Raw genomic sequence first — 57671 nt, 5'->3', positions numbered from 1 at the left:
AGGGTGGTTGCCAAGTACCGATTGCAGGTTATGCGATTTTGACACAAGGACAGCTTTATTTACGTGCATTAGTAGGGGAATTGGATGGCTCTACTATCATGCGTGCTGAAGGTAAAAGTGCGGTCGAAAATGCCGAAATTTTGGGTATTCAAATTGCCGAACAGCTTTTACAGCAAGGTGCTGATAAAATTTTGCACAAACTTTATTCAGAATAAGGAAAGGAAGAATAAACAATGGCAGTATTAGTCACTCGCCCCGATGAGCGTGGGGCACAATTAGCGGAAATGTTGATTCAAGCAGGTGTATTTGCAATTCATTTGCCATTATTTACGATTGAAGCTGGCCGAGAATTAAATGCATTGCCGCATAAATTTTCACAATTAAAAGCGGGTGACTATGTTTTTGCTGTTTCGAAACATGCTGTTGATTATGCAACGCAAACTTTTAAAAATACGGGTTTTTCTTGGCGTCATGAGTTGCTGTATTTCGCGGTTGGACAGCGTACAGCCGAATATTTTGCAAGTCAAATAGAACATGCAATTTTTTATCCACAACAGCAAGAAACCAGTGAAGGGTTACTTGAATTAGCTTTGATGCAAGATATTGCAGACAAGCATATATTGATTTTGCGTGGTAATGGTGGACGCGAATATTTTTCTGAGCAAGCACAATTGCGTGGGGCAAAAGTGGATACGCTAGAATGTTATCAGCGTGTGCCGATTGAGTATAACAATGCAGAACAAATGAGTATTTGTAAACGTGCGGGTATTCAGAGGATTGTCGCAACCAGTGCAGAAATTTTGCACTATCTTGTGGATTTTGTACCAGAAAGCGAACATAATTGGTTAAAAAGTTGCCAGCTTGTGACGGTGAGTCAGCGTCTTGCGAATTTAGCACATAATTTAGGGTGGCAAGATATTGTAGTTTCGCCGCGTGCAGATAATCAGCATTTACTACAAACATTATTATGTTCAAGCTGATTTGCTTTGAATTCTAATTATCATAAGGGAAATGGGTATTATTATGGCTGAAAATAAAATAACTTCTTCTGACATTAATGAAGTGCCAAAGAATGATACTGGCATGCCAGAACAGAAAAAGCATAATGAGAAGGTTGTTGTGGAAACAGAGAAGGCGGTTGTAGGGCAAAAAGTACCACAAAAGCCAAAAGATACATCTAAAGTAGCAACTGGAGAGAAAAAGGATTCGAAGAAAGTGAAAGAACAAGATCCGAAGCAAAATATCTCACAACCAGAGAGTATGTCTGTTGAAGCACAAAAGCGAGTTGAAACAGTGGTAGTTAAGAAAGGCGGAACAGGTATTGCCTTGCTTGCCTTACTTGTTGCACTCGGGCTTGGTGGCGCTGGTTATTATTTTGGTTTACAGCAAGTGGACCAAATTCATCAAAAACTGACCGCACTCGAATATAAGGCAGGTCAAGCAATGGTAGCGCCAAGCATTGATATCCCTTCTTTTGATCAGGAGCGTCAACAAATTGCACAATTAGTTGAAGCAAATCGTATGGTAGATGAAAAATTACTTTTATTGCAAAAAGAACTTGCAGTGAAAGAGCATGTGATTTCGTCATTACAGAATCAGGTTAATCGTCTTAGCTCTGCAAGCAAACCGCAGCAGCCAAATGATTGGTTATTATCCGAAGCTGATTTTCTGTTAAATAATGCACTACGTAAGTTGGTATTAGATAATGATGTAGAAACGAGTATTTCGTTACTTAAAGTTGCAGATGAGGCGTTAGAAAAAGTGTCAGATCCTCGTGTTGTGAGTGTACGCACAGCAATTAATCAAGATTTAAAACAATTGCTAGCAGTCAATAATGTCGATCAGAATGCCATCATGCAGCGTTTATCTCAATTAGCAAATAATCTTGATGAATTAACAGTACTTGATGTGAATTTTGATGAAGTTGATTCAGCTAATCAAAAATTAACAGATTCTTTAGATGATTGGAAAGAAAATGCTGAGAAAAGTGCAACGTCATTTTTGAATCATTTTATTCGTATTACGCCAAGAAATTCACATGATAAAGCTTTGTTAGCACCAAATCAGGATATTTATTTACGTGAGAATATACGTTTACGTTTACAAATCGCTATCATGGCGGTGCCGCGTCAGCAAGATGATTTATATAAGCAATCTTTAGAAACCGTCGCTTCTTGGGTTAGAAGCTATTTTGATACTAGCTCTGAGCTTGCACAAAGCTTCTTGAAAAGCGTAGATGAGTTAGCAGAACAATCGATTTATATTGATGTACCGAATCAACTTTCTAGCTTGAATGTATTAGATAAATTGCTTAATAAGCAATCGCAAGAAGTGCAGAAAATTGAGATTTCTGTTGATAAAGCCTTAACAGAACAACCAGCTGGTGATACACCAAAAAACGATGATAATACATCAACCACTGAGCAACAGTAGAGGAAATAGATTATGTTTAGAGTACTATTTTTAATGCTGGTGTTACTGGCGGGATTGATTGCAGGTCCTTATTTATCGGGCAAACAAGGTTATGTATTAATTGAAACTAGCAACTATAACATTGAAATGTCGATTACCATGTTAGTTGTGTTCTTTGTAATCGCAATGGCAATCATTTATGGCATTGAGTTAATTATTACCCGTTTTTGTCGTTTAAGTAGTAATACATATAGCTGGTTCTCACGTCGTAAACGTGCTAAAGCACAAAGACAAACTCTTGAAGGTTTAATGCGAATGAATGAAGGAGATTATTCAAAAGCAGAAAAACTGATTGGTAAAAACGCAAAACATTCTGATGAACCTGTATTGAATTTTATTAAAGCAGCTGAAGCAGCGCAGCAGCGTGGGGATGAATTTAATGCGAACCGTTATTTAATGGAAGCAACGGAAATTGCAGGCTCAGACAGCTTAATTGTTGAATTAGCACGCACTCGTATTTTATTACAACAAGGGAAATTACCAGCTGCACGTAGTTCAGTTGATAGCTTGTTGGTAATGACTAGTCGTAATAAAGAGGTATTGAAGTTAGCTGTTGAAATTTATTTAAAATCAAAAGCATATTTGGCATTAGATAAGGTTTTAGATCAAGTTGAAAACTCAGGTTTGTATTCAGCAGAAGAATTTACTGCCTTGCAGCGTCAAGTAGAAGATGGCTTACTTGATGAAAAAATGCATGAAGAAGGTGTCGATGGTTTATTGGCTTGGTGGAATGATCAACCGCGTAAACGTCGTAATGATTTATTTGTGAAAATTGGCTTAATTCAACGTTTGATTGATTGTAATGATCATGAAACAGCTTATGAATTGACATTAGAAGCATTGAAAAAAGTTGAAGAGCAAAGCCCAGAAAATAAATTGCTTTGTGCGCAAATTGCACGTTTACAGCCTGAAGATAATAGTAAACTCATTAAGCTAATGGAAAAGCGTGCGAATAAAGCGAGTGAAAGTGCGCAATGTTGTGTTAATCGTGCGTTAGGTTATTTATATGTGCGTAATAATGACTTTATACATGCGAGTGAAGCATTTAAACAGGTGATTGCGCATAGAACCCAACTAGAGCCAACAGATGTGAATATGGCGGCGTATGTATTTGAGCAAGTTGGTGAAAATACACTAGCACAGCAAGTGCGTGAAGAAGGGTTAAAAGAAGCGATGGCAGTTTCAAGTTTAAAAACTGAAAGCGATCAAATTGAAGAAAATCCGACCGCACTTTTAGAAAGTAAGTAAGCTAATGTGTGAGTGTACAATGATGTTGAGTGTTTATTGAGAAAGCTAGTTAAGCTAATTTAGAAGGCAGATCATTTTGATCTGCTTTTTTCTTATTACCTGAAAATCGTGTTATTCTTCAATACCACTACCTATATAATCCGAAAAATCTTCTGGTCTAAAGCCATGGGAAAGCATATAGCGCCATATTTTTTGTTTTATTTTAAGATCTGAAATCGTAGCAAAATCAGGAAATTTTTTACGCACCAGATTGAAGGCTAATTCAGACCAATTAACCTCAGCTTCATTCAATGCTTGCTGAATGACAACAGAATTAATACCTTTCAATTGTTGTAATTCTTGTTTTATTCGACTGAATCCATAGCCACGTTGTGCACGAAAAATAAGATAATTTTCAGTAAAGCGTTGATCATTCTGCCAGTTTTTTTGTTGGCAATACGCTAATACTTCATCAATTTCTTGTTCAGAAAAGTGTTTTTCTTGCATTTTACAACGGATCTCAAATTCACTATATTCGCGGCGCGCTAATAAACTGATGACATAATTAAGCGCTTGTGATGACATGGTGTTTTTCCTGTAATAGACCTTTGTAATAAAGTGTAGATGATAAGCAAAAAGTGCGGTCAATTTTTGGCAAATTTCAACCGCACTTTATTTCATCCTATTTGACTCGATGATGGATTAGTAATCTGAATCCATTTCTGCATTATTTTGTTCAGCAATATCTGCGGCAAGTACTTTTTCTGGATTAGCTAATAATTCATTACGTAGTTTCGTTTCCAGTGCTAATGCTTCTTCTGGGTGTTCGTCTAACCATTTCATAGCATTAGCTTTACCTTGTCCAATTTTTTCGCCATTGTAAGCATACCAAGCACCGGATTTATCCACTAATTTATGTTTTACACCAAGCTCGATCAGTTCACCTGTTTTTGAGATGCCTTGTCCATAAAGAATTTGGAAGTCGACTTGACGGAATGGCGCAGCAACTTTGTTCTTCACTACTTTCACACGAGTTTCGTTACCAATCACTTCTTCGCCATCTTTAATAGCGCCTGTGCGGCGAATATCTAAACGCACAGAAGCATAGAATTTTAAGGCATTACCACCTGTCGTGGTTTCAGGATTACCAAACATGACACCAATTTTCATACGAATTTGGTTAATGAAGACAACTAAGCAATTTGAATTTTTAATTTGCCCCGTGAGCTTACGCAGTGCTTGTGACATTAAGCGTGCTTGTAAACCCATGTGGGAATCACCCATTTCACCTTCAATTTCTGCTTTTGGTGTTAAGGCAGCGACGGAGTCTACGATAATGACATCAACAGCACCTGAACGTACTAAAGCATCACAAATTTCTAAAGCTTGTTCACCATTATCTGGTTGCGAAACTAATAATTCATTGACATTAACGCCTAGCTTAGCAGCATAAATGGGATCTAATGCATGTTCAGCATCAATGAATGCACAAGTTTTGCCTTCTTTTTGTGCCTGTGCAATGACCGAAAGAGTTAAAGTCGTTTTACCAGACGATTCTGGTCCAAAAATCTCAACAATACGTCCCATTGGTAAGCCACCAATACCTAGTGCGACGTCTAAACTTAATGAACCTGTTGAAACGGCTTCAACATCTAAGGCTTGGGTATCACCCAATTTCATAATTGAGCCTTTACCAAATTGTTTTTCAATTTGACCTAATGCGGCTGCTAAAGCCTTATTCTTTTCTTCTTTTGTCGCCATTGTTGAATCCTCAATAAAATCATCATCAGAATTTGAGGTGTATATTACCTGTATGAATAAACAGTATCAAGTGCTTTTTGCAGAATTTATAAAATTTATTGCAAAATAAATATCAGTTATTAAAAATAGGTTTTTCTTAATTTCCTTATTTATTTTTTTAGATTATTGATATCAATACAAATCTTAGTGATGTAAAGTGGTGTAAAAAAGTACAAACTCTTTGCATTTCTATGCCAAGATTATTAAAATCCTTTGGATATAGTGCAATATTTATAACTATTTTGTATTTATTGTGATCAAGTTGAACAAGGATAATCTATGTTAAGTGCTTTATTACGTAGCGGTGATGTAAAAAATTACACCGCACTTGGACAAGATGGCACCCCAGTATATGCGGTAGCGCCACAATTGCGTGAGGCGATTAAGTTCAGAGTCAAGGATCCTGAGGATAAACACATTGGGAAAAAGTTTGCCAATTATCTTGCTATCCCACAACGTAATGATCAAGGGAGTCAGATCGACTGGTATGTACCATTTGAATCGGAACGTCCTGATGGTAACTATATGATTATTCCTTGGACTTCTGCGACAGAGGAAGAACGTGCCGCTGCATTTGCAGAATTAAGTCAATTTGAACAGGCAATGCTGCAGTTCGGTTTAAAATTGAAAAATACAGACAATTTGCAAGGTGACCTGCTTCTTTTTTCTCGCTTATTATGTGGCAATAACAATCCAGCTGATATTAGTGATCCAGATAATTTAAAAGCGCTTCGTTTTCCCAGTCCTGAATATGTCTATTTAGTCAATAATAAGCCTGTCATTACTTTTTGGGGATTTGTTGAGAAAAGTACTGAGCTTTATGGCAATCCATTTTTAAGTTTAAAGCCCGTTGTACGTGAGCCTGTTCCTGCTGTTGCCGAGCCAATGCCTGTGATTGAGGAAAAGAAACCTTGGTGGCGTTGGTTACTGTGGTTATTGCCATTTTTATTGTTGGGCTTATTCGCGTTGTTCTTTTTGCGTGATTACTGGGCACCTAAAGTTGAGGTCGCAACCACTGCTTTATCAGATGTGAGTAAAGTCAAAACATCTAGCGTAGAGCGTCGAGTTTGCTTTGATGGTATTTCATATCGTTTTTTAAATGGTAATTGGATTACTGATGTGAATAAGAAAAAAGTCACCGACTCACGCTTAATTGAGAAGTTGGATCAGTTACCAGCACAGCCAACAGGAAAATGTGAGTTAGTGTTAAATGTTGATCCAAGTAAAAAAATGGTGGGTACTGATGTTGAGCAAACAGTCTTAAATCGCGGCACTGAAGTCGCAGATACAACAGTTGCGACAGACACTAATCAATCAGCTTTAGCCGATAAAACGATATTACCTGAGCTAGATTCAACTAATGACAAATTAAATCAAGCAGATAATAGTAAGGACAATACTGAGAAAGCGGCTACGGAAGCAACTCAGCCAGAAAAAAACATAGCAGATAACTTGCAAGCACAAGATTTGTTACAAAAAACGAATGATCCACAGACGATAAATCAACCATTGCAAATTCCAGCAGAGAGCGCTAAAAGTGGTAATGTGGATTTCCTTAATGGTCAATGGAATGCAGGAGCAGGTATTCAAGATAAAAGTACTGGCAAACCTCTGCGTTTAAAATATGAATTTGACAAAGGTAAAGGACAGGTGCGAGTTGAACGTGGGGATGGTGTGCAGTGTGTTGGTGATGTGAATGCGGCTATGCAAGGGGGCAGTTTAAGTATTGGTAACACAGGTGTAGCGAAATGTAGTGATGGCTCTACTTACCAATTACCTAATGTGAAATGTAAGCCTGATGCAAGTGGTACGGCAGACTGCGAAGGGGAATATGGTAAAGGTCAACGTTTCCCAATGAGCATGAAAACAAATTAAGTTTAACGATAAGAGAGAATAAAAAATGCTTCCAGAATTACATTATTTAGGTAAAGAAGTCTCACTAGTCATGAATAGTGGGATTCAATTTATTGATTTTGGATTGAAAATTGACTGGAAAGAAAGAGCGTGGCGTGATATTGGCAGCGGTTATTTTATTTCTTCAGGTGAAAATGGTCCTTTGCGCCGTTTAATCGAAGATAAAGTCCGTGATGGTTATTATGATCCAACCCAGCCCGGACGTATTGTAACCCCTGAACAAGATATTAGTGTAGAGCATTCTTTTACGTTATTTGATGGAGTTTGGTTGCCGATTCCATTTTTACGTACTGTTCCCCCCGATCGTTTTGATGAAGGTCCATATAACTGGGCGCGTGTACGTATTATTCGATTAGCTGAACCAGATCAAGATGGTCATACTCACCGGATTACCTTTGCATTTGATACTAAAGTGTTCCCAAACAGTCAAAATGTGGCGTATTTAGCACCAACAGAGGAAGATGTGCGTTCAGGTGTGGTATTTGGTTTGGCGCACCAGTCAGATCAAATGTCATGGTTTTTAGATTTCAAATGGGTAAATGAGTGGCTATTAGAAATTTTTAAAGAGCAAGCCCATTTAATTCGTTTAACTGATTTTGAAGAATTATCCGATGCGGTGAAATTAAAAAATCATCAAGCCCATTACTTGAATATGTTAGCAATATTAGGCACCTGTTTAACCATGCCGAATATTAAAGTGGTTTCCAAAAAAGCAGATGATATTATCGAAGCGATTCCCGTTGATATGGTTCTAGATGTGGGTAATTCACGGACTTGCGGTATTTTGATAGAAGATCATAAGCAAGAAAAAGATGGTTTGAAAAAACGTTATGAACTGGAGTTACGTGATTTAAGCAGTCCGGAACGAGTTTATAATGAGCCTTTTGAAAGTCGAGTTGAATTTGCACAAGCTTTCTTTGGTAAAGAACATTTTTCAGTACAGAGCGGGCGCCGTGATGCTTTCCAATGGGCAACTATTGGTCGTGTTGGTAAAGAAGCCGCGCGTTTAGCGAGTCGCCGTAATGGTAATGAAGGTTCAACGGGTCTATCGAGTCCAAAACGTTATTTATGGGATGTGGAGCAATATGGACAAGGTTGGCGCTTTAATAGTGCTTATGTGAAAACTGATCACGAGCCACATGCTACTGCCGAACCTTTATCTGGTTTAATTAATGAATATGGTGAAGCACTACATATTCTTGATGATAGCATCGATGATGAATTTGAGCGTAAAATTCCTGTTTTCCATCCTAAATATTCGCGTAGTTCATTGATGACTTTTATGTTGTCGGAAGTGTTGATGCATGCGCTGGCGCAAATTAATAGTCCAACGCAACGCGCGAAGCTAGAGCATTCACGTACACCGCGTTATTTACGTTCAATTATTTTAACTGTACCACCAGCGATGCCGAAACCTGAGCGTGAAATTTTCCGTAATAGTGTGTATCAAGCGATTGGTTTAGTGTGGAAAAGTTTAGGTTGGGATAAAACTGACGATGATTTGAATTTTGATTCAAAAGAAAGTCGAGAAAGCTACTGGCCAATGTTGCCAGAAGTAGTGATTCAATGGGATGAAGCAACTTGTGGTCAAGTGGTATATTTCTTTAATGAAACGCAGAATAATTACGGCGGTCGCCCAGAAGAGTTTATTGCTGCATTAAGACGTCGTGATAATTCACAGAAAAACGCAATTACGATTGCAACTGTCGATATTGGTGGTGGGACGACTGATTTAGTGATTAATGACTATGCTTTAGATTATGGTAGTAATCATCATCATGGAAGCAGTAATGCACATATCGTACCAACTCAACGTTTCCGCGATGGTTTTAAGGTGGCAGGTGATGATATTTTGCTCGATATTATTCGTGATGTCGTTGTGAATTCATTAGCAAAAGGCTTGAAAGAAAAGGGTATTGCAGAGCCAGATTCGATTTTATCGAAATTGATTGGTTCAGAAGAGCGTTCTGTACAGGACAAATTATTACGTCAACAATTGACACTACAAGTATTTATGCCAATTGGTTTGCGTGTATTGAAAGAGTATGAAAATTTTGATCCTTATTACAGTGAAGCCAGCTTAAATGATCTGACTTTCTGTACTTTATTGAGCGAGGTAGAAGCGCCGACCGAAAATGTGTTAGATTATATTAACGAGCCGATTCGTCGAGAGTTAAACGATCCACATTTCAGTATCTTAGATTTGCCAATTGAAGTGAATTTACGTGAGATTCACAATCGTTTTGTGCGTGGTGATTATTATGATATTTGCAAAACGTTCAATGCATTATGTGAAATCATCAATTGTTATCAATGTGATGTTCTATTACTAACGGGGCGCCCATCACGTCTACCTGGTGTACAAGCCTTTTTCCGTTCACGTTTACCATTACCTGTTGGGCGTATTTTACCATTACATAATTATCGTACTGGTAACTGGTATCCATTCCATAAGCAAGGGCGGATTGATGATCCAAAAACTACCGCATCAGTGGGGGCAATGCTATGTTTCCTCAGTACACATCAACGCTTACCAAATTTCTATTTGCGCGCAACCGCATTAGTTGCCTATTCCACCGTTAAATATGTGGGATTACTGGATAACAATAATGTGATCAAAGACAGTAATATCTATTATCGTGATATTGATCTTGATAATCCTGATTATGAGCTACCAGATATGCATTTTGAAGTTCGTGGTTTAGCACGTTTAGGTTTTCGCCAATTAAATGTGGAGCGTTGGAGTGCAACACCATTGTATTTATTGACTATTGAAGATGATGCACTAAATCGTGAATTAGCCAATGGCGGTGTCTTAAATGTGAAATTACGCATTAAGAAAGCATTAGGTTTAGCTTCAAAACAAAAAGAGCGTATTGAACATTTTGAAATTGAAAGCGCTAAGTTGATGACAATGGGCGGTAGTGAAAAAACAGTGCGTTTAAGACGAAATGATCTGGGTGAACCACAAATTAAATTAACTTTAAATACGATGACGGATGCAGGTTTAAAAGACAGTCTTTATTGGTTAGACACTGGCAGCATTAAACGGGAGAAATAATGAGTAATACAGCAAAACAATTAGTGCAATCTTGGGATGATGTATTTCATGCATCACAATCGGCAATTGATTGGATTGATGATGTTCGCCCGAATGTTGTGCGTTTAAATAATGAAGCTGACAGCTTAATTTTAGAGTTACGTCGCTTACGTAATACTGCCAGACGTTTAGGAGCGGTTTCTGATAAACCGATTACTGCGGGTTTTTTTGGTTTATCACAAGCAGGTAAATCATTTTTGATTTCGGCGTTAGCTGCAGATGAACGTGGTAAATTAGAAACCTTATTTGATGGTCAGCAACTTGATTTTATTAAACATATTAACCCACCGGGTGGTGGTAAAGAAGCCACAGGTTTAGTCACACGTTTTACGCGTCAAGAAACGAAAAGTGTTGCTGGCTATCCACTTGAACTACGTTTATTTAGTGAAATTGAAGTAGCTAAAATTTTAGTCAATGCCTATTTCAATGATTTTGATAAAGAACGTGTCGATTATGAAATTACGCAAGGGCGAATTAATAGCTTAATCAAGGGGTTAAATACTCGTGTTTCTGCGACGGAAGTGGCTGGCGTGAGTAAAGATGATGTGGTGGATCTGCAAGATTATGCGCAAGACAGTTTTGGTAAATCTTTATCCGTTTTACAAGGAAACTATTGGGCAAATGCTACCGCACTTGCGCCTTATTTATCTATTCGTGATCGTGGTGAATTGTTTTCCATTCTGTGGGGTGAAATTAAAGAGTTAACGGATATCTATATTCAATTTGCGACTTCATTAGCACGTCTAGGGCATCCAGAGCGTGTGTATGCACCATTAAGTGCGGTTGTAAAAGAAACGGTTGATGGTGGGTTGTCGCAAGCAGACAGTATCATGAACGTAGATATGCTAGAGCGTTTAGGTACTGAACGTGATGAACAAATTGAAGTGCGTCCAGCGCATGCAGAAGAAGTGGGTACTCCTATTGCAATTTCTTTAGCAGAATTGACCGCACTTACTGCAGAACTAGTCTTTCCGTTGATCAATCCGACTCGTGTACCTGCAGTTGAGCGAGTGGATCTATTAGATTTTCCAGGTTATCGAGGTCGTTTAGCGATTACTTCATTGGCAGAGGTAAAAGAAGGCAATCCTGTTTCACAATTGATTTTACGCGGTAAGGTGGCTTATCTGTTTGAACGTTATACGGATAGTCAAGAAATGAATATTTTGATTGTTTGTACGCCTTCGACTAAACAGTCTGATGTGAATAGCGTTGGTCCAGTACTTGAACGCTGGATTCATAAAACACAAGGCGATAGCCCTGAACAGCGCGGCTTACGTAAGCCAGGTTTATTATGGGCAATTACCATGTTTGATATGCGCATTAGCCAAGACTTATCCAAAGAAGAAGAGTTGTTAAAAATTTCTTGGGGGGCAGGTGGGTTGCTAAAACAAACAATTTTAGAGCGTTTTGGCAATTATGATTGGTTTAATAATTGGTCAGATGGTAATCCATTTGATAATGTATTTTTAGTGCGTAAGCCGGGCTTTAAAGTCGCTTTTTTAAATGTGGAAGGCGAAAATGAAGTGAGTATCAACCAGAGCGAAAAAGCCCAATTGGAATTGTTAAAACGTACTTTCTGTCAAGACCCAGATATTTGTAAGCATGTAGCAAATCCAGAAGAAGCGTGGGAGGCGATGCTATTATTGAATGATGGTGGGATGAAACGTATTAGTAATTACTTAGAAACCATTGCATTACCTGAAGTGAAAGCAAATCGTTTGACTGAACAACTCAATGAGCGCATTCATCATTTTGTGGAAAATCGTTTTGCGAGTTGGTATCAGAGTGATGGTGAAGAAGAAGTTGCGAAAAAACGCCAGTTAGCTAACGCACTGGCTAAAGAGCTACATCCACAAAATCCACGTTCTATTTTAATGGGGGAATTGCTGCGTCATTTACAATTGCCAGAAGAAACGATTCGTTCTTTATATTTTTCTGATTTAGATGAAGTACTTGCTACAGAGGAACAACAAAGTCATAGCTATTCACCAGCAGATGATTTTGATCTATTTAGTGATCCGACACCATCCGTGGCAATTCAGCAAAGTGCGGTCGAAAAAGTAGAAGAATCGCGTTTTGCACAAGCTGTGTTTAAAGCATGGGTGAGCCATTTACGCAATCTCACAGCTGATCATAAGTTAATGCAATATTTTGGGCTTTCACTTGATAGCATTGAAAATGTGGTCAATGAGCTTGTAACTGGTGCAACTCGTTTGAAATTGCAGGATCAACTATCACAAATTGCATTACGTAATGAGAATAGTGGTAGTAAGCGTGATCAACTTGCAGAACGTCAAGTCTTTACGATGAATACTGCGATTGCCGATTTTATTTCATGGCTAGGTTATGCCGAAATGCCACTAGATCAGCGACCTGCAAGTCGTGTGTTGCAGGGACAAATGATTTTTGAGCAACGCCCTGTCGAACAACAAAATGGTTTACCAAAATTAAATGATCAAACCAGCAATTATGATGATAACTATCGTTTAGATTGGTTAGTAGCGTTCGGGCATTTCGCAGTCAATAATGCAGGGCATAGCGCAGGTCGTGAAATTAACTCAACGCAAAATGCGCAGTTAGGTAGTGTGTTGCGAGCATTCCGTTCAGCACAAATCACAGCATAAAAAACATAAGAGGAATTGATTGTGTTACGAATTGAATTAAGAGAAGACAGCCCAGGTTATGCACAGTTTAGTGCGCGTAAATGGAAAGGAACTAATGAGGTCGAGATTGCCGTACAACGCAACCAAGATCGCTATTATTTTGCGGGTAATAATCAGTGGACACCAGAACCAGTGTGGCATAAAACCTCAGAATTGACTGTAGAAGGTGATGCACTGCAAGGTAGAGTAGGTCCTTGGCTCATTGATGGTCTAATGAGTCAGATGGGGAATGTTCGTTTCTTGTTACAAGTGCGTGATGGCACCATTGAAGATGGTGGTGCTCTGAGTTTAGTTGGCAATATTTTAGCTTCTTCAGCAGGTGGCGATTCTTCCCGCGACACTGAAGTTCGAGAAGTGATTCAACCCGTTGTAGAAGAAACATTACCACCGCTTGTTGAACCTATTGAAGTTACAGTTGAACCTGTGATTGAAGAAACTATTGCTGAAATTCCTGTTATTGAAGAACTAGATGCGGTACCTCCAGTCGTTGAACCGCCAGTACAAAAGAAAAGCCGATTAGGTCTAATAATCAGTCTATTGCTACTGCTATCCGTTATTGGTGGTGCTGTTGCTTATTTCCTTTTGAGCAATAAATCAAGTGCGCCTACCTCAGCACCTGTCGTTTCAGAATGTAGTGTGGCAAGCAGTACAGATGAATTGGCTTTTATTCAACGTTGCTTAAAAACCAAACCTGATAGCAAACGCGTGTTAGCAGTTATTGCTGAAGCTAAAGCCGCGAATAAATGTAGTATTGCACAGCGTTTATATGCACACCAAGCACAGGGAGGCAATGCTGAAATTGCACTAGCCTATGCGAAAGAGTATGAAGTGGGTAGCCCTTGTTTTGCTAAAGATAAAGAAAATGCGATTTATTGGTATGAAACCGTACTTTCAATTGAACCGAATAATGAAGCAGCGAAAAAAAGCTTGGCAGAGCTGAAAAAATAAGCATGTTGGAATCCATTTTTCCACATGGAGAGGAATGAAATTATGGCTAAATTGAACTTGGCACTTTTATATGCATTATGTTTGGCATTGCCTTTAAGTGCTCATGCATTGGCAAATGAAAAACCCTTATTACAAGCAGGAAAAACCACGTTGTACCAACGTGTGCTAAGTACACCAACTTGTGAATTATTGGAAAACAATACAGCTAAAACAGGGAAGAAAATCCCTGCATTTTCTCGTTATTATGTGTATCAACGTGAAAATGTCGCAGGTAAAACTGTTGTCAAAGTGGGACCAGATACTTTTGGTAAAACAGTGGGTTGGTTAGATGAAAGTTGTGCTGTGCCATGGAATATGCAAATGACGTTAGTTTTTACGAATCCATCTGATCGTGATCGTCTGTTATTTTTCAAAGATCGTGCTGAGTTAGATAAAGTCATTAATGCCAATGATCCTATGCAAGTTGTAGCACCTATTCGGCAAGATTTAGCGGATAACAAGACAAATCCCGCTGTATTGGCGCAGGAACCTGCTGAGTTTATCGATTTTCAAAAGAATTTCTATTTATTGCCGATTTTGCAAGGTGAAGAAGTAATGAATGCGAAGGGTTTTTATGAACGTGCTTTAGAAGTTGCTTCTGTCAGTAAAGACGATCATGCTTTAGCCAAATCTACTACCGACCCTACTGTGAGTAAAACCAGCCAAACTTACCCGACAAAAGCCGCTAAAGGGAAAGATACCGATCCACAAGAAGTTGTTGGTTTTAGTGCGGCAGTCGTGTTTGTCATTGACTCTACTATTTCTATGGATCCTTATATTAACCGTACACGTGAAGCGATTAAACAAGTGTATGAGCAAATTGAAAAAGAAAATTTAGGTAAGCAAGTCAAGTTTGGTTTAGTCGCGTTTCGTTCTAGTACGAAAGCGGTGAAAGAATTGGAATACACTTCGAAAATGTTTGTTGATCCAACGACGGTAAAAGATGGTAAGGACTTTATGCAAAAAGTGGCGTCGTTGAAACAAGCCAAAGTATCGAGTAAAGAATTTAGCGAAGATGCTTATGCAGGTATTAATCAGGCGTTGAATGAAATTCAATGGAATGAATTTGGTGCGCGTTACATTGTTTTGATTACCGATGCGGGAGCGATTGAAGGAGATAATCCCATTTCTACTACAGGATTAGATGCTAAGCAATTACGTTTAGAAGCACAGCATCGTGGTGTTGCGATCTATGCATTACATTTAAAAACACCTTCAGGCGCTAAAAATCATGAGCAAGCGCAAGCACAATATACAGATCTTGCTTTTAATAATTATTTAAATAAAGCCTTATATTATCCAGTGAATGCGGGCGATGTGAATGAGTTTGGTGAAAAGATCAGTACATTAGCCAAAGCCTTAACGGCGCAAGTAAAATTAGCTTATCGTGGTGAAATGGCAGCAGGCAGTGCATTAAGTGCGGTCGAAAAAGAAAAAGTTTCAACGCCTGTACCTGCACCCACTTCAGAAATTGAGCAAGATGCGATGTTATTAGGCAAAGCAATGCAATTAGCTTATTTAGGGACAACTAAAGGAACAAAAGCACCGCCAGTGTTTAAAGCATGGATCAGTGATAAAGACTTTGCGAAGCCAAGCGTACCAACTGCAGAGGCACGTGTATTGCTGACAAAGTCACAATTAAGTGATTTAAGTGATGTGGTGAAAAAAATTGCTGATGCGGCAAATGAAGGATTAATTTCACCTAATGACATGTTTGCTCAGTTACGCTCTGTAGCCGCAGCAATGGGGCAAGATCCAAGTAAAATCAAAACACAAAGTTCGACTAAAATCGCTGATTTAGGCTTACTAGGCGAATATCTTGATGATATCCCTTATAAGAGCCAAGTCACCTCGATTGATGAAGAAACTTGGAAAGGAATGAGTGTACAAGAACAAGAGAAATTCATTCGTGAGCTACACAGTAAGTTGCGTCATTACCGTGTATTTAATGAAGATCAGAGTCGCTGGATATCCTTATCTGAAGGAAGTGATCCACGTGATTTTGTCTATCCCGTCCCATTGGAAGCATTACCATAACAGGATAAGGATAACTTTGTGCTGATCATTGAAAATATGTCTGTGACGAGGGGTAAAGGAGAACAACGCTTTACCGTTTCTTTACCGCATTTGAGCTTAAATGATGGTGGGGTTGTTGCGATTCAGGGAACGAGCGGCTGTGGAAAAAGTACCTTATTAGAAATGATTGGTTTAATTCTTAAACCAGAACAATTGTCTCATTTTCAATTAGGAAAACAGTCAGTGTTAGTGGACATTCACCCCTTGATTCAGCAACAAAATCAAAGGGCTTTGGCAAGTATTCGGGCTGAAAAATTGGGTTTCATGCTACAGCATGGTGGTTTACTGCCTTTTTTAAGCGTAGCTCAAAATATTGCGTTGCCTAATGCATTGTTGCAATCTGAAATGGATCAACAATGGATAAGCTTCTTGTGTGATGAATTAAATATTAATCACTTACTCAGTAAATATCCAAAACAATTGTCAATCGGCGAACGCCAAAGAGTCGCCTTTATTCGCGCAGTCGCGCATAAACCTTTGTTGTTATTGGCAGATGAACCGACTTCTGCCCTTGATCCTTATCATGCAGATGTATTATTTGAGTTGATTTTGAAGTTGGTTGCACAACAACAGATTTCTGTATTGTTAGTAACTCATGATTGGGAATTAACTCAGCGTAAACAGCTGCGAACCTTGCAAGCGCATTTAGTTTCAGCGCGGCAAGCGGTATTTAGCGAATCTTAAGTTGAAAAAGTGAATAGCACATGGCATTGATACAAAAAGTGAATTTGTTGAGTAAGTTAGCATTGCGTGATTTGTTATATGATCGCAAGGTGTCTTTTTGTATTATCGCTTCCTTGATTGCGGTGATTGCGCCATTGTTACTGTTATTTAGTTTGAAATATGGAATTGTTTCGCAGCTGCGTTCACAACTTGTTAATGACCCACGTAATTTGGAAGTTAAAATTGTCGGTAATTTAAATTTATCACCAGATTGGTTTGCATGGTTAAAACAGCAACCAGAAGCAGGTTTTGTGATGCCATTGACTCGCTCACTCAATACAATTGTTGATTTACGTAGTGACACTCGACGTTTTATATCAGATGTCGAGCTATTACCGACAGAATCTGGTGATCCTGTATTAGCACAACAGCAATTGCAGCATGCACAGGGCATGGTATTAAGCGCATTAGCGGCGGAAAAATTAGCAGTTAACGTTGGTGATAAAGTGGCATTACTTGCTACGCGAAAGTACGAAGGTGTCACAGAAAAAGGCATTGTTGAATTGATAGTTGAGGGTATATTGCCCGAATCGCAATTTACTCGGGCGGCAGCGTTTGTGCATTTAGCCACATTAGTTGGGATTGAAGACTTTCGCGATGGATTACAGACCGCACTTTTTCCAAACATGCAAGGTAAAACAAACGAACAGGCAAGGACGACATTTGCACGCGCTAGAATTTATGCCACGAGTTTAGAGGATGTTGCCCCTTTGGCATTAAAATTGCGCGAGAAGAATATTGATACACGAACAGAAGCGAAAGCAATAGAAAATGTCAAGGCTATTGATTCAGTACTAAATGTGATTTTTATGGTTATTGCGATGACATCCGTCATCGGCTGCATTCTCTCTTTAATTGGTGCCTTTTTAGCGAATATTGATCGTAAACGCAAAGAAATTGCGGTGCTACGCTTGCTCGGTTTCCAGTCACTTGGTGTGATGGGCTATTTGGTTTTGCAAGCGGTTATTTTAAGTAGTGCAGCTTTTATACTCTCTTATCTTTTTTTCTTAGTCGGTAGTCAGCTATTTAATCAAATATTGACCAGTAATTTAGCTGACACGCATTTTATTAGTAGCTTACATCCATTGCATTTAGTTTCAGCATTTATCCTTGCCTTTATTTTAGCCGCAATTGTGGCAACAATTGGTGCTATGCGTGCAATACGTATTCAACCAGCGGAGAGTTTACGTGATGTTTAAATATGCCTATTCTTTTCTAGTGATCAGTTTAATCAGTGCTACAGCACAGGGAGCATGGGAAGAAAAATTTTATAACCCTCAACCATTAGAAAATGATGTGATTTTGCCTTTACCTTGTGAAGGCAGTATGGTGTTTCGTGTCGTAAAAACAAATACGCATAAGCCATTGGAAGATATGCCCGTGACTTTAGGTGGTAATAGTGAGCAAGATGGCTACGCAGAATATGCAACGCCTAATTACATTGCAGGTGGTTTTGCGGATAAAAACCAAGAACGTTTCTTTTTGATTGCGAAATACGAGGTTACGGAGTCGCAATATCAAGCTGTGATGAGTGAAAAATGCAGTGCGCCCAATATGAAAGGTTTATTGCCAATGACTCATTTAAGTTGGTTTGATGCGATGAGCTTTACTCAAAAATATAATGAATGGTTGCTTAAAAATGCGAAAGATAAGCTTCCTAAAGAAGATGGGATAGTAGGTTTTGTGCGTTTACCGACCAATACCGAGTGGGAATTTGCTTCCCGTGGTGGTATGGCAGTGACTCCATCGGAATTTCGTGAAAAAGTCTTTCCGATGGAAGGTAGCTTGATTAATTATGCATGGTTTAATAATGCGAAGTCGGCCAATGGTCGTTTACAGATTATTGGTCGCTTAAAACCCAACCCATTGGGGTTATTTGATACTTTAGGTAATGCCAGTGAAATGATGTTTGATAGTTTTAAAATGAACAAGTTAAACCGTTATCATGGGCAAGATGGCGGTATTATTTCACGTGGTGGGAGCTATTTAAAATCTGAAGCTGATGTGAACAATGTATTGCGTTTAGAAATTCCATTTTATGATCAAAATGGAGCGAAAAAGGCTAAAGATATGGGCTTTCGCGTTGTTATCGCGGCACCATTATTAACATCAAGTGAACGAATTAAGTTGATGGAAAAAGAGTGGGCGGCTTTAGGGCAAGATAACCAAGCGAGCGATCAAGGTGAAAATACGAAAATTGTCGATAAGTTAGAGCAGCTTGCGAACAATACGTTGGATGAAAAATTAAAACAAGAGTTAAATAATACGAAAGAGCAATTGCGTGCGGCTAATTTAGAACGTGATGAACAACGTGATTCAGCAGTTCGTTCAGCTTTACAACTCGGTGCTTTTTTATGCGCTAATGTGTCAGATTTACAAGGTGAAGTTGAGCAAAATAACAAAATTGTTGAAGCCATGACCGCACTTTATCCAAACTCGGATAAAGAAACCAATGCCAGAAATCGCTTGTTAGAATCAGAAAAAGCACGGGATTTTGTGTTGAAATATTATGCTGATACAATTGTAGCCAGTTCAGCAACTTATCATAAAGCCACGATTCAAGCACAAGTTGATCGAACAAATAATATCGTGAAGAGTAGTGGTAAGGGGAATTTAACTCAATATGTTGATCTTTATTGGCGACATCTTGAACAATATTATCAAGATGGCAAAATAAATCGCCAGCAATGGCTAGATAAATGTACTCAAATCAAACAGGGGAACTAAAATGAAAAAATCAAGCAAATCAATCTTTAGTGTCTTGACACTTTCTGCAGCAATTGCGTTAAGTGGCTGTCAAAATGCAGGTTCAAGTTATTTTGGCACGAAAAGTAGCTTATCTACTGGTGAAGAGGCTGAATTTTTTAGTGATTCAGGTTTAAGTGCTTGTGCTTGGGGCGCTGCTGGTGGTGCGGTGCTTGGTGCGGGTACAGCATTATTAGCAGGTAAAAATGCATCAACGGCAACAGTCGCTGGTGTGGCTGGTGCTGCGGTCGGCTGTGGTGCATTAATGGGGACTAACTATTATCTTGAGAAACAACGTAAAGCCTATTCGAAAAAAGAAGATCGCTTAAATTCTTATATTGCTGAAACACGTAAAAATTCAGAGATGGTTAGAAAAGCGACATCAAAAGCGAAAACACAGCTCGATAAAAATAATCGTGCTTTAGCGAATTTGAACAAACAATTAAAATCAGGTGCGATTCAAAAAGCGGACGCACAAAAACAATTAGTGCAAATTGATGCGGATATTAAAGCTGCACAAAGTAATTTAGCATCAATGAAGAAAAGAGCACAGACTTTACGTGAAGTGGCAAGTAAAGAAAAATCAAATGGCTTAAATGTAGGGCGTTTTGAAGCAGAAATTGCCAGTTTGAATAAACAAATTGCAGCTTATGAGCGTTTAGTTGACGCCTCTTCTAAACAACGTTCAGCAATTCAAATAGGGTAAGTTATGAAAGGATTAAAGTTAACATTTTTAGCATCTGCCATATTTGCGTTGACAGCTTGTTCCGTCACACCAGAACAATGTGACCCAAGTGTTGAATCTAGTGTGTGGAATAAAATGGTATGTTCTACTTCTGGCACTTATGATAGTCGTGTTCGAGAAAAAGAACAGACATTACAAAGTGAAAAAAGTAAAAACACTGCGCTAAATAAAGAATATGCAACTGCACAGAAAAAAGCGAAAGCATCGCAACGCACCTTAGCGCAAAAAAAAGCTGAGTTAGCACAGTTGAATAAATCTGTCAGCGATTATGCGGCACAGCTTAAACAAAAAGCGAAAGGCAGAGATGATGTGTTGGCTGAGGTGAAAAAAGTGGAGCAACAGTTGAAAAATATCAATGGCTCTACGGCAAGTGAAGAAGCCAAACAAGCTGAAGTCAAAGCATTACAGCGTAAGCTAGAAGCATTACAAGCCGCAAGCGGTATTTAATTGAGCTTGATTAGGCAGTCTAATGGCTGCCTATTTTTTATCAATTTCATTGGAAAGAGTTATGCAACGTTTAGCCCGTTTTACTATTCAAAATGAAAATCAGTCTGCTATAGATTTGTTGTCTCGTTATGACGAGTTAATGCATATTATTGTGCGCCATTTGCCCCCGAGCACTGCGACATTATTTGCGCGTCCAGAAGTGCAAGCGGATGGTAAAACGATTGAATGGTATAGTGATTTACAAGGACAACCTTATCTATTAGGTAACAATGTTGCAGATCAACAAAAATTTGTTGAAATTCGACCGCACTTAGAGCAGCGTTTGCAAGCAATTGCCCAATTAAATCAAGATTTAGTTAGACAAGGGGCGATTAGTGCCGAACAATCACGTTGGCTTACTTTGTTAGTTGAAGGTGCAAGCCATAACACCAAACAAATTTATGTAGTTAATAATGAGCCAGTCATTACAGGGTGGGGAATTGGTGAGAAACCTGCTGCACCGCCACCACCAATTGTACCACCAGTAAAAAAACGCCCTTGGTGTTGGTGGTTATTACCTTTGTTATTATTACTGTTAGCGCTATCGCTTTGGTGGTGGTTTTGGTTACGTGCTGCTGAAAAGCCGCCTGAAGCTGTTAAGACGCCTCCTGTGATTGAGCAGCCAAAAGAAAGTAAAAAAGTAGAAGAAGTCAAACCAGAGCTGCCTAAAGTTGAGCCTGTACAGCCAGAGTTGACAGAACCAGTTAAACAAGAGCCTGTACAAGAAAAAGTAGTCGAGCCAACGAAAACAGAAGAGGTTGCCTTAAAACCTGTACAGCCTGAAAAGCCAAAAGTCGCTGAACCACCGAAAAAAGTGTGTTCAATTTCAACCAAACCGGGGGAAAGTCCACAGATGGTGATTATTTTTGATAATTCGAGATCCATGTTGTATTCCTTATTAGAAAATAATCAGAGTATTGAACAGTTCCATTGGCGTTGGGATCGTAATTTAGTCACCCCAGAAGATTTTGCTTATATGCGTCGTTCACCAAATCGTCTAGAGGTGGCGAAAAAATCGTCTTCTAGCATTATCAATAGTATCGCTAAAACTGTGGATATTGGTTTAGTGGAGTTAAGAGGTTGCCCTGCTGCCAATAATCATGGTTATTACAGCCCAGCTAAACGTAAACAATTACGTGCCAAAATAAGCTCCATGCAGCCAGCGCCTGATAACGATCCTGTCGCAGGTGGTACGCCTTTATATAGTGGCTTACAAAAAGCAGCGGGTATGGTTGATGGTAAAAAACGTGATGGTTTCATTTTAATTTTAAGTGATGGGGAAGATTCTTGTGAAGTGGGGGATGTTTGTGCTTTAGCAAGACAAATTGCCAAGCATCAGCCTCGTTTAAAAATTAATGTCGTCGATATTGGCGGTGCCAAAGGGGCAAACTGTGTTGCTAAAGCGACGGGTGGTAAAGTCTTTACTGCAAATAGCCAGAAGCAATTGATTAACATGATTAATCAAGCCGTGAAACCAATCACGGAAGTTGAAGTATGTAAATAGTGAGAGGTTAACATGCAACGTTTAGCACGTTTTTCTATACAAACAGAAAATCAAGAAGCCATTGAACTCCTTTCACATTATTCGGAAATTGAAGGGATTTTATTGCGCCATTTGCCACCAAGCACAGTCACTTTATTTGCGCGTCCAGTGCTGCAAGTGGATGACAAAATAATTGAGTGGTATACTGATTTACAAGGTCAGCCACAATTATTAGCTAATAGCCAAGCTGATCAGAAAAAATTGGCTGAAATTCAACCGCACTTAATGCAGCGTTTAAATGCAATTCGTCAACTGAATCAAGAACTGAGCAGTAAAGGACAGATTAGTACAGCACAATCTCAACTTTTAACGCAATTAGTTGAAGGTGCAAGTCATCACACCAGACAAATTTATTTAGTTAATAATGAACCTGTGATTACGGGTTGGGGGATTGGTGAAAAGCCGACGGAACCTATGCCTGTCACGCCAGTACCTGTGACAAATAATCGTCATCGTTGGTGTTGGTGGCTATTACCTTTATTATTACTGTTGCTTGCTTTCCTATTATGGTGGTTCTGGTTGCGTGTGCCTGCTGTTGAGCCTGTGAAAGTAGAACCTATTATTGAACAGCCAAAGCAAACACCGCCTGAACCTGTCAAAGTGGATGAGCCGAAAGAAGAAGCGCCGAAAGTGGAACCTGCGCCGCCAGAGAAAGTATGCCGTCAGAAAATTATTCCTGCAGAAGCACCACAAATGGCGATTATTTTCAATAATGCCTCAGGCATGCGCTATACGATTAAAGAAGGGATTAAAAAGATTGATGATTTTGATAAACGCTTAGCACGTGAAGCAGTTCCCCAAAAGGACATTGATTACATGTATCGTAAGCCAAATCGTTCGACCGCTTCAAAAGTGGCGGTCAATAATATTTTAGCATCCATTGATCCGAATATTGATATTGGCTTAGTAGAATTAAAAAGTTGTTTAAGTAAAAGTAAAAAAACATCCGCAGCGGTCTCGCATGGTATTTTTACTTCTGGGCAACGTGAAACATTGAAACAAAAAATCAATCAAATGAAAGTCCGTCAAAACCAAGTGCCAGGCACACCAATTTATGAAGGATTAGAGAAAGCATTGACAATGGTGGATGGTATTGAAAGAGAAGCGTTGATTTTATTAATTACTGAAGGTAATGGCGATTGTACTTTCCGCGATCCTTGTCAGTTAATTCAACAAGCGCTACAACGTCGTCCAAAATTAAAAGTCAATATAGTGAGTATTAACTCACCTTGGAATGCCACTGATTGTTTAGCGAATTTAACGGGCGGGCAAATCTTTAATACTGAAGTGAATAGTGAAATTCAACTCACGGAATTGATTAATAAAGCAGTGAAATCGGTACAAACTGAAGAAATATGTGAATAACTCTTTTTTACAGTAAACAAAAAGCAGGCAATCATCAGAATGCCTGCTTTTTTGTCTGGATAAAGCTATATTTTGTCCCGCCATTTTATGCGAAAATAGACCGCACTTTTGTTATTGATTATAGAGATAAGCATGGATAACTTAGAATTGCATACGCCAATGATGCGACAATACATCGCACTTAAAGCAGAAAATCCCGATATTTTGTTGTTTTATCGCATGGGGGATTTTTATGAGCTATTTTATGATGATGCGAAAAAAGCGGCAGCATTGCTTGATATTTCATTAACTAAGCGTGGACAGTCCGCAGGACAGCCTATTCCAATGGCTGGGGTTCCTTATCATGCAGTTGAAGGTTATTTGGCTAAGTTAGTGCAATTGGGTGAATCGGTAGCGATTTGTGAACAAGTCGGCGATCCTGCCACAGCCAAAGGGCCGGTTGAACGTAAAGTGGTGCGCATTGTCACACCTGGTACCATAAGTGATGAAAGTTTGTTACCAGAACGTCAAGACAATCTGATTGCAGCACTGTATCAAGAAAAAACACGTTTTGGTTTAGCCATTCTAGATATGAGTTCTGGACGCTTTCAAATTAGTGAGCCAGAAGATCAAGCCAGTTTACAGGCAGAATTACAGCGTATTTCCCCTGTAGAGATTCTATATTGTGAAGATCTTGCGGATTTTTCTGCCATTGAACATTTCAAGGGATTGCGTCGTCGTCCTATTTGGGAATTTGAATTAGGCACGGCAGTACAATTACTCAATCGTCAATTTAATACCAAAGATCTACGTGGATTTGGCGTTGAAAAAGCGATTTTAGGCTTATGCGCCGCAGGTTGTTTATTGCAATATGCAAAAGATACTCAACGTACTGCGCTGCCCCATATTCAAAGCATTACACTTTTACAACATACTGAAAATATTCAATTGGATGCAGCAACGCGCCGTAATTTAGAGTTAACTCAAAATTTAGCCGGAGGCACTGAAAACACGTTAGCTTCAGTCTTAGATAAGTGTGTTACTGCAATGGGCAGTCGTTTGTTGAAGCGTTGGATTCATCAACCGATTCGTGATGTAGAAAAGCTTACTCAGCGTCAACAAACAATAAGTGCAATTTTAACACAAGATTTAGTGTCAGAGCTGCAACCACATTTACACCAGATTGGTGATATGGAGCGGATTTTAGCACGTGTAGCATTGCGTTCTGCACGTCCGCGCGATCTCACACGTTTACGCACAGCATTAGCGCAAATTCCCGCAATTCGTCAAATTTTACAACAGCAAATTTCACCAAATCTGACCGCACTTTTACAGCCGATAGGTGAGTTTGCTCAACAACTTGATTTATTACAACGCGCATTAATTGATAACCCGCCGATGTTAATTCGTGATGGGGGGGTAATTGCAGAAGGTTATAATGCAGAACTTGATGAATGGCGTAGTTTGTCAGATGGCGCAACGCGTTATTTAGAAGATTTAGAACGTCGTGAACGTGAAAGTACAGGTATTGATACCTTAAAAATCGGTTTTAATGCAGTACATGGTTATTATATCCAGATTAGTCAAGGGCAAACGCATAAAGCACCAATGCATTATGTCCGCCGCCAGACCCTTAAAAATGCAGAACGTTATATTATTCCTGAGCTGAAAACTTACGAAGATAAAGTGTTAAAAGCTAAAGGTGCTGCTTTAGCCTTAGAAAAACAGTTGTATGAACAAATTTTTGATGAACTATTACCGCACTTGGGCGCTTTGCAGCTAGCGAGTTTGACTTTAGCGGAACTAGACGTGCTAACGAATTTGGCGGAAAGAGCAGAGCGCTTAAATTATATCGCCCCACAATTTAGTGATGAGATTGGTGTGCATATTCAACAGGGACGTCATCCCGTAGTAGAACAAGTTTTGAAAGAGCCGTTTATTGCAAATCCAGTACAACTCAACTCGCAACGTCATCTATTGATTATTACTGGACCCAATATGGGCGGTAAAAGTACCTATATGCGTCAGACGGCATTGATTACCTTAATGGCGTATATGGGTAGTTTTGTGCCCGCAGAACACGCACTGATTGGACCGATTGATCGTATTTTTACCCGTATTGGTGCGTCAGATGATTTAGCCTCTGGGCGTTCTACTTTTATGGTAGAAATGACCGAAATGGCGAATATTTTACATCAAGCCACGGCACAGAGTTTGGTACTCATTGATGAAATTGGGCGCGGTACTTCGACTTATGATGGCTTATCATTGGCTTGGGCATGCGCGGAATGGCTTGCGAAAAAATTACGCTCACTGACATTATTTGCCACGCACTATTTTGAGCTGACCGTATTACCAGAACAGCTGGCTGGTAGTGCAAATGTACATTTAGATGCGTTAGAACATAATGATACCATCGCATTTATGCATTCCGTACAAGAAGGCGCAGCAAACAAAAGCTACGGTTTAGCGGTAGCCGCCTTAGCGGGTGTACCACAATCGGTCATTAAACTGGCAAAGCAAAAATTAGCACAATTAGAAAAGCTATCACAACAAAATGCTGACCAGCGCATTCAAGATTTACGCCAACTCAATCAGACGCAAGGCGAATTAGCGCTAATGGAAGAAGATGATGGTAAACATGCAGTTTGGGAAATGCTCGAAAAACTTGATCCTGATGAACTGAGTCCAAAACAAGCACTGGCGTATTTGTATCAGTTGAAAAAGTTAGTTTGAGTTTTATAGAAAGTGCGATAGACTAAAGGACCGCTGAAAAGTGGCTTAGAAAATGTACTCTTGTGCATTCTTTATATGTTTTGTTACCGCCGTATAGGCGGTTTTCTTTGCTCTTTCTTACATGTAATTTATGTATCTTATTCATCTTCATTTTCATCCATGTAATCATGAGTATTTTTTATCTAAAAAATTTATTGACATAATTAGATCTTATTCGTAGAATGATCTTAAATTAATCACCTTTAAAGAGGTAGTAATATGAACAAACATAAAAGAAAAAATGATATCTATATTAAAGGATGTAATAAAACTTCTATAACTATTTACCAGCAAATAAATGTTCCTACTATAGAAAAACCAGTTTTAGAACAAAAACGCAAAATAGAGAATATAGCGACGATTGCTAAGCAGTTGCTGTTAGTTGCTAAGATAATAATCTATTTATTTTGATAAGGGCATTTAATCATGAGTTCAAATATTAAACAATATATTTTAGCTTTTCTACAAGAGCAAAATTATAAAAAATCTGAAAAAGAACGTAAGGCTCTCGAAAAAGCAACCTCTAATGCAGAAATAGAGCAGCTCTCTGAGAGCATTCGAGAATTTGATGAAAAGTACCGATTTGATAATTGGGTGGCTAATGCCGCTAATATCATGGCAAAGCAACTGCAATTTGGTACACATATCGCCAAAGGTATTCACCCCGATGCAAAGGGGGATAATGTTACTTTCCAAGCTGAGACTGATTTATCCAATCAATATGTCGGTTCACAGAGTGCTATCAATTTAGTATTAGATGCTAATGGAAATGCTGCTGCCCTTCCATTAGCTGCATTTTTTAATATTATTGTGGATGAACAAAAACAGTTAAAATTACGAGATCTTTTACTCTCGGATGATCCACAATTAATCGGTTGTTTTGCTGATGATCTCGCATTATCTGAACAATATAAACAACAGTTTCAACAAGCCCTTAAAGGCGACTTAACTCAACCAAGTACTCACGAACGTAATAAACAACTATTATGGGCTAATAGTGAGAATGCAATTGAAGATGATGATTATACGTGTTTAATTCCACTTTATCCCTCTTCTCTAACTCATGCTTTCTATCAAAAAATTAATCAAAATCGGTATTCTGAACAAAATAAACAAGCCCGTGAGAATCGATATAAAAAAACATCTGAGCAAGTAAGTTACCTTTCCATTAACCAGCTCGTCACAGTCGTTTTAGGTGGGAGCAAACCACAAAATATATCTCAGTTAATGAGTGCACAAGGAGGGCGTAATTATTTATTACCTTCCTTACCCCCTATTATGTCTTTTTCAGGTCAGCTTAAAATCACAAAGAGTCAGAATACTATTTTTAATGATAGATTGGCATATACATGCCGTTATGGCTTACGTCAATTGTATGAAGTGATAAAAAATAAAAAAAATATTTATCAAGTACGTGACGAGCGAATTGATGCCTTAAATATTATTTTAAGGACATTGCTATTTCACGCTAGTTTATACCAACGGTTACCAGCAGGGTGGTCGAAAGAATATCAATTAAATATGCATGAAAAGTACTGGCTTGATCCAAAGCGCACAGAATTAGTCGAGGAAGAAGCATTTCGTGCAGAACGTGAAAAAGGAGATTGGGTGGCAGAAGTAGAACGTAGTTTCGCTTTATGGTTAAACCGATGTTTACAACGCCGTTTCCCTAAATTAGCGCATGATTTTGCTGATGCAGAATATAACGAATGGCGTCGTAATATACGTCGCTCCCTACGCTATCGTTTACGCCATTCCTAGGAGGAGATATGTTTCAAACTGATTACTATATTTTATTTGATCACATTAAACTACAGGGCGCCAATGCGATTTCTGGTCCGTTAAGTTATGGTTTTCCTGCATTAACAGGGTTTACTGGCGCTATTCATGCACTGAGTCGTAAGTTAACTCATCATAATGTGCAATTAGGTGGCGTGATGATCGCGTGTCACGATTATGAACTACAAACCTATCAAAATTCGCCATTTTCTGACCGTACTTTTAAGCAAACCCGTAATCCAATCAAACGAGATGGTAAATCTGCCTCTATTATTGAAGAAGGTAAGATCCATTTAGATGTTTCGTTAGTCGTTGAAATGCATGTACCTGATCAACATTTATATGATGCGTTGGAAAATAAACAAAGCCAAACTGCACAACAGTTCTTACAGGAATGTAAGCAGTTATTATGGCAACAGCGCATTGCAGGTGGTTCGGTCTTAAAGATTGGTGATGTACAATTATTTAGCTTAGCAGAAGAACTGGATATTCCATTTGCTTTAATGCCCGCCTTTGTGCTGATGGATGCGAAGGCAGATTTGGTTAATATTACAACAGAGCTACAGACGGGATTGCGCGTAGATCTATTAGACGAAGATGGTAATTCACAATCATCACAAATCAACATTCAGCCAGAAGCGACCGCACTTGATGCATTGTTAGAAATGGCAACCTTACACCATATTCCAAATCATCCACAAGCAAGCTCACTTGATTGGCAAGTCTACAGTGTTAAACAAGATCGAGGCTGGCTAGTACCAATGCCTGTGGGATATCAAGCGATTTCCCCTTTGTTTGATGCGGGGCAATTACAGCATTGCCGTACGACACAATATCCAAGCCAATATGTTGAAACTATTTATAGTTTAGGCAAGTGGGTTTTCCCATTTAGCTTACCTGATGCTCTTTCCCAATGTTTTTGGCGCTATCGCGCTCCACAAAATAACCTTTATCTGATTTCACAAGGAGAATAATAATGAGTAAATTATCAACCCCAAGCGTATTAGCATTTGAACGTAACTTGGATATTTCAGATGCGATTTTTAGCCAAAAAGACAGTAAAAATGATCAAGATGAGCTTACCGCATTGCGCATCCGTGAAAAATCAGTGCGTGGTACGATTTCGAATCGCCTTAAAAATGCGATTACAAATGATCCCGCGAAATTGGATGCAGAAACCGAAAAAGCGAATTTACAGCGTGTTGATGTGGCAACGTTAGATAATGACAAGGATACTCTAGTTGCCAGTTTTAGTATGAAAGTGCTGCCATTTACTGGGCGACCAAATGTGTGTAACGATCAGCATTATCAACAGCAAGTGATGACGGTAGTACAGCAATATTTGACGCAAACAGGTATTGATGAATTAGCTAAGCGTTATGCAATGAATATCGTTAATGCCCGTTGGTTATGGCGTAATCGTATGGGGGCTGAGCATATTCAAATAGAAGTGAAGTGTGGTGAGGAAATTATTCGTTTTGATGATGCGAAACAATTTTCCTTAAACAGCTTTACATATGAAGATAGTAAGATTCAACGTATTGCAGCTGAAATTAAATCAGGCTTACTCGGTGAAAAATTTGTGATTCTTTATATCACAGCTTATGCCAATATGGGGTATGGTCAAGAAGTATATCCATCACAAGAACTTGTGTTAGATAACTCAACGACTAATCGCAAAAGCAAAATTTTATATGAAATTAATCAAAAAGCAGGCATGCATTCCCAGAAAGTGGGTAATGCGATTCGCACGATCGATACTTGGTATGCAGATGAAGTGGCTTTCCCAATTGCTGCAGAACCTTATGGTGCAGTGACTACGTTAGGGACCGCATTTCGCCAACCTAAAGCAAAACTGGATTTTTATACGCTATTTGATAAGTGGGTGCTTAAAGGTGAAGCCCCAAGCATTGAACAACAACATTATGTGATGAGTGTTTTAATCCGTGGTGGTGTCTTTGGGGCAAGCGGTAAGGAATAATTATGACAAGCCATTACATTGAACTGAAAGCAATTCCGCAAATGGATATGCTACAAAGTGAAGTAGTTGGACATTGTATGCAAATATTACATAAATTCTTACCGCACTTTGAAGGGCGAATGGGCGTCGCTTTTCCCGCTTATGGATTAGGACGCACACTTGGCGGTATTTTGCGTGTTTTTGGTAACCAATCTGATTGTGATCAGCTATATCTACAATTGTTACAAGCGGGGTTGCAAGATTATGCCTTAATTAGTGAAGTGAAAAAAACGCCTTCAGCAATAGAGTATCGTTGTTATAGTCGTGCCCGTCGTAAAGGGCAAAGTGCTATTAGTCGTACGGAAAAGTTTTTAAAAAGTATTGATAAATGGCATGAAGGGATTCGTGAGGAAATGCAACAACGCCAACAAAACACGCCCTATTTTCCACATGTACATTTAAAAAGTGCAAGTACAAATCAACGTTTTATTTTGGCAATAAAAGCCAATAAAACATCTCAGCCTTATATTGCTCAATTTAGTAGTTATGGGCTAAGCAGTAAGGCAACGGTGCCGCACTTCTAACCCTAATTTATAACCCTTTTTTCTAGCTAGATAAATTAGTTAATAAGATCAAAGGGTTATAAATATACTGTAAAAAAGGGTTTTTCTTTCAGATGTTCTTTAACAATTTGAAGAATAAATGAATTTTTGTTAGTGTTATGTAGTTAAACATCGTATAGATGGCTTAGAAATTTATCGAAGCAATAAATGCTGGCATTCTGATGTTAAACATCGTATAGATGGCTTAGAAAATTAGCAAACTGCACAGTGCAGCAATGTTGCTGTTAAACATCGTATAGATGGCTTAGAAAAGAGCTTGAAGATTTAAATATTGAAAAATCACGTTAAACATCGTATAGATGGCTTAGAAATTTGCTGTCAACACGGTTTTATCCGCTTATTTGTTAAACATCGTATAGATGGCTTAGAAATGCACTTATTGCATTTTTAACTAAAGTATTATGTTAAACATCGTATAGATGGCTTAGAAAAGAAACGCCACAAGAAGCCCCTACCATATCTTGTTAAACATCGTATAGATGGCTTAGAAATCGCGCTATTTATATGATTTATGATGAAATATGTTAAACATCGTATAGATGGCTTAGAAAGCTTTCGTTTTACTCCTAAAGGTGAATTGCGCGTTAAACATCGTATAGATGGCTTAGAAATACGCATGTTACGCGATCAGGTAAAAAGTTAAGTTAAACATCGTATAGATGGCTTAGAAATTAACGGGTGTGGTATCCGCACACCAGCGTTGGTTAAACATCGTATAGATGGCTTAGAAAAAATTCGTAAGTTTTCGCCGTCAAGCGCAAGCGTTAAACATCGTATAGATGGCTTAGAAATTCATGCTCAAAAGTTGGCATATTAATAAATTGTTAAACATCGTATAGATGGCTTAGAAAGTCTTCTGAAACTGTTTTTATACCTTTTAATCGTTAAACATCGTATAGATGGCTTAGAAAAAGCTGTGGCGCGATTAATCGGTCGTCATAACGTTAAACATCGTATAGATGGCTTAGAAAACGATAAAGAAGTTGTTTTAGTTACTTTAATGGTTAAACATCGTATAGATGGCTTAGAAACAACGAATCCAAAATCCCCAAGTAAAGGTAATGTTAAACATCGTATAGATGGCTTAGAAATTAAATTGCTGTTATTTGTTTCAAATACATCCGTTAAACATCGTATAGATGGCTTAGAAAACATTTCAGTTTTTAACTGTTCCGTTTTTGCTGTTAAACATCCTATAGTTTATGCACTAAAATAAGGAGTGTTATTTAAGCATATTGCAGAGATTTGACGGTATTTAAACTGAATTTTAATATTTCTATTTTTTGTTAAAGGAGGGCTTTGTGCGTAAGACACCTTATATTGTTTCATCAGATTTAAAAACCATTATGCATTCTAAGCGAGCGAATATTTATTATTTAGAACATTGTCGTGTGTTGTTAAATGGTGGGCGAGTGGAATATGTGACTGATGAGGGAAAAGAATCATTATATTGGAATATCCCTATTGCCAATACTAGTTGCCTATTATTAGGGAGTGGTACATCAATTACTCAAGCTGCAATGCGTGAGTTGTCAAAAGCAGGGGTGATGGTGGGTTTTTGTAGTGGCGGTGGTACACCTTTATTCAATGGAACGGAAGCAGAAATTGGTTGTGAATTTTTTAGTCCTCAAAGTGAGTATCGTCCAGTGGAATATTTGCAACAGTGGTGCCGATTTTGGTTTGATGATGAGAAGCGTTTAACCGTAGCCAAAACATTACAACAACGGCGATTATCTTTGTTAGAGGTTATTTGGGCTAAATTAGAATGGCATTTTTCTGCTGAAAAACTCGCCGCACTTGTACAGCAATATCAACAAGAATTTATCCGTGCGGAACATAGCCAAGCCTTATTGGCAGCAGAAGGACGTTTGACCACAAAACTTTATGCGTTAGCAAATCAAGCAACTCTGAATAATCCTGATTTTAAGCGGAGTGAGCGTGGGAATAGTATTGATACAGTGAATCAGTTTTTAGATCATGGTAATTATTTAGCCTATGGTTTAGGGGCAACTGCTTGCTGGGTACTGGGCTTACCACATGGTTTAGCGGTTTTACATGGCAAAACAAGGCGAGGGGGATTGGTGTTTGATGCGGCGGATATTATTAAAGACAGTCTCATTTTACCGCAAGCATTTATTTCCGCACAAAATGGCGAGTCAGAAAAAGAATTTCGCCAAGCTTGTATTCAAAATCTTCTTCACTTCGGGGCATTGGATATTATCATTGATACCTTGAAACAACTTGCCTTACAAGGAGCGTTAGATGAATATTCTGTTAGTTAGTCAATGTCAGAAAAATGCGCTGACTGAAACACGTCGTATCTTAGATCAATTTGCGGAACGTTGTGGTGATCGCGTATGGCAAACAGCTATTACGCAAGCAGGGTTGGAAACCCTATATAAGATGTTGCGCCAAACTGCACGTAAAAATACAGCGGTAGCTTGTTATTGGACACATGGTAAAAATATGACAGAGTTATTATGGATTGTTGGTGATAAGCGTCAATTTAATGAACAAGGGTGTGTACCAACAAATCGTACTCAGCGCAATATTTTACGTACTGAAGATGAAGTGAATTGGAAAGATGCTTATTCTGTTCAAATTTTGACCGCACTTGCAGCATTGTTACATGATTTGGGCAAGTCGAGTGTTGGTTTTCAGAACAAGTTAATTAAAACAAATAATGCACCTAAAGCTGCAGATCCATATCGGCATGAATGGATTTCAGCACGTTTATTTGAAGCCATGATTGTTGGTTGTGAAACGGATCGAGATTGGTTAATACGATTCGTTAATTGGGCAGAATTTGAACAAGAAAACCCCCAGTGGTTTAGCCATATTATTCAAGATGATGCGCGAAAAGATTTTGCAGGTTTTGCCCATTTACCACCACTTTCTCAAGTACTGATTTGGTTAATTACCTCTCATCATCGTCTTCCATTTAGTGAAAATTTTTTTACAAAGAATAAAAATTATCTCAGGGATTTACGGCGATACTGCAAACGTGATTTTAATTCCTTTTTTAGTCATTATCGCCCGATAGAACGCTGGGTGCTTAATGACTTACAACATCCCACACCACAACATTTTTGGCAATTTGACAATGTAGTGACACAAAGCCAAGCATGGCAGAAAGTCATGACGCGATGGGCAAAAAAAGCACTCAATCATCGCGCCTTATTTTCCTATTCTTACATTGAAGATCCCTTCGTCTTGTTATTAGCGCGTTTATCTTTAATTGCTGGTGATCATTATTACTCTTCACAAGCGAGAAATGCCGATTTAGGGGATAAAAAGTGTATTTTACTAGCAAATACAGATGAGGATGGCAATGAAAAACAAAGGTTAGATGAACATTTGTTAGGTGTTTGTCAAAGTGCGAGCCGATTTGCGCGTTTGTTGCCTAAGTTTAGCACAGAGTTACCGTACATTAAGCAACACAAACCTTTTGCTAAACCTGCCGGAAGTAGATTTGCTTGGCAGAACAAAGTGGTTAACATGGCTAAGATGCTACAAAAAAGTAGCGAGACGCAAGGATTTTTTGGTGTAAATATGGCGAGTACTGGCTGTGGTAAAACGTTTGCGAATGCCAAAATGATGTATGCATTAAGTGATCCTACTAAAGGGGCGAGATTAACGATTGCTTTAGGTCTGCGTGTGCTGACATTACAAACAGGTACCGCATTGAGCCAGCGTTTGGAATTGAAGAATGCCAAAGAACAAGATTATTTAGCGGTGTTAGTGGGCAGTAGTGCGGTCAGAAAATTATATGAGTTGCAGCAAGAGCGAGCGCAGCAGCTAGCAGCGCAAGGGAGCGAAAGTATCGAGCAATGGTTCGAGAATATGACAGTTGAAGGGGCTGCTTATATTGAAAGTGCGGTCGAAAATGAAGAAATTTCAGATTTTTTAACCAAGAAAGATCAAGCAATGAAGAAATTGCTGTATGCACCACTCGTCAGTTGTACTTTAGATCATATTATTGCTGCATCCGAAAGTGTGCGCGGTGGGCACCATATTGTGCCAACATTACGTTTATTAACGTCAGATTTAATTTTGGATGAACCCGATGACTTTGGGCTAGAGGATTTACCAGCGTTGAGTCGTCTAGTGCATTTAGCAGGCTTATTTGGCAGTCGTGTATTACTTTCTTCCGCAACCCTCACGCCAGATTTTATTACGGGCTTATTCCGCGCTTATCAAGCAGGGCGTAAAATTTATAATCAACAAAAAGGAATTGTTGCAGAATTACCCGTTTGTTGTGCTTGGGTAGACGAATTTCAGCAACAACAAATGGATTGTGGTAATGAGCAGGCTTTTATGCAGCGCCACCAACAGTTTGTCTTACAGCGTGCAGAAAATTTAGCGAAGAGTCCTGTACGGCGTAAAGCTGAGATTTTGACTTTACCCTCATTATCACCTAACGAAAATGAAATGTTTGATTATCGATTATTGGCTGAACAATTATTGAAGAATGCGGCAAAATTACATAGCTTTCATGGTGAAATTGACAGCAGAACCCAGAAAAAAGTCAGTGTTGGTTTGGTGCGTTTTTCGAATATCAGACCGATGATTCCGATAGCGCAAGCGCTATTGCAACAACAGGCAGGTGATGAGCTGGCAGATTATTGCTTCCATTTGTGTTGTTATCATTCTAGACAATTATTATTACTGCGTTCTCATTTAGAAGAAAAACTGGATCGTTTATTAGATCGTCATCAGCCACAGGATTTATATCAGCAACCTGAAATCATTTCAGCTTTAGCGAGCCATCCTGCTAAAAACCATGTATTTATTGTGCTCGGTAGCCCAGTCACAGAAGTAGGACGGGATCATGATTATGATTGGGCGATTGTTGATCCTTCTTCTATACGCTCTATTATTCAGCTCGCGGGGCGTGTGTGGCGACATCGTGCAGATAAAGTGGCAGAGCAGCCAAATATTTATTTATTGCCAACCAACTGGCGTGGTTTATCGCCAAAACGGGAACCAAATAAGCCTATTTATCATCGTCCTGGTTTTGAAAGTGAGTTAAATAAGCTGACAACGTATAAATTGGAGCAATTGATTTCAGTAGGTGATTTAGCACACATTCAAGCCACGCCACGCATTGTGAAGCCAGAAAATTTGCAGCCGACGGAAAAATTAGCCGATTTAGAACATCAAGTTATTGCTAGTTTATTGAATAATCCTCAAGATAATCATGTTAATTTGTATTGGGATCCTCGCTATACGAATCGATTATCGGCGAATTTACCTTTGATGACACGTTTTCGACAAAGTGTGCCAGAGCAAGAGGTAGTATGTAAATACAATGATGAATCTGCTTGGGGATTTTCGTTTTATGATATGGAGAATGTGAAACGAGATAATCGTAAGGCGTTGTCTAATATTGAATATAAAGCTATACAGTATCACCCTCAGGGCATGGTTAAACCTTGGTTAAATCAATCTTTAGAAGTGGCATTAGAACGATTGGCTGAAGATTTACAGTTAGATGATATGCAGGCAGTCCCTGTTGCTTATCTTAGTGCATCGCTTCAGACATTTGTGCTCAATTGGTATTACAATGAAATGCTTGGTTTTTGGGATAAGTACACAACATTAGGACGCTTTTAATATCACAATATGGCGCAACGCAAATAGAGGTTGCGCCATATTGTTAATGGGGAAGGGCAAGAAGTGCGGTCAGTTTTTGCAAAATTTCATCACTATGGATATTTGCCATACTGTCAGCGACTAAATAATGTTGATTTTTGCCATAAGCACCAATGAGTTTGGGATCTGTTGCGCCATATAAGGTAATGTTGAGTTTGTCTAATGCCGCAGTTAAATGGGCTAAGCCAGTATCAACGGAAATCACGGCTTTGGCATCGACAATGTGTTGGGCTAGTTCCGAGAGACTCGATTTGGCTAGAATCTGTACGAGAGGTAGACCTCGTGCAATGTAGTCTGCGCGTTGCTTTTCTAATGGATTAGACCAAGGTAGGCATACTTGTATACCCAATGCGGTCAGTTTTTCTGCTAATTCACGCCATTGGTGGTCAGGTAAAAATTTATCTGTTTTTGTTGTACCATGGAAGAACAGTACATAAGGTGTTGTGAGGGGTTGTTGTTGAAAATGGCTAGCAATCGCGTAGTCGCCTTGTGTGGTTAGTAATGGATAACCTAAACTTTGCGCAAATAGTTGACGGATACGTTCTACGGCATGTTGTTGATAGCTAATCGCGTAGTGTTTATCGTAAAACAATGCAGCAATAGGTTCGCGAATAGAATGGCGATCGTAGCCATGTTTACAGCCATTCGCTAAACGGGTGGCGAAAAAGGCGCTTTTGAATAAGCCTTGTGCATCAATTACCGCATCATATTGTGCTGCTTGTAATAAAGTGCGGTAGGTTTTCCATTGATTTCGTGTTGTCGTAGAAAAAGGGGATTTTCGCCAACGACGTAGTGCAATAGGAATCACCTGTTTTACTGCATTGTGCCAATGTGGAATTTCTACAAAATTTTCTTCCACCACCCAATCGACTTCTAGATTCGGCATTGCACGTTGAGCGTCCGTTAAGGCGGGCAATGTGTGTAAAATATCACCCATAGATGAGGTCTTAATCAAACAAATTTTCATACTTTATTTAGTAACTCAGTCAATTTTTCCAATACCATTTCAGGTTGAATATCAATCAAACTTTGATGATAGCCTTCTTCACTGTCTTTTCCTTTGCGTACTTTAATTAAGCCGCCTTCAATTAAGCGAATAATCACTGCTTGGTCAGATAACGGTGGTGTATAGGTTGGACTTGTTGGACCATAAAGTGCAACTAAGGGGCGCTTAACTGCCGCCGCAATATGCATTAATCCACTATCATTCGTTACAATTGCGGCACAATCTGCGATCAGATCGACGGCTTCATTTAGTGAAGTTTGCCCTGCTAAATTCAGACAGAATTGACGGAGTTGTTCAGGTAAAGCTTGGCGAATTTGTTCTCCGACGCTTTCATCTTTGTTTGAGCCAAATAAACGAATTGCATACCCTTGTTCAATTAGCATTTCAGCGAGTTTAGCATAATGGTAATGTGGCCAGCGTTTAGCTGGACCAAATTCAGCGCCAGGGCAAAAGCCAATGGCTGGTCGTTGTTGACAAAGTGCGGTCTGGTTTTTGAATTTTTCCAGTGTGGCTGCTTGTTGTACAGGATCGACTTGCAAGTAAGGTATCGGATAGACTAAGTTTTCTGCAGTAGGAGTCATTTCTTTATCGTAGCCAAGCGCAACGTAACGTTGCACCATCATTGGATACGCTTTTTTGTTACTACGTAGATCATTGAGCAGAATATAGCGACTTTCTCCTTTCCAACCTCGACGATGTGGAATATTGGCAAAAAATGGAATAAACGCCGATTTTAGTGAATTAGGTAAAATAATCGCTATATCGTATTGATCGCGCAACGCTTTTCCCAAACGGTAGCGTTCGCCTAAAGCAAAGTCTCCATGCCCTAATGGCATCGTAATGGCTTGGCGCACTTCTGGCATACGTGCTAATAATGGTTTACACCAATTCGGAGCCATGACATCAATGTCACAATGGGGGTATTGCTGTTTAAGGGTTTGATATAAGCTGTGCGACATCATCATGTCGCCGACCCAAGACGGTCCAATCACTAAGATACGCATTATGCTTCCATTAAGTTAGTCCAAAAAGAGAGTTTTATTGTAATCTGCTTTAAACAGAAGAAAAACGTTTTTCCTGATTAATGAGTTTAAGGCGAAACGACTTTAGCTTTGATATCAATTATTTCGCCATTATCAAAAAATAAGCTAATTGGATAGTCATCGCCGACTACAAGCGGTTTCTCAAGATTAAATACCATAATATGTAAACCACCTCGTTTCAGCTCCGTAGTGCTTTGGGCTGGAATTTGAATACCAGTGACTTCGAGCATTTTCCCATTCTGTGTACCATGTAATTCCAAGCGAGCTTTGTCTGCACTTTGTGCAATAGCGAGGCTTACTTCTTGATTGCTATTATTGTGCAACCGCATAAAAATGGCAGTAGGTTGCCCTGATTGTGCTGGAAAAATAATAGGCTGCTCTACCTTGATTTTAGCTAATAGTATGGTTGGGAAAAGTGCGGCACAAATCAGCAATATTCTGTATAAATGCATCATACTCAGGATCCTTCGTCGTAGAAATAGAAACATTATTATACGCGTTAAAAAAGAAAAATGCCGTGATAACTTCACGGCATTCAGTGTAGAGATTGTTTGATTATGCCTTCATTTGCTCTCGTTTAGCGAGAATCACGGTAACAGAAAAAGCAATAGTAGCAGAAATTGCCATGCCGACAATATACATCGCAAGACTATCTGGTTTAATTGATGGAATACCTGGTAAGCCTGCGGCACCTAAGGCAATGGCTTTGACATTAAAGAACGCAATAAAAGCACTCGAAATACCTGCGCCTGTCATTGCAGCGATAAATGGATAACGATAACGTAAGTTGACACCAAACATCGCAGGTTCTGTAATTCCTAATAGCGCACTGATACCCGAAGGTACGGCAATACCACGTACTTTTGGATCTTTCATGACAAAGGCTGCACCTAAACAAGCCGCGCCTTGTGCAATGTTTGACATTGCGGCAATAGGGAAGATGAAAGTACCGCCTGTACGTGCCACTTCTGCCAAGAGTTGAGTTTCTACGGCGATAAAGGTTTGGTGCATCCCTGTAATTACGATTGGCGCATACAGTGTCCCGAAAATGGCACCACCAATAAAGCCAAGTGTGTCATATAACCAAGTTAAGCCAGTACTAATCAATGAACCCGCTTCACGTCCAAATGGACCGATAATGGTGAATGCTAATAACCCAGTAATAAATAATGCAAAGAGTGGTGTGATTAAATTATCTAAGAATGAAGGCACAATTGTGCGTAAATTTTTCTCAAGTGTGGCTAATACCCAAGAGGCAATTAACACAGGAATGACGGTGCCTTGATAACCAACACGTTCAATTTCTAGACCAAAAATTTGCCAGTATTGAATGTTACCATTGGCTAAGGTTAAGGCATAGTTCCAACCATCTGCTAATGCAGGGTGAACAAGTAACATACCTAGTGCCGCCCCTAGATAAGGGTTTCCACCGAATTTACGAGTTGCGGAAAAACCTAGTAACACGGGTAAGAAAACGAAAGGCGCGTTAGCAACCGTATTAATAAAATCTACTAAGTGGGCGATAGCTGGGTAGAGATCGACGACGTTTTTTTCATCCACAAAGAAGCCCTTGGCCGTTAACATACTGTGGATACCCATTAATAAACCACCTGCTACGATAGCAGGGATAATAGGTACGAAAATATCTGCCAAGCCTTTGACTAAACGCTGTAGTAAGCCTTGTTTTTCATTACCAGCGGCAGCAACATCGGCACTAGTCATATCGCCGATACCTAATTGTTGACTTAATTCGGTATATACTTCATTAACTGTGCCAGAGCCAAATATAATTTGATATTGCCCGGCTACGGCAAATTGACCTTTTACACCTTCGATATTTTCGATCCCTTCTTTGTCAATTTGGCTTTCATCGACGACGACAAGGCGTAAACGCGTTGCGCAATATGCGACAGCTGAGATATTTTCTTTGCCGCCCAATTTTTCAATGACTTGTTGAGCAATAAGTGGAAAGTTCATGTTGAGTCACCTTAATCAATAGTAGATATTTAAACATTAAATGTATTTTAACTAAAACGTTTTAGTTTTGAAATATAAATTTACTAAAACGTTTTAGTTTTGCGGCGTAGATCACGTTTTTATTGAAAAAGCACTTTAGCAAAGTAGACATTTTCGTAAAACAGACTGCACTTGAAAGGAAAGATCATTAAAGCGTACAGAAGAAAGGTGCAATCCTTTCAGGAAAAAGGGAGTAAGTAGGGAAGAAGTGTCAAATCAATTGCGATAAATAATTTCACAGTCAATTTTTATATTGCTAGTTTGCTCGCCGTGCAAAATTTGTTGTACTGTTGCAAAAGCCTGTTGCGCAATAACTTGATGATTTTGTTTAATAGAATGAATATGAAATGGTAGGGCATTTAATAAATCATGATCATCAAATGTCGCTAAATGTAATTGACGGTTGAGCAAATGATCCATTTGTTGATGTTCAGTGAGATAACGTAAAACTCCTTCTAGTAGCGTATAGGAAGCCGTAAAAATTGCTTCAGGTAAGCGTCCTAAGCGCTGTTTTACTTCAGCTAACATTTGATAACCTGACTCAGGTTGATAAGTGCGGTGTAAAATCCAATCGTTTTGCGGTGGTATATGAGCTTGCGCGAGTCCAGTTAAAAAGCCTTGTAAACGTGATTCACTAGGTGAGAGCGCAAATTGACCACCAAAATAGACAAATTCTTTCGGTTGATATTTTTGGGCAAGATACTGAACAAGTTCAGCAATTTTGTCACTATCATTACTAATAATGTAACGTAGATCTAAATTAGGCACATAGCGATCTAATTGTAAAATGGGCGTTTGTTGAGCAATTTGTTGATAATAATAGGGATCTTGATGTGTTGGAGCTGTGATTAAAAAATCAATCTGACGATCCAATAAACGCTCAGTTGCGAGTTTTTCTTGTTGTGGATTGTCGTCAGAACAAGCGATGACAAGTTGTAACCCATTTTCATGACATTGTTTTTCTAACATTTTTGCCGTGTAAGCAAAACCATAGTTCGTTAAATCAGGAATCACTAGACCGATCACATTCGAGCGTTGAGTTTTCAAGGATTTTGCGTAAACATTGACACGATAACCTTCCGCTTGTGCAATAGCTTTTACACGCTGACAAGTTTCAGCTTTAATCTTAAATTCTTCACCACGACCATTCAAAATCATGCTCACTGTGGTAGTTGATAAACCACTGAGTGTGGCAATGTCATTGAGCGTAACGCGTTTTTTACTGGTATTTTTCATGGCTTCGCTGTTATATAGTCCATTATTTAATCGAAATTGCAGGTAATTGTGCCACAGAAACCATGATTGGGCGAGAGCTGCTAATTTGATTTTTGCGTTGTTCAATAAAGAAACGTGATGTCATAGCTTTTTCCCCATCATTGAGAAAAATTTCTACTACGGAACGATCAAAAAAGATCTCGACTTTGTATAACTCAGTGATTTCACAGTGGCGTAGTGTGCCAAACTCTTGCATAAGTGCGGTCTGTTTTGTCTGTGTTCTATCTAGGCTAAATAGTCCATTGTGGTAGCTGATGACAAGTTGATGTTGTGCGCTATTACTGAAAAATGTCATCGTGAAATTTTGATTTTGTGGAGTAAAAGTGAGGTAAGCAGTGTCTAGCCTATCTATAATTTGTGCTTCTTGGATACTAAACTGTTGTATTGGATGTAATTGTGCGTACAGTTGGGCAATGGGTTTTTGATAGAGTTTACCTTGTTGTAAAGTGAGTTGGCGCGGTAAACTCAACATTGAATGCCATTGATATCGATCTGTTGGATAAGTTAAGTCGGGTAATCCAACCCAGCCATAAAAGATGCCTTTACCCTGATAAACACTTTGAGGGGCATAAAAATCAAATCCATAATCTAATTCGTCAATATGTTCAGTGTGAAAGGTTTTATCTTGTAATACACCAAGTGCATAAGTGGCATGATAGTTATTTTGAAAATGGTGTTCTTCGCGTGGTTTACCTTGTGGTGACCAAATAAAAACAGATTTATCTGCTAATTGAAATAAATCAGGACATTCCCACATAAAAACACCTTGGTTATTAAACTGTGTGAGGGTTAATTCTCCTAATAATTGAGGTGTACTATCAAGATCAGGCATTTCATACAGCAGGGCAGTCCCCGTGCCATTTTGGCGCTGTGCGCCAAGAATAAAACGGATTTTACCTTCTGTGCTAATGAATGGTTTTGGATCACGTACATGTTCGCTATAACCAACAGGTGCTTGATTGAGCAAGCAACGTTTCTCTAATAGTTTGCCGCTTTTACTAAAAATAGCTATATTTTGGTGTGGAATGCGTTGTTGTTCATTACGCGTATTACCCGTATAAAAGGCGATAATCTGATCTTGCCACAAGATCGCTCCTCCCGAATAACAACCATGAGATTCAAATAATTGATCAGGAATAAGCGGTTCAGCATAACGAAAATGTTGAAAATCTGCTGTGATCACATGTTGCCAATGTTTCATACCATGCAGGGCAGCATAAGGGAACCATTGATAAAAAATATGGTAATTTTCACCATCAAAAATTAAACCGTTTGGATCATTTAATAAACCCGTATCAGGCGCAAGATGATAAGTTGGACGAAATTCGTTATCAGACAAGACTTGTTGGCGAATTTGCGCTAATTCGCCAACAGATTGTGCGTGTAAGCTTTTGTATTTGCCATGGTTGAAAATATGCATCATGAACTCCAAAGTCGGCTGAAAATTAATTGTGTTTTATTGTGCAAGAAAACGATCAAGTTCAGCACGATTAGGTAAGGCTGACATGGCTCCTTTTGCTGTTGTGGCTAAGGCACCACAAGCATTAGCTTGTTGAATAATTGGGATAAGTGCAGTCGATTTTTGCCAAATTTCTACTTGAGATAATCCAGCTAATAGCCCACTTACAAACGCATCGCCAGCCCCCGTTGTATCTACTGGTTGCAATGGTTTACCTGACACAATTTGGCTTTCGCCATTGAGGTAATATCTTGCGCCTGCTTTACCTAAAGTAATTATGATTAATTTTTCAGGGTATTGGTTTGTGAGCTTTTGTGTTGCTTGCTCGAGATTTTGGCTGTCAGTTAACAAAATGAGTTCTTCTTCTGAAAATTTAAGTACATCTGCTTGAGCAATGACTTGATTGACGATATTTTTCATTTCATCATGACTTGACCAGAGCGATTCACGTAAATTAGGATCGAAAGAGAAAAAACCACCTTTCGTTTTGATTTGTTTAATTGCGGTCAATGTAGTATGGCGAGAAGGATTATTGATTAGTGCGATAGAGCAACAATGTAACCAATCATTTTTTTGAAATTCAGGTAAATCAGATATTTCTAAAAATTGATCCGCACTTGGATTGACCATGAAAGTAAAACTGCGTTCACCTTGCTCTAAAGACACAATAACGGTAGAAGTCCGTTGCTGAGGATCTAATCGCATTTGTTGTGTACAAACTTTTTCTTGTTGCAAAGTTGCTTGCATAAAGCGACCCAACGGATCATCCCCCACACAACCGATAAACCCAGTATTACCACCTAAACGCGCAATACCTACAGCGACGTTAGCTGGCGCGCCACCTGGGCAGCGTAAATAATGATGTGGACCATCTGGAATTAAATCAACTACTGCATCGCCTAACACCCAAATTTTACTCATGTTCAATCCCCTTTCGTTGAATTAGATAGTTCTGAATAGTAACTAAAACGTTTTAGTTTTGCAATTTGGGTTTTAAAATTTGCGATCAAGATCAAACTTTCAGATAAAATACGTAACTTTAAAAAAGAGTGAAAAAGTGCTATATTGTCCGCCGATTTTTTTATCCTAAGTTATCTGACGATATGGCAAATTATTACGATATTACTTTAGCGCTTGCAGGCGTATGTCAAGCAGCAAAATTGGTACAGCAATTTGCGCAACAAGGGCAAGCTGATCAAGCTGCACTGGAAACTAGCTTAAATACCTTATTGCAAATGAATCCAGAAGATACATTGGCTGTCTTTGGTGGTAACGAGCAAAACCTGAAATTAGGGCTAGAAACCTTACTAGAGCAGATGAATGGTAGCGGATCTGATCTGAGCCGATATTGGATTAGTCTGCTTGCACTAGAAGGTAAACTCAATAAAAAACCAAATGTAAAAGCAGAGCTTGCTCGTCGTATTCAATATTTACCTACACAACTGACACATTATGATTTGCAGGATGAACAAATGTTATCGACATTAGCGAGTATTTATGTTGATGTAATCAGTCCATTAGGACGTAAAATTCAAGTCACAGGTTCAACCCTTTATTTGCAACAACCTGCTATGCATAATCGGATTCGTGCTTGTTTATTAGCGGGGATTCGCTCTGCCGTCTTATGGAAACAAGTTGGTGGAACAAAATGGCAGATTTTGTTCTCACGTCGTAAAATTATTGCTATGGCAAAGCAAATTTATTCTTCACTTTAATCACCTTATTTTATGGAGCAAACCTCTATGCAACTTAACGCATTAACTGCACTTTCCCCGATTGACGGACGTTACCAAGATAAAGCAAGTTCATTACGCCATATTTTTAGTGAATTTGGTTTATTAAAATTTCGCGTCACTGTTGAAGTGCGTTGGCTACAAAAATTAGCAGCGACTACACAAATTCAAGAAGTTTCTTCATTATCCAAAGAGGCAAACGATTACCTTAACCAAATTGTTGATAATTTCAGTTTGCAAGATGCCGAACGCATTAAAGAAATTGAACGTACTACTAATCATGATATGAAAGCGGTTGAGTATTTCTTAAAAGAGAAAAGTGAAGCGTTAACTGAATTAGCAAAAGTCAGTGAGTTTATCCATTTTGCCTGTACATCCGAAGATATTAATAACCTTTCTCATGCATTAATGTTAAAAACAGCACGTGAAGAGGTCATTTTACCTGAATGGCAAAAATTAATTGATGATATTAGTGCACTCGCAAATGAATATAAAGCTATTCCATTACTTTCACGCACACATGGCCAACCTGCGTCACCTTCGACGATGGGGAAAGAAATGGCGAATGTCGTGTATCGTTTAAAACGCCAATTCAAGCAATTACAACAAATTGAGATACTCGGTAAAATTAATGGTGCAGTAGGTAACTATAATGCACATCTATCCGCGTATCCTGAAATCGACTGGCATAAATTCAGTGAAGAATTTGTGACTTCATTAGGTTTAACTTGGAATCCCTATACGACGCAAATTGAACCACATGATTATATTGCTGAGTTTTTTGATAACGTTGCGCGTTTTAATACCATCATTATCGATTTTGATCGTGATTTATGGGGTTATATTGCCTTAAATCATTTTAAACAGCGTACAATTGCTGGTGAAATTGGCTCATCAACTATGCCACATAAAGTGAATCCAATTGATTTTGAAAATTCAGAAGGTAATCTGGGTTTAGCGAATGCTGTAATGGCACATTTAGGGGCAAAATTACCAATTTCGCGTTGGCAACGTGACTTAACTGATTCGACGGTGTTACGTAATCTAGGCGTAGGGCTAGGCTATTGTTTAATTGCTTATGCGGCAACGCGTAAAGGGATAAGTAAATTGGAAGTCAATGAACAGCATTTACGTGATGAGTTAGATCAAAATTGGGAAGTACTTGCAGAACCAATTCAGACGGTAATGCGTCGTTATGGTATTGAGAAACCTTATGAGAAATTGAAAGAACTGACACGTGGTAAACGTGTTGATGCTGTGGCTATGCGTGAGTTTATTGAAGCTCTTGAAATTCCAGTAGAGGAAAAGCGACGTTTACAACAGATGACACCAGCGACTTATATTGGTGCCGCAGTAGAATTAGTTGAGAAATTATAAATAGATTAAATTTTAAGCTTTATTTATTTTTTTAGATTAAAATAATTTGCTTTAAATTTAAACAAAATTAAAAAGGCTATGTAAACAATACATAGCCTTTTTTGATTATTTTAAATAAATTAAATTAATTTATTCGCAGAAAATAAAAATCATTGTACTTAATATCGTTTATTAATTAATCAAAATTGAAAGTGATTTATTAGATATGTGAATTAAATCACATAAAATACGATCTTTTTTAAAGCATTTTTTTTTAATTACTTTAATATAACATGTCATTAACATTAATGAGTAAAAGTATATTATTTGTACAATTTAATTTTGCATTTAAATATCTACTCATAAGTGGTTATATTGGTTTTTAATATTTTAATTTGGCGTTGAAATCTAGCTTATTTATAGGATTTTTTATGATTTTCTTTTTAAGTATTCTTCCAATTGCGTTATTGATTTATTTAATGGTAAAACGCAATAGCTTACCTTCTTATATTGCACTTCCGCTAATTGCGTTGTTAACTTATCTTTTACAAGCATTTTACTTTGGTACAGATTTAACTCGTTTAAATGCTAATGTGATTGCTGGCTTAATTGCAACCCAAACTCCAATTACGATCATTTTTGGTGCGATTTTATTTAATCGTATGATGGAAGTTTCTGGCAGCACTGACGTGTTGCGTAAGTGGTTAGCAAATATTAATCCGAATCCTGTTGCTCAGATTATGATCATCGGCTGGGCGTTTGCTTTTATGATTGAAGGGGCAAGTGGTTTTGGTACCCCTGCTGCAATTGCTGCACCTATTTTAGTTGGTTTAGGTTTTAAACCATTACAAGTGGCTATGCTTGCATTAGTCATGAACTCTGTGCCAGTATCTTTCGGTGCAGTCGGAACACCAACATGGTTTGGTTTTGGCGCGTTAGGGTTGAGTGATGATGTTGTACTTGAGTTAGGGCAAAAAACAGCATTTATTCACTTCATTGCTGCTTTTGTCATTCCATTATTAGCATTACGTTTCCTCGTCGGTTGGAAACAAATTAAGCAAAACTTAGTCTTTATTTATATTAGTATTCTTGCTTGTACGGTACCGTATTTCTTATTAGCACAAGTAAATTATGAATTCCCATCACTTGTTGGCGGCGCCATTGGGTTATTAATTTCAATTTTAGTTGCTAATAAAGGCATTGGTATTAGCAAAGCAGATAATACTGATCTACAACTAGAAAAAGTGGCATTTAATCAAGTCTTCAAAGCACTTTTCCCAACCATGATGTTAATTGTGATCTTAATTGTGACGCGTATTCATCAATTAGGTATCAAACAGTTACTCAATGATGCAACAACATGGTTCTCTGTTTCGCTTGGTGGATTAGGCGAGTTTAAAGTTAGTCAGGCGCTTATTCTGTCCTTAAATAATATTTTAGGGCAAGGAATTAACGAGAGCTATAAGACACTTTATGTACCATCTCTCATTCCATTTATTGTGACTGTGATTATCTCTATTTTGGTGTTTAAATTGAATGGCGAGAAAACTAAGAACATTGTATCAACGACTTATCATCAAACTAAAAAACCATTCTTTGCCTTATTAGGGGCATTAGTTATGGTAAAATTGATGCTGGTGGGTAATGATAACTATGATTCGATGGTAATTACTATTGGCAAAACCTTTGCTGATGTGACTGGCGATAAATGGGTTTACTTCTCTTCTTATTTAGGTGCAATCGGCGCGTTTTTCTCAGGTTCAAACACCGTTTCAAACTTAACTTTCGGTGGAATTCAATTATCTATCGCAGAAACAACTGGCATGTCAGTTCCGCTTATCCTCGCACTACAATCTGTGGGGGGCGCAATGGGAAATATGGTGTGTTTAAATAACATTATTGCAGTATGTACCGTATTGAATGTGAGCAACCAAGAAGGCGCGATTTTAAAACGCACGGTTATACCAATGTTCTTATATGGCGTAATTGCGGCATTAGTTGCTGTTGTTATTTATTAGCCTGTCTTTTGTTATATCTTCATACATAGCTAACTTTTGTGAAGTTAGCTATGTGCTATTTTTTGGAGTAATCAAAAATGAATGTCAATTTTTATGTAACCTGTATTGCTGATGCATTGAAATCCAATGTGGCAAAGCAAACAGTGCTTCTCCTTGAACAGCTTGGCTGTCAAATTACTTTCCTTGAGCAACAAAGTTGCTGTGGACAGCCTGCAATTAACAGTGGTTATGTAACCCAAGCTATTCCAGCAATGAAAAAATTAATCGAAACCTTTGAGGTAAATGATTACCCTATTGTGGCGCCCGCTGGTTCTTGTGTGTATGCCATCACGACTTACCCAGAGTATTTAAAAGATGAACCAGAGTGGGTAGCTCGTGCGAAAAAAGTCGCTGATCGTTTTTATGATTTAACTGACTTTATTGTGAATAAATTAGGTATCGTCAATGTAGGTGCAAAATTAGAGGGCAATGCGGTTTATCATCCTTCTTGTAGTTTATTCCGTAAATTGGGTGTTAAAGAAGAACCATTAAAACTACTACAAAATGTGGAAGGATTAACCTTATTACCTATTCACAACCAAGAAACCTGTTGTGGTTTCGGCGGTACTTTCTCTGTGAAAATGGCTGAGATTTCAGGTGAAATGGTGAAAGAGAAAGTACAACATATCATGGCTGTGAAACCTTTATATCTAATTGGTGCGGATGTGAGCTGCTTACTGAATATTGGCGGACGCATGAAGCGAGAAGGACATAATGTGAAAGTCATGCATATCGCTGAAGTATTAATGAGTCGCTAAGGAGGAAAATGATGTCAATTAAAACAAGCCACCTTCAATTTAAGCCGCGCATTAACGAAGAAATTCACAATGAGATCATGCGTAAAGCTGTTGTTATGGCGCAAGAACGTATTGGTGCTAATCGCCAAAAAATGGTGGAAGAGCTGGGGCATTGGGAAGAATGGCGTGATTTGGCTAAAGAAATTCGTAATCATGTTATCGAAAATTTAGATGCTTATCTTTACCAACTTTCGGAAAAAGTGACTCAGAATGGTGGTCATGTTTATTTTGCTGCGACTGCTGAAGAAGCAACCAACTATATTAAACAAGTGGCTAAAGCCAAAAATGCAAAGAAAATTGTGAAGTCAAAGTCAATGGTCACCGAGGAAATCGGTATGAACCATGTCCTTGAAGCAGAAGGAATTAAAGTTATTGAAACCGATCTGGGCGAATATATTCTTCAAGTCGCAGAAGATAAGCCATCGCATATTGTGGTACCTGCTATTCATAAAGATCGTCATCAAATTCGTAAAGTGTTAGCAGAAAAGTTAGGCTATACTGGCTCTGAAACGCCGGAAGAAATGACGTTATTTATTCGTGAAACTATCCGTAAGGATTTCTTAGAAGCAGATATTGGCGTGAGCGGTTGTAATTTCGCAGTCGCAGAAACAGGTAGTGTATGTTTGGTGACTAACGAAGGTAACTTACGTCTAGCAACATCATTACCGAAAACGCATATTGCAGTAATGGGGATGGAACGTTTAGCACCAACTTTTAAAGAAGTTGATGTTTTAATCACTTTATTAGCACGCAGTGCGGTAGGTGCACGTTTAACAGGTTATAACACTTGGTTAACAGGTCCTCGTTTGGCTGGTGAAACGGATGGTCCAGAAGAATTCCATTTAGTCATTGTCGATAATGGACGCTCGAAAATGCTTGGTTCAGAATTCCGCGAAGTATTACGTTGTATCCGCTGTGGTGCTTGTTTGAATACTTGCCCAGCTTATCGCCAAATTGGCGGGCATGGTTATGGTTCTATTTATCCAGGTCCAATTGGATCAGTGATTTCACCCATTCTAGGTGGCTATGAGGAATTTAAAGATCTACCGTCTGCCTGTTCATTGTGTACCGCATGTAATCAAGTTTGCCCTGTCAAAATTCCATTAGCAAATTTATTATTAAAACACCGTCGTAATATTGCTGAGTCAGGCATGAATCCTGTAGTAGAACGTTTATCAGTGAAGGCATTTACAGTGGCTAATAGTCATCCAAGCTTATGGAAAATTGGCGTCAATGTTGGTGCGAAAGTCGCAAAATTAGCAATTCGTGATGGTAAAATGCCGATTCAAGTCGGTGCGGTTGCAGAATGGACTAAAGCTCGTGACTTACCAGAAGCTGAAGGTGAAAGCTTCCGTTCTTGGTTCAAAAATCGTTAATTAGTGAGGAATTTCTATGTTAGATCAACAAAATAGACAACAGTTTTTAGATAACCTTGCGCAACAACTTGGACGAGAATTTCGTCCAACTATCACAGGGCGTTATCCACAACTGAATAACTATCCGACAACACGTTTAACAGAATTAAGTATTGATGAGCGCTGTACTGCGTTTGTTGAATTTGCTTCGCAGACGATGTTAGTCAACTGCAAAATTACAACCCCTGAACAGGCGAGTACTAATTTATTAGCATTATGTGAACAATATGGTGGCGGTCCTGTTATTTTAAACGACGATGCACGTTTAGTTGAAGCGGGGATTACACCTGCGATACAAGCGCAATATGAAACGCATATTTGGGCGGAAAACTCAGCCGAAATGAATCGCACTTTCGCCAATAGCGCTAATATCGGTATTGTGTTCGCTGAATATGGCTTAACAGAATCTGGTGGTATTGTACTGTTTTCTAATGCGCAATCAGGTCGTTCAGTCAGTCTATTACCGAAAGTATCTATTGTTGTGTTGAACAAAAGTACTATTTTGCCCCGTGTTGCACAACTATCAGAAATTTTGCATCAAAAAGCAAAACGAGGTGAGCGTATGCCATCATGTGTCAATTTGATTGCAGGTCCAAGTTCCACCGCAGATATTGAGCTTATCAAAGTTGTTGGCGTACATGGACCTGTTGCGAAAGCTTATTTGATTATTGATGATACAAAATAGATGAAAGACCGCTAAAGTGCGGTCTGTTTTAGCTAAGTTTTATTAATAAATAAAAGTAGAATATTGTAAAAATGGAGGCTTATTGCCTCCATTATATTTATAGAATCATTTTAATTAATTTATCAGCTTTGACACGAGCAAATTTTTTCAACAGCTTTTGTACCGGTGCTGGATACTGTTTCATTTCATCTAATTCAGAATAATGTTTTAGTATCGTCGTATGCTGACGAATACAGGTTAATTCTCGCTCGACTTGATCGCGTAGTTGTTGCTTTGGATCATGGATAAACAATCCATTCTCTGCATCTAAACGCCATGCCCTCGGGTTTAAGTTATTGCCTGTCAATAAAATGTAGTGTTGATCTACCCAAACGCCTTTTAAGTGATAAGAATTATCACCATCTTTCCAAGTTCGAATCGTTAATAATCCTTGATTAATTTCATATTCAAACTTTTTACTAAAGCGACGTAAATTACTTTCGTATAAATAAGGCAATGCACCTGCCATTTTGAACGGTTCAGAAGGAGGAATATAGAAATCATTTGCTGTTTTGTCACCAACAATAATTTCCACTTTTTTGCCTTTATTAAGTAAACGACGAATTTTTTGTTGCAATGTACGTGGAAAGTTAAAGTAAGGTGTACAGATCACTAATTCCTGTTCAACAACTTGAAATAGATCTTCGATAGTTTGGTTCAAACGATTGTTATATTTGCTTAAACCAAACAAGACAGAAATACTGAGCTGCTCTTCATTTTCTTCTAATAGATTCGCCCCTTTCAACACATACTGTGCTTCAAAAGCTAATGTTTTACGAAATTCTTTAATTGCTGGACGAATTTCTTTTGTTGTTGGGCGATTGATGATATCCAGAGGATAAACTGCCATTGGATTTAATAAGTATTGCTGTATAAAACAGACCATCGCATCCGCTAATTCTGCATGAATGATTTTGTGATAGCGATCATAACGATATTTATTTAATTGATGTAGATAGACATTATTAATACTTGCACCGCTATAGAGCACAGTGTTATCAAATACAAAGCCTTTAATATGTAACACACCAAAAACTTCGCGCGTGTTAATTGGGACACCAAAAAACATATTTGGATCATGGGGTAATTGGTATTTTATACGTTCATCACAATACCAATCTGCATTAGTTGCACTTTTTTCTGCACCGAGTAAATTGCGCTGTGCTCGGTGCCAATCAATTAATATCTTGACATCGAGGGAGGGATTATCTTGTTTAGCGCGATAGATTTCATCTAAAATTTCTTGCCCTGCTTCATCGTGCTGCCAATAAAGCGCTGTGACATAAATACGTGATTTTGCTTGTTTAATGAGCTGAATAATTTGGCTTTTAAATTCTGCTGGGTTATAGAGAAATTCCACTTGTTCAGCTTGCAACGGTAAACAGAATAAACGATTGATATTTTGTTTTGCTCGTTTGGTTTTGTTTATCAACATAAAAATCATTCTCTTTAAGTTTGATTAGCTCGTTAGTTTACAATATTTAATATGGAACTTGGTAGCAAAATACGGTTTTTTCGTTATAATGCTCACACTTTATCGCGAAGTAGGGCTTTTTTTGCCTGAGTTTGCGTCTTCTAACAATCAAACTGGCACATCAAAATGAGTAATAAAACAAAAGTACCTGTTTTTCAACAAGCGCAAAATAAGCAATTTAATGAGCGCGTAGTCGGTGAAAAATTTGAAAAAAACACACCGCACTTCAAACATAAATCCCAAGAACGTGCTGCAAATAAATCCCGTGATAGTTTTCATTCGATGAATAAATCGCAGACAAGAAGTAAAGGCTCTCGTAGTATTCCAAGAGTAGAACAGCATATTGCACAAACCACGTTGCGAGCAGCAAGTGGTGCAGAAGGTAAAGTGAAAGTTGTTATAAAAAGTACGGGGATAAGTGATAAAGTCACTGAGAAAAAAACAGGTCCTCTTTCACCACGTGCCCCTGAAAAAATTAAGAAAAATCGTGCAGAAGAAATGAAAGTATACGGCGAAAATGCTTGTGCTGCATTATTTGCACAGCGACCAGACAGTATTGTACGAGTTTGGGCAACTGTAGAAATGGCAAAAAAGAGCGGTGAGTTATTCAGTTATTTAGCGACAAGTAAAAAGGTCTATCATGTCGTGGATAATGCCGAATTAACTTTAGTGAGTGGTACGGAGCACCATGGTGGTATCTGTATGTTAGTGAAAAAAGCCAGACCATTTACTTTATCAGGTTACTTAGATATCCCTCGTAAGCAAGACTGTTTAGTGATGTTGGATGGTGTACAAAATGCGCATAATATTGGTGGCATTGTTCGCACTTGCGCGGTATTCGGTGTGAAAGGAATGATTGTAGAGCGGCAATTTGTAGATAATCTGAATACATCAGCTGCAGTACGTGTTGCTGAAGGTGGTATGGAATACATTCGCGTGTTAGAAACGGATTATGCAGATAATGCGCTAAAACAACTTCGTCAAGCAGGCTATCAAGTTATACATCTTTCAGCCAGTAAACAAGCTAAAGCACTTAGTAAAATTAAGTTTGCTCATAAAGTAGTTTTTGTCGTGAGTGAAGCGGGGAGAGCTATATTAGCAGAAAAAGAAGATGAAAAAGTTGTTTTGTCTTTAAATAACCCTCTCAATGCAGAATTGAACATTGCTGTTGCAACGGGCGTATTACTGGCACAATGGGATTTAAGTATAAATTAAGCATTTATGTACTAGTTTAATGTTAGTCTATCAAATATTAGTAAATAGCAAATAAAATGATCCCCAGTCTATGCTGGGGATCATTTTATTTAAAGCAAAGTAAAAAATATTACCAACCTTTTACAACACCATCATTAAAATGTTTAACTGCTTCTTGATAAACTTCTTCACTTTGGAAAGCTTTAACAAAATCTTTAATGACATCATTTTCTTTATTGTCTTCACGAGTCACCACCAAGTTTACATAAGGTGAATCTTTATCTTCAACAAAGATACCATCTTTTTCACGGGTTAAACCATGCTGACCTGCATAAGTATTGTTGATGATTGCGAAGTCAACATCATCTAATGCACGTGGAAGTAATGAAGTTTCCACTTCTTTGATTTGAATATTTTTTGGATTTTCAACAACATCAATTGAAGTTGAGAATAAATTGCTTGAATCTTTTAATTTAATGACACCTTGTTTTTCTAAAAGCAATAATGCACGACCTAAGTTACTTGGATTGTTTGGTACCGCAACAATAGCACCATCTTGTAATTCAGATACATTTTTGATTTTTTTAGAATAAGCTGCAATTGGGAAGACGAAAGTATTACCAACGATAGCCAATTTATAACCACGTTGCTCTACCTCTTTATCCATATAAGGTTTGTGTTGGAACGCATTAGCATCTAAATCACCTTTTGAAAGCGCTTCATTTGGCTGAGTATACTCAGTAAATTCGATCAGTTTCACATCAATATTGTATTTTTCTTTTGCAATACGTGCAGCAACTTCAGTGACTTGTGCTTCTGCGCCAGACATGACACCAATTGTTAATTTACGCGCAGCAGGTTCTTGTTTTGCCGCTGTTGCTGCGGGTTTATCATCTTTACAACCTGCTAATGCGATTGCCGAGAAAATGGTCGCAAGACCTAAAAGTTTAGTTAATTTCATAAGTAATCCTCTGAAAAAAGATGTTGTGTTAGTTATGTTTTAATTAGCGATGATCAAAACGTTCTGCCAAATAATCCCCTAGTTTTTGGCTTAACATGACGATCAAAACGATAATTATTGTTGCGATCCATTTTACATAGATCATATTACGGTGTTCGCCATAAGTAATTGCAAGATTACCTAAACCGCCGCCGCCAACAGCGCCAGCCATTGCTGAATAGCCAATTAATGCTACTAAGGTAAGCGTGATGCCGTTAATTAAAATTGGAATTGACTCTGGTAAATAGTATTTGGTTACAATTTGCCAATTTGTAGCTCCCATTGATTTTGCTGCCTCTGTCAGTCCACTTGGAATTTCAAGTAAGGCATTTGATGTAAGCCTTGCAAAAAATGGAATTGCTGACACACTTAATGGAACGATAGCAGCTGTCGTACCTAATGTTGTGCCGACAACTAAACGGGTAAAAGGCAATAAAATAATCAGTAAAATAATAAAAGGTACCGAGCGACCAATATTAATAATCACGTTTAATACTTGATGCGCGCGACGATGTTCTAAAATTTCACCTTTACCTGTCAGAAAAGCAAGGAAGCCTATTGGTAAACCTACAACGATAGCAAATACTGTTGCAGTAAAACCCATATAAAGTGTTTCCAATGTTGAAAGACCAACGAGCTCCCAAATTCTTGGTGACATTTCTTGGGTAAAATCTGCCCATAATTGATCAAACATAGCCTAGTACCTCAACTTTTACATTATGTTCCATTAAATATGTTTTTGTTTTTGTAATTGCGTCATCATCACCTTCCATTTCTGCAATAACAAAGCCGAATTTTACACCACCTGCATAGTCAATTTGTGAGGTTAAAATACTTAAATCAACGCCAAACATTTTTGAGGCTTGTGAGAGTACTGGGGCATCCACGGTACGTCCAGTGAACTCAAATTGTACAATTGGCCAAGAGTTCGCATGTTTTGGTGTATCTGATAATTTTTCCATATATTCTTCTGGTAAATTAATATGAAAAGTTGAGCGAATAAATTCTTTTGCCAATTGAGTTTGTGGGTTAGAAAAGATTTCACTCACAGAACCTTGCTCAATTAAATGTCCTTTATCAATTACAGCTACTTTATCGCAAATCCGTTTGACTACTTCCATCTCGTGAGTAATTAATAGGATCGTGATACCTAAAGTGCGGTTGATTTCTTTTAATAAAGCCAAAATAGATTGTGTTGTTGCTGGATCTAAAGCACTGGTTGCTTCGTCACATAAAAGTACTTTAGGCTCACTTGCAAGCGCACGTGCAATTGCTACACGCTGTTTTTGACCACCAGATAAATTGGCAGGATAAGCATCTTTTTTATCTGCTAAACCCACCAATGCCAATAATTCATTGACTTTATTATTAATTTTTTCTTTTGGCGTATGTTCTAATTCTAATGGCAATGCTACATTACCAAAGACAGTACGTGATGTAAGCAAATTAAAATGTTGAAAAATCATGCCGATATTACGTCGTTCATGAACTAATTCTGTATTTCTTAACTGAGTTAAGTCTTTTCCATCAACAATAACTGAGCCAGTTGATGGTGCTTCAAGTAAGTTAACGCAACGTATTAATGTACTTTTTCCTGCACCAGAAGCGCCGATAACACCACAAATTTGTCCTTTTGGCACATGCAGAGATACATTATCAAGTGCGGTCAGTTTTTTACCTGAAACATCAAAAATTTTACTGATATTTTCTAGCTTAATCATATAAGCCCTTTTATTTTATGATTCTTTATAAATAACATTGGATTTGTATTTTAGACGTCTAGATTTCCATGTCAATATATAATCAAAGATTTTTTATCATTATTGATTATTAAATAGAATCAATAGCGAGTTTATTTGCTAAGGTTTGTAAGAAAAGGGATAATTTAATCTATAACTAAAGAGATAAGGATTGAAAATGAAAAAAGCGATTTTTTTAGATCGGGATGGTACATTAAATCTTGATCATGGCTATGTTCATGAAATTGATCAATTTAAATTTATTACTGGCAGTATTGAAGCATTACAACAACTTAAACAGATGGGTTACCTTTTGATTTTAGTGACTAACCAATCTGGTATCGCACGCGGTTATTTTTCAGAGGAGCAATTTTTGCAACTCACAGAATGGATGGATTGGTCACTTGCAGATCGCGGAGTGGATTTAGATGGCATTTATTATTGCCCACATCATATTGAAGGTAAAGGAGAATATAAGAAAGAATGTAATTGTCGTAAGCCTAAATCAGGTATGTTATTGCAAGCAATCAAAGAATTAGGTATTGATCCAGCAAGATCAGTTATGATTGGTGATAAAGTAGAAGATATTTTGGCTGGAAAAGGCGCTAATATTGCAATTAATATTTTAGTTAGAACTGGAAAACCAATCACATCAGAAGGCGAAAAATTAACCAGTTATGTATTAGATTCTATTGTTGAGCTACCAAAGTTATTAAATGGCTTAAAAAACTAACAATAAGTAGATAAATTTTGTACTTTGCGCTTT

General features: G+C 38.4%; 45 protein-coding genes and 1 CRISPR repeat array (1 of these 46 running past the window's edge). Of the genes, 32 read left to right on the top strand and 13 right to left on the bottom strand.

Going from position 1 to position 57671, the window contains the following annotated elements; all coding sequences use genetic code 11:
* The 4 genes in view from hemC to C0975_RS09715 are tightly spaced (at most 43 nt apart) and all read left to right on the top strand, a layout consistent with a single transcriptional unit that may run on beyond the window.
* Positions 1-215 carry the 3' end of a hydroxymethylbilane synthase gene (gene hemC / locus C0975_RS09730; protein WP_101776238.1) on the top strand. 715 nt of this gene lie to the left of the window's left edge, so 215 of the gene's 930 nt are visible here — the last part of the coding sequence; its start codon lies beyond the left edge, outside the window; it ends in the stop codon at positions 213-215.
* A gap of 18 nt (positions 216-233) precedes the next feature.
* Positions 234-980, top strand: coding sequence for a uroporphyrinogen-III synthase (locus C0975_RS09725; protein ID WP_101776197.1), 747 nt, complete (start codon positions 234-236; stop codon positions 978-980).
* A 43-nt stretch (positions 981-1023) separates the two neighbouring features.
* On the top strand, positions 1024-2433 hold the full coding sequence (locus C0975_RS09720) for a uroporphyrinogen-III C-methyltransferase (RefSeq protein ID WP_101776237.1): 1410 nt from the start codon (positions 1024-1026) through the stop codon (positions 2431-2433).
* 12 nt (positions 2434-2445) lie between these two features.
* Positions 2446-3720, top strand: coding sequence for a heme biosynthesis protein HemY (locus tag C0975_RS09715; protein WP_101776196.1), 1275 nt, complete (start codon positions 2446-2448; stop codon positions 3718-3720).
* Between the two features lie 111 nt (positions 3721-3831).
* Here C0975_RS09715 and recX read toward each other — a convergent pair whose 3' ends face one another.
* Complete coding sequence (gene recX / locus C0975_RS09710) at positions 3832-4284, bottom strand: recombination regulator RecX (protein ID WP_101776195.1); 453 nt, start codon at positions 4282-4284, stop codon at positions 3832-3834.
* Positions 4285-4401: 117 nt separating this feature from the next.
* Positions 4402-5460: a recombinase RecA gene (recA, locus tag C0975_RS09705; protein WP_101776194.1), complete on the bottom strand. Its 1059-nt coding sequence runs from the start codon at positions 5458-5460 to the stop codon at positions 4402-4404.
* 318 nt (positions 5461-5778) lie between these two features.
* On the opposite strand from recA, the gene C0975_RS09700 reads away from it, so the two are divergent.
* The 20 genes from C0975_RS09700 (at position 5779) to cas3f (ending at position 36578) form a co-directional block, all read left to right on the top strand.
* Positions 5779-7374: an SrfA family protein gene (locus C0975_RS09700; protein WP_101776193.1), complete on the top strand. Its 1596-nt coding sequence runs from the start codon at positions 5779-5781 to the stop codon at positions 7372-7374.
* Between the two features lie 25 nt (positions 7375-7399).
* Positions 7400-10474 (top strand): virulence factor SrfB, encoded by a 3075-nt coding sequence (locus tag C0975_RS09695; RefSeq protein WP_101776192.1) that lies wholly within the window; start codon positions 7400-7402, stop codon positions 10472-10474.
* Positions 10474-13137, top strand: coding sequence for a putative virulence factor (locus C0975_RS09690; protein WP_101776191.1), 2664 nt, complete (start codon positions 10474-10476; stop codon positions 13135-13137). Before C0975_RS09695 ends, C0975_RS09690 begins: the two co-directional genes overlap by 1 nt.
* 21 nt (positions 13138-13158) lie before the next feature.
* Positions 13159-14124, top strand: coding sequence for a tetratricopeptide repeat protein (locus tag C0975_RS09685; protein ID WP_101776190.1), 966 nt, complete (start codon positions 13159-13161; stop codon positions 14122-14124).
* A 42-nt stretch (positions 14125-14166) separates the two neighbouring features.
* Positions 14167-16200, top strand: a complete 2034-nt coding sequence (locus tag C0975_RS09680; protein WP_101776189.1) for a vWA domain-containing protein — start codon at positions 14167-14169, stop codon at positions 16198-16200.
* Between the two features lie 18 nt (positions 16201-16218).
* On the top strand, positions 16219-16923 hold the full coding sequence (locus tag C0975_RS09675) for an ABC transporter ATP-binding protein (RefSeq protein ID WP_101776188.1): 705 nt from the start codon (positions 16219-16221) through the stop codon (positions 16921-16923).
* Between the two features lie 20 nt (positions 16924-16943).
* Complete coding sequence (locus C0975_RS09670; protein WP_101776187.1) at positions 16944-18161, top strand: ABC transporter permease; 1218 nt, start codon at positions 16944-16946, stop codon at positions 18159-18161.
* Entirely contained in the window at positions 18154-19689 is a 1536-nt protein-coding gene (locus C0975_RS09665) for an SUMF1/EgtB/PvdO family nonheme iron enzyme (protein ID WP_101776186.1), read from the top strand. The genes C0975_RS09670 and C0975_RS09665 overlap by 8 nt, the downstream gene beginning before the upstream one ends.
* A gap of 1 nt (position 19690) precedes the next feature.
* On the top strand, positions 19691-20413 hold the full coding sequence (locus tag C0975_RS09660) for a hypothetical protein (protein WP_101776185.1): 723 nt from the start codon (positions 19691-19693) through the stop codon (positions 20411-20413).
* Positions 20414-20416: 3 nt separating this feature from the next.
* Positions 20417-20899 (top strand): hypothetical protein, encoded by a 483-nt coding sequence (locus C0975_RS09655; RefSeq protein WP_101776184.1) that lies wholly within the window; start codon positions 20417-20419, stop codon positions 20897-20899.
* 61 nt (positions 20900-20960) lie between these two features.
* Positions 20961-22442: a hypothetical protein gene (locus tag C0975_RS09650; protein WP_101776236.1), complete on the top strand. Its 1482-nt coding sequence runs from the start codon at positions 20961-20963 to the stop codon at positions 22440-22442.
* Positions 22443-22454: 12 nt separating this feature from the next.
* A complete protein-coding gene (locus tag C0975_RS09645; protein WP_101776183.1) occupies positions 22455-23846 on the top strand; it encodes a hypothetical protein in 1392 nt (463 codons plus the stop codon).
* Positions 23847-23978: 132 nt separating this feature from the next.
* Positions 23979-26561: a DNA mismatch repair protein MutS gene (gene mutS, locus C0975_RS09640; RefSeq protein ID WP_101776182.1), complete on the top strand. Its 2583-nt coding sequence runs from the start codon at positions 23979-23981 to the stop codon at positions 26559-26561.
* 258 nt (positions 26562-26819) lie between these two features.
* The gene (locus tag C0975_RS09635; protein ID WP_101776181.1) at positions 26820-27011 is read left to right on the top strand and encodes a hypothetical protein; all 192 of its coding nucleotides are present in this window, start codon (positions 26820-26822) and stop codon (positions 27009-27011) included.
* A gap of 15 nt (positions 27012-27026) precedes the next feature.
* On the top strand, positions 27027-28361 hold the full coding sequence (gene csy1, locus C0975_RS09630) for a type I-F CRISPR-associated protein Csy1 (RefSeq protein WP_101776180.1): 1335 nt from the start codon (positions 27027-27029) through the stop codon (positions 28359-28361).
* An 8-nt stretch (positions 28362-28369) separates the two neighbouring features.
* Positions 28370-29353: a type I-F CRISPR-associated protein Csy2 gene (gene csy2, locus C0975_RS09625; RefSeq protein WP_101776179.1), complete on the top strand. Its 984-nt coding sequence runs from the start codon at positions 28370-28372 to the stop codon at positions 29351-29353.
* Between the two features lie 2 nt (positions 29354-29355).
* Positions 29356-30360, top strand: a complete 1005-nt coding sequence (gene csy3 / locus C0975_RS09620) for a type I-F CRISPR-associated protein Csy3 (RefSeq protein ID WP_101776178.1) — start codon at positions 29356-29358, stop codon at positions 30358-30360.
* 2 nt (positions 30361-30362) lie between these two features.
* Positions 30363-30923 carry a type I-F CRISPR-associated endoribonuclease Cas6/Csy4 gene (cas6f, locus tag C0975_RS09615; protein ID WP_101776177.1) on the top strand — a complete coding sequence of 187 codons (561 nt, stop codon included), beginning with the start codon at positions 30363-30365 and terminating at the stop codon, positions 30921-30923.
* Positions 30924-31065: 142 nt separating this feature from the next.
* A CRISPR array of direct repeats spans positions 31066-32113; the repeat unit is 28 nt; unit sequence GTTAAACATCGTATAGATGGCTTAGAAA.
* 150 nt (positions 32114-32263) lie between these two features.
* The gene (cas1f, locus tag C0975_RS09610) at positions 32264-33244 is read left to right on the top strand and encodes a type I-F CRISPR-associated endonuclease Cas1f (RefSeq protein WP_101776176.1); all 981 of its coding nucleotides are present in this window, start codon (positions 32264-32266) and stop codon (positions 33242-33244) included.
* Positions 33225-36578 (top strand): type I-F CRISPR-associated helicase Cas3f, encoded by a 3354-nt coding sequence (cas3f, locus tag C0975_RS09605; protein ID WP_101776175.1) that lies wholly within the window; start codon positions 33225-33227, stop codon positions 36576-36578. The genes cas1f and cas3f overlap by 20 nt, the downstream gene beginning before the upstream one ends.
* Before the next feature lie 43 nt (positions 36579-36621).
* Here the strand turns inward: cas3f and rfaC are convergent, their stop codons facing one another.
* From rfaC to C0975_RS09570, 7 genes are all read right to left on the bottom strand, one after another.
* Positions 36622-37584 (bottom strand): lipopolysaccharide heptosyltransferase RfaC, encoded by a 963-nt coding sequence (gene rfaC, locus C0975_RS09600; RefSeq protein WP_101776174.1) that lies wholly within the window; start codon positions 37582-37584, stop codon positions 36622-36624.
* Positions 37581-38627, bottom strand: coding sequence for a lipopolysaccharide heptosyltransferase II (gene waaF, locus C0975_RS09595; RefSeq protein WP_101776173.1), 1047 nt, complete (start codon positions 38625-38627; stop codon positions 37581-37583). Before waaF ends, rfaC begins: the two co-directional genes overlap by 4 nt.
* 86 nt (positions 38628-38713) lie before the next feature.
* Positions 38714-39121 (bottom strand): copper chaperone PCu(A)C, encoded by a 408-nt coding sequence (locus C0975_RS09590; RefSeq protein WP_101776172.1) that lies wholly within the window; start codon positions 39119-39121, stop codon positions 38714-38716.
* Between the two features lie 100 nt (positions 39122-39221).
* Positions 39222-40643, bottom strand: a complete 1422-nt coding sequence (locus C0975_RS09585) for a sucrose-specific PTS transporter subunit IIBC (RefSeq protein ID WP_101776171.1) — start codon at positions 40641-40643, stop codon at positions 39222-39224.
* Between the two features lie 255 nt (positions 40644-40898).
* On the bottom strand, positions 40899-41918 hold the full coding sequence (locus C0975_RS09580; RefSeq protein ID WP_101776170.1) for a substrate-binding domain-containing protein: 1020 nt from the start codon (positions 41916-41918) through the stop codon (positions 40899-40901).
* Between the two features lie 22 nt (positions 41919-41940).
* Positions 41941-43377, bottom strand: a complete 1437-nt coding sequence (locus tag C0975_RS09575) for a glycoside hydrolase family 32 protein (protein WP_101776169.1) — start codon at positions 43375-43377, stop codon at positions 41941-41943.
* Positions 43378-43413: 36 nt separating this feature from the next.
* A complete protein-coding gene (locus tag C0975_RS09570; RefSeq protein WP_101776168.1) occupies positions 43414-44337 on the bottom strand; it encodes an aminoimidazole riboside kinase in 924 nt (307 codons plus the stop codon).
* A 182-nt stretch (positions 44338-44519) separates the two neighbouring features.
* On the opposite strand from C0975_RS09570, the gene hflD reads away from it, so the two are divergent.
* The 6 genes from hflD to C0975_RS09540 all read left to right on the top strand — a co-directional run bounded on the left by hflD (position 44520) and on the right by C0975_RS09540 (position 51459).
* Complete coding sequence (gene hflD, locus C0975_RS09565) at positions 44520-45131, top strand: high frequency lysogenization protein HflD (protein WP_101776167.1); 612 nt, start codon at positions 44520-44522, stop codon at positions 45129-45131.
* 27 nt (positions 45132-45158) lie between these two features.
* The gene (gene purB / locus C0975_RS09560) at positions 45159-46526 is read left to right on the top strand and encodes an adenylosuccinate lyase (protein ID WP_101776166.1); all 1368 of its coding nucleotides are present in this window, start codon (positions 45159-45161) and stop codon (positions 46524-46526) included.
* Between the two features lie 410 nt (positions 46527-46936).
* On the top strand, positions 46937-48523 hold the full coding sequence (locus C0975_RS09555; RefSeq protein ID WP_101776165.1) for an L-lactate permease: 1587 nt from the start codon (positions 46937-46939) through the stop codon (positions 48521-48523).
* A gap of 77 nt (positions 48524-48600) precedes the next feature.
* On the top strand, positions 48601-49320 hold the full coding sequence (locus C0975_RS09550) for a (Fe-S)-binding protein (RefSeq protein WP_101776164.1): 720 nt from the start codon (positions 48601-48603) through the stop codon (positions 49318-49320).
* Between the two features lie 11 nt (positions 49321-49331).
* Entirely contained in the window at positions 49332-50735 is a 1404-nt protein-coding gene (locus tag C0975_RS09545) for a LutB/LldF family L-lactate oxidation iron-sulfur protein (protein ID WP_101776163.1), read from the top strand.
* A 16-nt stretch (positions 50736-50751) separates the two neighbouring features.
* Positions 50752-51459 (top strand): LutC/YkgG family protein, encoded by a 708-nt coding sequence (locus tag C0975_RS09540; RefSeq protein ID WP_101776162.1) that lies wholly within the window; start codon positions 50752-50754, stop codon positions 51457-51459.
* A gap of 97 nt (positions 51460-51556) precedes the next feature.
* On the opposite strand, the gene pssA is transcribed toward C0975_RS09540, so the two are convergent.
* Positions 51557-52933, bottom strand: a complete 1377-nt coding sequence (gene pssA, locus C0975_RS09535) for a CDP-diacylglycerol--serine O-phosphatidyltransferase (RefSeq protein WP_101776161.1) — start codon at positions 52931-52933, stop codon at positions 51557-51559.
* Between the two features lie 165 nt (positions 52934-53098).
* Here pssA and C0975_RS09530 point away from each other — a divergent pair, with 165 nt between their 5' ends.
* Positions 53099-54187: a TrmH family RNA methyltransferase gene (locus tag C0975_RS09530; protein ID WP_101776160.1), complete on the top strand. Its 1089-nt coding sequence runs from the start codon at positions 53099-53101 to the stop codon at positions 54185-54187.
* 109 nt (positions 54188-54296) lie between these two features.
* Here C0975_RS09530 and C0975_RS09525 read toward each other — a convergent pair whose 3' ends face one another.
* The 3 genes from C0975_RS09525 to metN are packed head-to-tail and all read right to left on the bottom strand — an operon-like array spanning position 54297 to position 56887.
* Positions 54297-55127 carry a MetQ/NlpA family lipoprotein gene (locus tag C0975_RS09525; RefSeq protein ID WP_101776159.1) on the bottom strand — a complete coding sequence of 277 codons (831 nt, stop codon included), beginning with the start codon at positions 55125-55127 and terminating at the stop codon, positions 54297-54299.
* 43 nt (positions 55128-55170) lie between these two features.
* Positions 55171-55860, bottom strand: coding sequence for a methionine ABC transporter permease (locus C0975_RS09520; RefSeq protein WP_101776158.1), 690 nt, complete (start codon positions 55858-55860; stop codon positions 55171-55173).
* Positions 55853-56887 (bottom strand): methionine ABC transporter ATP-binding protein MetN, encoded by a 1035-nt coding sequence (gene metN, locus C0975_RS09515; RefSeq protein ID WP_101776157.1) that lies wholly within the window; start codon positions 56885-56887, stop codon positions 55853-55855. The genes C0975_RS09520 and metN overlap by 8 nt, the downstream gene beginning before the upstream one ends.
* 196 nt (positions 56888-57083) lie before the next feature.
* Between metN and gmhB the strand changes: the two genes are divergently transcribed.
* Positions 57084-57638 carry a D-glycero-beta-D-manno-heptose 1,7-bisphosphate 7-phosphatase gene (gene gmhB, locus C0975_RS09510; protein WP_101776156.1) on the top strand — a complete coding sequence of 185 codons (555 nt, stop codon included), beginning with the start codon at positions 57084-57086 and terminating at the stop codon, positions 57636-57638.
* Positions 57639-57671 lie beyond the last annotated feature (33 nt).

This window comes from Pasteurella oralis, from assembly GCF_002850605.1.
Lineage (GTDB): Bacteria > Pseudomonadota > Gammaproteobacteria > Enterobacterales > Pasteurellaceae > Pasteurella > Pasteurella oralis.
Note: the sequence above shows the minus strand (reverse complement) of the source record. Positions and strands in the feature narration are given on the sequence as shown.

Bases quoted from the DNA above. Each gene is read 5' to 3' on its own strand.
- C0975_RS09725 (WP_101776197.1), top strand. From the start codon at position 234: ATGGCAGTATTAGTCACTCGCCCCGATGAGCGTGGGGCACAATTAGCG.
- C0975_RS09720 (WP_101776237.1), top strand. From the start codon at position 1,024: ATGGCTGAAAATAAAATAACTTCTTCTGACATTAATGAAGTGCCAAAG.
- C0975_RS09715 (WP_101776196.1), top strand. From the start codon at position 2,446: ATGTTTAGAGTACTATTTTTAATGCTGGTGTTACTGGCGGGATTGATT.
- recX (WP_101776195.1), bottom strand. From the start codon at position 4,284: ATGTCATCACAAGCGCTTAATTATGTCATCAGTTTATTAGCGCGCCGC.
- recA (WP_101776194.1), bottom strand. From the start codon at position 5,460: ATGGCGACAAAAGAAGAAAAGAATAAGGCTTTAGCAGCCGCATTAGGT.
- C0975_RS09700 (WP_101776193.1), top strand. From the start codon at position 5,779: ATGTTAAGTGCTTTATTACGTAGCGGTGATGTAAAAAATTACACCGCA.
- C0975_RS09695 (WP_101776192.1), top strand. From the start codon at position 7,400: ATGCTTCCAGAATTACATTATTTAGGTAAAGAAGTCTCACTAGTCATG.
- C0975_RS09690 (WP_101776191.1), top strand. From the start codon at position 10,474: ATGAGTAATACAGCAAAACAATTAGTGCAATCTTGGGATGATGTATTT.
- C0975_RS09680 (WP_101776189.1), top strand. From the start codon at position 14,167: ATGGCTAAATTGAACTTGGCACTTTTATATGCATTATGTTTGGCATTG.
- C0975_RS09670 (WP_101776187.1), top strand. From the start codon at position 16,944: ATGGCATTGATACAAAAAGTGAATTTGTTGAGTAAGTTAGCATTGCGT.
- C0975_RS09665 (WP_101776186.1), top strand. From the start codon at position 18,154: ATGTTTAAATATGCCTATTCTTTTCTAGTGATCAGTTTAATCAGTGCT.
- C0975_RS09660 (WP_101776185.1), top strand. From the start codon at position 19,691: ATGAAAAAATCAAGCAAATCAATCTTTAGTGTCTTGACACTTTCTGCA.
- C0975_RS09655 (WP_101776184.1), top strand. From the start codon at position 20,417: ATGAAAGGATTAAAGTTAACATTTTTAGCATCTGCCATATTTGCGTTG.
- C0975_RS09650 (WP_101776236.1), top strand. From the start codon at position 20,961: ATGCAACGTTTAGCCCGTTTTACTATTCAAAATGAAAATCAGTCTGCT.
- C0975_RS09645 (WP_101776183.1), top strand. From the start codon at position 22,455: ATGCAACGTTTAGCACGTTTTTCTATACAAACAGAAAATCAAGAAGCC.
- mutS (WP_101776182.1), top strand. From the start codon at position 23,979: ATGGATAACTTAGAATTGCATACGCCAATGATGCGACAATACATCGCA.
- C0975_RS09635 (WP_101776181.1), top strand. From the start codon at position 26,820: ATGAACAAACATAAAAGAAAAAATGATATCTATATTAAAGGATGTAAT.
- csy1 (WP_101776180.1), top strand. From the start codon at position 27,027: ATGAGTTCAAATATTAAACAATATATTTTAGCTTTTCTACAAGAGCAA.
- csy2 (WP_101776179.1), top strand. From the start codon at position 28,370: ATGTTTCAAACTGATTACTATATTTTATTTGATCACATTAAACTACAG.
- csy3 (WP_101776178.1), top strand. From the start codon at position 29,356: ATGAGTAAATTATCAACCCCAAGCGTATTAGCATTTGAACGTAACTTG.
- cas6f (WP_101776177.1), top strand. From the start codon at position 30,363: ATGACAAGCCATTACATTGAACTGAAAGCAATTCCGCAAATGGATATG.
- cas3f (WP_101776175.1), top strand. From the start codon at position 33,225: ATGAATATTCTGTTAGTTAGTCAATGTCAGAAAAATGCGCTGACTGAA.
- rfaC (WP_101776174.1), bottom strand. From the start codon at position 37,584: ATGAAAATTTGTTTGATTAAGACCTCATCTATGGGTGATATTTTACAC.
- waaF (WP_101776173.1), bottom strand. From the start codon at position 38,627: ATGCGTATCTTAGTGATTGGACCGTCTTGGGTCGGCGACATGATGATG.
- C0975_RS09590 (WP_101776172.1), bottom strand. From the start codon at position 39,121: ATGATGCATTTATACAGAATATTGCTGATTTGTGCCGCACTTTTCCCA.
- C0975_RS09585 (WP_101776171.1), bottom strand. From the start codon at position 40,643: ATGAACTTTCCACTTATTGCTCAACAAGTCATTGAAAAATTGGGCGGC.
- C0975_RS09580 (WP_101776170.1), bottom strand. From the start codon at position 41,918: ATGAAAAATACCAGTAAAAAACGCGTTACGCTCAATGACATTGCCACA.
- C0975_RS09575 (WP_101776169.1), bottom strand. From the start codon at position 43,377: ATGCATATTTTCAACCATGGCAAATACAAAAGCTTACACGCACAATCT.
- C0975_RS09570 (WP_101776168.1), bottom strand. From the start codon at position 44,337: ATGAGTAAAATTTGGGTGTTAGGCGATGCAGTAGTTGATTTAATTCCA.
- hflD (WP_101776167.1), top strand. From the start codon at position 44,520: ATGGCAAATTATTACGATATTACTTTAGCGCTTGCAGGCGTATGTCAA.
- purB (WP_101776166.1), top strand. From the start codon at position 45,159: ATGCAACTTAACGCATTAACTGCACTTTCCCCGATTGACGGACGTTAC.
- C0975_RS09555 (WP_101776165.1), top strand. From the start codon at position 46,937: ATGATTTTCTTTTTAAGTATTCTTCCAATTGCGTTATTGATTTATTTA.
- C0975_RS09550 (WP_101776164.1), top strand. From the start codon at position 48,601: ATGAATGTCAATTTTTATGTAACCTGTATTGCTGATGCATTGAAATCC.
- C0975_RS09545 (WP_101776163.1), top strand. From the start codon at position 49,332: ATGTCAATTAAAACAAGCCACCTTCAATTTAAGCCGCGCATTAACGAA.
- C0975_RS09540 (WP_101776162.1), top strand. From the start codon at position 50,752: ATGTTAGATCAACAAAATAGACAACAGTTTTTAGATAACCTTGCGCAA.
- pssA (WP_101776161.1), bottom strand. From the start codon at position 52,933: ATGTTGATAAACAAAACCAAACGAGCAAAACAAAATATCAATCGTTTA.
- C0975_RS09530 (WP_101776160.1), top strand. From the start codon at position 53,099: ATGAGTAATAAAACAAAAGTACCTGTTTTTCAACAAGCGCAAAATAAG.
- C0975_RS09525 (WP_101776159.1), bottom strand. From the start codon at position 55,127: ATGAAATTAACTAAACTTTTAGGTCTTGCGACCATTTTCTCGGCAATC.
- C0975_RS09520 (WP_101776158.1), bottom strand. From the start codon at position 55,860: ATGTTTGATCAATTATGGGCAGATTTTACCCAAGAAATGTCACCAAGA.
- metN (WP_101776157.1), bottom strand. From the start codon at position 56,887: ATGATTAAGCTAGAAAATATCAGTAAAATTTTTGATGTTTCAGGTAAA.
- gmhB (WP_101776156.1), top strand. From the start codon at position 57,084: ATGAAAAAAGCGATTTTTTTAGATCGGGATGGTACATTAAATCTTGAT.